Annotated in this window: 50 protein-coding genes, 4 tRNA genes and 1 riboswitch (2 of these 55 running past the window's edge); of the genes, 42 read left to right on the top strand and 12 right to left on the bottom strand. The window is 66.5% G+C overall.

Features of this window, described 5'->3' with window-relative positions:
- Positions 1–3 carry the 3' portion of a hypothetical protein gene (locus tag OVA06_RS07340; RefSeq protein WP_268157325.1) on the top strand. The gene continues 657 nt to the left of window position 1, outside the view, so 3 of the gene's 660 nt are visible here — the last part of the coding sequence; its start codon lies off the left edge, out of view; it ends in the stop codon at positions 1–3.
- Between the two features lie 4 nt (positions 4–7).
- Here the strand turns inward: OVA06_RS07340 and OVA06_RS07345 are convergent, their stop codons facing one another.
- Both OVA06_RS07345 and OVA06_RS07350 read right to left on the bottom strand, forming a co-directional pair.
- Positions 8–457: a globin gene (locus OVA06_RS07345; protein ID WP_056079785.1), complete on the bottom strand. Its 450-nt coding sequence runs from the start codon at positions 455–457 to the stop codon at positions 8–10.
- Positions 458–459: 2 nt separating this feature from the next.
- On the bottom strand, positions 460–1146 hold the full coding sequence (locus OVA06_RS07350; RefSeq protein WP_056079782.1) for a mechanosensitive ion channel family protein: 687 nt from the start codon (positions 1144–1146) through the stop codon (positions 460–462).
- A 66-nt stretch (positions 1147–1212) separates the two neighbouring features.
- On the opposite strand from OVA06_RS07350, the gene OVA06_RS07355 reads away from it, so the two are divergent.
- Positions 1213–2229 (top strand): NAD-dependent epimerase/dehydratase family protein, encoded by a 1017-nt coding sequence (locus OVA06_RS07355; protein WP_268157327.1) that lies wholly within the window; start codon positions 1213–1215, stop codon positions 2227–2229.
- On the opposite strand, the gene OVA06_RS07360 is transcribed toward OVA06_RS07355, so the two are convergent.
- Together OVA06_RS07360 and pepN are read right to left on the bottom strand one after the other, a co-directional pair.
- Positions 2226–2699, bottom strand: coding sequence for an OsmC family protein (locus OVA06_RS07360; protein WP_261619098.1), 474 nt, complete (start codon positions 2697–2699; stop codon positions 2226–2228). The genes OVA06_RS07355 and OVA06_RS07360 overlap by 4 nt on opposite strands.
- 18 nt (positions 2700–2717) lie before the next feature.
- Complete coding sequence (gene pepN / locus OVA06_RS07365) at positions 2718–5270, bottom strand: aminopeptidase N (protein WP_268160677.1); 2553 nt, start codon at positions 5268–5270, stop codon at positions 2718–2720.
- A 176-nt stretch (positions 5271–5446) separates the two neighbouring features.
- On the opposite strand from pepN, the gene OVA06_RS07370 reads away from it, so the two are divergent.
- The 3 genes from OVA06_RS07370 to OVA06_RS07380 all read left to right on the top strand — a co-directional run bounded on the left by OVA06_RS07370 (position 5447) and on the right by OVA06_RS07380 (position 7999).
- A complete protein-coding gene (locus OVA06_RS07370; protein WP_261619099.1) occupies positions 5447–6466 on the top strand; it encodes a hypothetical protein in 1020 nt (339 codons plus the stop codon).
- 79 nt (positions 6467–6545) lie between these two features.
- Complete coding sequence (locus OVA06_RS07375; protein WP_056079767.1) at positions 6546–7040, top strand: ribose-5-phosphate isomerase; 495 nt, start codon at positions 6546–6548, stop codon at positions 7038–7040.
- Positions 7040–7999 (top strand): Fpg/Nei family DNA glycosylase, encoded by a 960-nt coding sequence (locus tag OVA06_RS07380; protein WP_268157330.1) that lies wholly within the window; start codon positions 7040–7042, stop codon positions 7997–7999. Before OVA06_RS07375 ends, OVA06_RS07380 begins: the two co-directional genes overlap by 1 nt.
- Positions 8000–8036: 37 nt before the next feature.
- On the opposite strand, the gene OVA06_RS07385 is transcribed toward OVA06_RS07380, so the two are convergent.
- Positions 8037–8110: transfer RNA gene (locus tag OVA06_RS07385), tRNA-Gly, on the bottom strand.
- Between the two features lie 130 nt (positions 8111–8240).
- Between OVA06_RS07385 and OVA06_RS07390 the strand changes: the two genes are divergently transcribed.
- The 6 genes from OVA06_RS07390 (at position 8241) to OVA06_RS07415 (ending at position 13498) form a co-directional block, all read left to right on the top strand.
- Positions 8241–8315, top strand: a tRNA-Pro gene (locus OVA06_RS07390).
- Positions 8316–8397: 82 nt separating this feature from the next.
- A complete protein-coding gene (gene tig / locus OVA06_RS07395) occupies positions 8398–9798 on the top strand; it encodes a trigger factor (RefSeq protein ID WP_268157333.1) in 1401 nt (466 codons plus the stop codon).
- Positions 9799–10032: 234 nt separating this feature from the next.
- Positions 10033–10653 carry an ATP-dependent Clp protease proteolytic subunit gene (locus tag OVA06_RS07400; RefSeq protein ID WP_015937344.1) on the top strand — a complete coding sequence of 207 codons (621 nt, stop codon included), beginning with the start codon at positions 10033–10035 and terminating at the stop codon, positions 10651–10653.
- A 40-nt stretch (positions 10654–10693) separates the two neighbouring features.
- Entirely contained in the window at positions 10694–11353 is a 660-nt protein-coding gene (locus OVA06_RS07405; RefSeq protein ID WP_015937343.1) for an ATP-dependent Clp protease proteolytic subunit, read from the top strand.
- Between the two features lie 176 nt (positions 11354–11529).
- Positions 11530–12810: an ATP-dependent Clp protease ATP-binding subunit ClpX gene (clpX, locus tag OVA06_RS07410; protein ID WP_268157335.1), complete on the top strand. Its 1281-nt coding sequence runs from the start codon at positions 11530–11532 to the stop codon at positions 12808–12810.
- 73 nt (positions 12811–12883) lie between these two features.
- Positions 12884–13498, top strand: a complete 615-nt coding sequence (locus OVA06_RS07415; protein WP_268157337.1) for a mycothiol-dependent nitroreductase Rv2466c family protein — start codon at positions 12884–12886, stop codon at positions 13496–13498.
- Positions 13499–13844: 346 nt separating this feature from the next.
- Here the strand turns inward: OVA06_RS07415 and valS are convergent, their stop codons facing one another.
- Positions 13845–16463: a valine--tRNA ligase gene (valS, locus tag OVA06_RS07420; protein ID WP_268157339.1), complete on the bottom strand. Its 2619-nt coding sequence runs from the start codon at positions 16461–16463 to the stop codon at positions 13845–13847.
- A gap of 150 nt (positions 16464–16613) precedes the next feature.
- Here valS and OVA06_RS07425 point away from each other — a divergent pair, with 150 nt between their 5' ends.
- Complete coding sequence (locus OVA06_RS07425; RefSeq protein ID WP_056079748.1) at positions 16614–17375, top strand: SDR family oxidoreductase; 762 nt, start codon at positions 16614–16616, stop codon at positions 17373–17375.
- Between the two features lie 46 nt (positions 17376–17421).
- Here the strand turns inward: OVA06_RS07425 and OVA06_RS07430 are convergent, their stop codons facing one another.
- On the bottom strand, positions 17422–18465 hold the full coding sequence (locus OVA06_RS07430) for an endonuclease/exonuclease/phosphatase family protein (protein ID WP_268157341.1): 1044 nt from the start codon (positions 18463–18465) through the stop codon (positions 17422–17424).
- A gap of 379 nt (positions 18466–18844) precedes the next feature.
- Here OVA06_RS07430 and ileS point away from each other — a divergent pair, with 379 nt between their 5' ends.
- Genes ileS through ndk form a run of 4 tightly spaced genes read left to right on the top strand, consistent with a single transcriptional unit; the run spans position 18845 to position 24484 of the window.
- Positions 18845–22195 (top strand): isoleucine--tRNA ligase, encoded by a 3351-nt coding sequence (ileS, locus tag OVA06_RS07435; RefSeq protein WP_268157343.1) that lies wholly within the window; start codon positions 18845–18847, stop codon positions 22193–22195.
- Between the two features lie 3 nt (positions 22196–22198).
- Positions 22199–23557 carry a bifunctional folylpolyglutamate synthase/dihydrofolate synthase gene (locus OVA06_RS07440; protein WP_056079738.1) on the top strand — a complete coding sequence of 453 codons (1359 nt, stop codon included), beginning with the start codon at positions 22199–22201 and terminating at the stop codon, positions 23555–23557.
- A 3-nt stretch (positions 23558–23560) separates the two neighbouring features.
- On the top strand, positions 23561–24019 hold the full coding sequence (locus tag OVA06_RS07445; protein ID WP_056079736.1) for a DUF4233 domain-containing protein: 459 nt from the start codon (positions 23561–23563) through the stop codon (positions 24017–24019).
- 51 nt (positions 24020–24070) lie between these two features.
- A complete protein-coding gene (gene ndk, locus OVA06_RS07450) occupies positions 24071–24484 on the top strand; it encodes a nucleoside-diphosphate kinase (RefSeq protein WP_056079733.1) in 414 nt (137 codons plus the stop codon).
- A gap of 99 nt (positions 24485–24583) precedes the next feature.
- On the opposite strand, the gene OVA06_RS07455 is transcribed toward ndk, so the two are convergent.
- Positions 24584–25255 (bottom strand): vitamin K epoxide reductase family protein, encoded by a 672-nt coding sequence (locus OVA06_RS07455; protein WP_056079730.1) that lies wholly within the window; start codon positions 25253–25255, stop codon positions 24584–24586.
- A gap of 439 nt (positions 25256–25694) precedes the next feature.
- Here OVA06_RS07455 and OVA06_RS07460 point away from each other — a divergent pair, with 439 nt between their 5' ends.
- The 13 genes from OVA06_RS07460 (at position 25695) to OVA06_RS07520 (ending at position 39460) form a co-directional block, all read left to right on the top strand.
- Positions 25695–29129: an Rne/Rng family ribonuclease gene (locus OVA06_RS07460; RefSeq protein WP_268157349.1), complete on the top strand. Its 3435-nt coding sequence runs from the start codon at positions 25695–25697 to the stop codon at positions 29127–29129.
- Between the two features lie 143 nt (positions 29130–29272).
- Positions 29273–29371, top strand: a riboswitch (TPP riboswitch).
- 9 nt (positions 29372–29380) lie between these two features.
- Positions 29381–30910 (top strand): bifunctional hydroxymethylpyrimidine kinase/phosphomethylpyrimidine kinase, encoded by a 1530-nt coding sequence (gene thiD / locus OVA06_RS07465; RefSeq protein ID WP_442793575.1) that lies wholly within the window; start codon positions 29381–29383, stop codon positions 30908–30910.
- Positions 30911–31244: 334 nt separating this feature from the next.
- A complete protein-coding gene (gene rplU, locus OVA06_RS07470; protein WP_015937330.1) occupies positions 31245–31553 on the top strand; it encodes a 50S ribosomal protein L21 in 309 nt (102 codons plus the stop codon).
- A 60-nt stretch (positions 31554–31613) separates the two neighbouring features.
- Positions 31614–31877, top strand: coding sequence for a 50S ribosomal protein L27 (gene rpmA / locus OVA06_RS07475; RefSeq protein WP_009372867.1), 264 nt, complete (start codon positions 31614–31616; stop codon positions 31875–31877).
- 113 nt (positions 31878–31990) lie between these two features.
- On the top strand, positions 31991–33580 hold the full coding sequence (gene obgE / locus OVA06_RS07480) for a GTPase ObgE (RefSeq protein WP_056079722.1): 1590 nt from the start codon (positions 31991–31993) through the stop codon (positions 33578–33580).
- Complete coding sequence (gene proB, locus OVA06_RS07485) at positions 33570–34721, top strand: glutamate 5-kinase (protein WP_268157354.1); 1152 nt, start codon at positions 33570–33572, stop codon at positions 34719–34721. The genes obgE and proB overlap by 11 nt, the downstream gene beginning before the upstream one ends.
- 26 nt (positions 34722–34747) lie before the next feature.
- Positions 34748–36127 carry a glutamate-5-semialdehyde dehydrogenase gene (locus tag OVA06_RS07490; protein WP_261619110.1) on the top strand — a complete coding sequence of 460 codons (1380 nt, stop codon included), beginning with the start codon at positions 34748–34750 and terminating at the stop codon, positions 36125–36127.
- 79 nt (positions 36128–36206) lie between these two features.
- The gene (locus OVA06_RS07495) at positions 36207–36446 is read left to right on the top strand and encodes a hypothetical protein (protein WP_056079715.1); all 240 of its coding nucleotides are present in this window, start codon (positions 36207–36209) and stop codon (positions 36444–36446) included.
- Positions 36447–36459: 13 nt separating this feature from the next.
- Positions 36460–37110 carry a nicotinate-nucleotide adenylyltransferase gene (nadD, locus tag OVA06_RS07500; protein ID WP_268157358.1) on the top strand — a complete coding sequence of 217 codons (651 nt, stop codon included), beginning with the start codon at positions 36460–36462 and terminating at the stop codon, positions 37108–37110.
- Between the two features lie 7 nt (positions 37111–37117).
- Entirely contained in the window at positions 37118–38563 is a 1446-nt protein-coding gene (locus OVA06_RS07505) for a hypothetical protein (protein ID WP_268157360.1), read from the top strand.
- Between the two features lie 37 nt (positions 38564–38600).
- Positions 38601–38990: a ribosome silencing factor gene (gene rsfS, locus OVA06_RS07510; RefSeq protein ID WP_268157362.1), complete on the top strand. Its 390-nt coding sequence runs from the start codon at positions 38601–38603 to the stop codon at positions 38988–38990.
- A gap of 115 nt (positions 38991–39105) precedes the next feature.
- Positions 39106–39178, top strand: a tRNA-Ala gene (locus OVA06_RS07515).
- 209 nt (positions 39179–39387) lie between these two features.
- Positions 39388–39460 (top strand) — tRNA-Ala (locus OVA06_RS07520).
- Positions 39461–39519: 59 nt separating this feature from the next.
- On the opposite strand, the gene OVA06_RS07525 is transcribed toward OVA06_RS07520, so the two are convergent.
- The gene (locus tag OVA06_RS07525) at positions 39520–40872 is read right to left on the bottom strand and encodes a class I SAM-dependent methyltransferase (RefSeq protein WP_268157364.1); all 1353 of its coding nucleotides are present in this window, start codon (positions 40870–40872) and stop codon (positions 39520–39522) included.
- Between the two features lie 80 nt (positions 40873–40952).
- Here OVA06_RS07525 and OVA06_RS07530 point away from each other — a divergent pair, with 80 nt between their 5' ends.
- The 3 genes from OVA06_RS07530 to OVA06_RS07540 all read left to right on the top strand — a co-directional run bounded on the left by OVA06_RS07530 (position 40953) and on the right by OVA06_RS07540 (position 44648).
- On the top strand, positions 40953–42035 hold the full coding sequence (locus OVA06_RS07530) for an FAD-dependent oxidoreductase (protein WP_268157366.1): 1083 nt from the start codon (positions 40953–40955) through the stop codon (positions 42033–42035).
- Between the two features lie 73 nt (positions 42036–42108).
- Complete coding sequence (locus OVA06_RS07535; RefSeq protein ID WP_268157369.1) at positions 42109–43281, top strand: class I SAM-dependent methyltransferase; 1173 nt, start codon at positions 42109–42111, stop codon at positions 43279–43281.
- 164 nt (positions 43282–43445) lie between these two features.
- A complete protein-coding gene (locus OVA06_RS07540; RefSeq protein ID WP_268160680.1) occupies positions 43446–44648 on the top strand; it encodes an ROK family transcriptional regulator in 1203 nt (400 codons plus the stop codon).
- A 20-nt stretch (positions 44649–44668) separates the two neighbouring features.
- On the opposite strand, the gene OVA06_RS07545 is transcribed toward OVA06_RS07540, so the two are convergent.
- Positions 44669–44872, bottom strand: coding sequence for a hypothetical protein (locus OVA06_RS07545; RefSeq protein WP_261619117.1), 204 nt, complete (start codon positions 44870–44872; stop codon positions 44669–44671).
- Between the two features lie 151 nt (positions 44873–45023).
- Between OVA06_RS07545 and OVA06_RS07550 the strand changes: the two genes are divergently transcribed.
- The 8 genes from OVA06_RS07550 to metE all read left to right on the top strand — a co-directional run bounded on the left by OVA06_RS07550 (position 45024) and on the right by metE (position 54005).
- Positions 45024–46031: an AAA family ATPase gene (locus OVA06_RS07550; protein WP_268157372.1), complete on the top strand. Its 1008-nt coding sequence runs from the start codon at positions 45024–45026 to the stop codon at positions 46029–46031.
- A 10-nt stretch (positions 46032–46041) separates the two neighbouring features.
- The gene (locus OVA06_RS07555; protein WP_268157374.1) at positions 46042–46935 is read left to right on the top strand and encodes a DUF58 domain-containing protein; all 894 of its coding nucleotides are present in this window, start codon (positions 46042–46044) and stop codon (positions 46933–46935) included.
- Entirely contained in the window at positions 46925–47395 is a 471-nt protein-coding gene (locus tag OVA06_RS07560) for a hypothetical protein (RefSeq protein WP_268157376.1), read from the top strand. The genes OVA06_RS07555 and OVA06_RS07560 overlap by 11 nt, the downstream gene beginning before the upstream one ends.
- The gene (locus tag OVA06_RS07565) at positions 47386–48396 is read left to right on the top strand and encodes a vWA domain-containing protein (RefSeq protein WP_268157378.1); all 1011 of its coding nucleotides are present in this window, start codon (positions 47386–47388) and stop codon (positions 48394–48396) included. Before OVA06_RS07560 ends, OVA06_RS07565 begins: the two co-directional genes overlap by 10 nt.
- Positions 48393–49343: a vWA domain-containing protein gene (locus tag OVA06_RS07570; RefSeq protein WP_268157380.1), complete on the top strand. Its 951-nt coding sequence runs from the start codon at positions 48393–48395 to the stop codon at positions 49341–49343. Before OVA06_RS07565 ends, OVA06_RS07570 begins: the two co-directional genes overlap by 4 nt.
- Positions 49340–50194 carry a hypothetical protein gene (locus OVA06_RS07575; protein ID WP_268157382.1) on the top strand — a complete coding sequence of 285 codons (855 nt, stop codon included), beginning with the start codon at positions 49340–49342 and terminating at the stop codon, positions 50192–50194. Before OVA06_RS07570 ends, OVA06_RS07575 begins: the two co-directional genes overlap by 4 nt.
- 346 nt (positions 50195–50540) lie before the next feature.
- Complete coding sequence (locus OVA06_RS07580) at positions 50541–51503, top strand: methylenetetrahydrofolate reductase (RefSeq protein WP_268157384.1); 963 nt, start codon at positions 50541–50543, stop codon at positions 51501–51503.
- A 162-nt stretch (positions 51504–51665) separates the two neighbouring features.
- Complete coding sequence (gene metE / locus OVA06_RS07585) at positions 51666–54005, top strand: 5-methyltetrahydropteroyltriglutamate--homocysteine S-methyltransferase (protein WP_268157386.1); 2340 nt, start codon at positions 51666–51668, stop codon at positions 54003–54005.
- 123 nt (positions 54006–54128) lie between these two features.
- Here the strand turns inward: metE and OVA06_RS07590 are convergent, their stop codons facing one another.
- Complete coding sequence (locus OVA06_RS07590) at positions 54129–54635, bottom strand: DUF2004 domain-containing protein (RefSeq protein ID WP_056079669.1); 507 nt, start codon at positions 54633–54635, stop codon at positions 54129–54131.
- 45 nt (positions 54636–54680) lie between these two features.
- Positions 54681–55598: a LysR family transcriptional regulator gene (locus tag OVA06_RS07595; protein ID WP_056079666.1), complete on the bottom strand. Its 918-nt coding sequence runs from the start codon at positions 55596–55598 to the stop codon at positions 54681–54683.
- A gap of 186 nt (positions 55599–55784) precedes the next feature.
- On the opposite strand from OVA06_RS07595, the gene OVA06_RS07600 reads away from it, so the two are divergent.
- Positions 55785–57134 (top strand): NAD(P)/FAD-dependent oxidoreductase, encoded by a 1350-nt coding sequence (locus tag OVA06_RS07600; RefSeq protein ID WP_268157389.1) that lies wholly within the window; start codon positions 55785–55787, stop codon positions 57132–57134.
- Between the two features lie 14 nt (positions 57135–57148).
- Positions 57149–57671 carry the 5' portion of a DUF1365 domain-containing protein gene (locus OVA06_RS07605; protein ID WP_268160683.1) on the top strand. Its footprint extends 242 nt past the window's final position, so 523 of the gene's 765 nt are visible here — the first part of the coding sequence; its start codon is at positions 57149–57151; its stop codon lies beyond the right edge, outside the window.

Here is a 57671-nt window from a genome sequence, read left to right on the forward strand (position 1 = left end):
TAGCCGGTTACGCGCCCGACGGACTGTTGATCATGGACAGCGCCGCGCGCTCCATGTACTCCCAGAGCGTGCCCTCGTAGAGTGCCGGCAGCTCCAGTGCGTCCACTGCCGCGCGCATGTGGAACAGCCAGCGGTCTTTGGCCTCGGGCGTCACCCTGAACGGCATGTGCCGCATCCGGAGCCGGGGATGGCCGCGTTCCTCGCCGTACGTGGTGGGGCCGCCCCAGTACTGCTCCAGGAACATGAGGAAACGCCGCTTGGCCGGCCCGAGGTCCTCTTCCGGGTACATGGGGCGCAGCAGCGGGTCGGTTGCCACGCCGTCGTAAAACACGTCGATCAGTTTGACGAAGGTGTCGTGGCCGCCCACGGCGTCGTAGAAGCTGTCGGTGTAGGCCGGCTGGCTGAAGGGATCGTTCTGCATCAGCTGGGGCCGCTGCGGCTCAATGGGGAGGCTCATGGCTACTCTCCGGCTTTCTGCTCGGTCTTCGTGTTCTCGACGCCGTGGTTGGAGCCCTGGTCAGTGGTGCCGGTGGGCCCTTCATGCAGCGGGACGTACCGGCCCTGCGAGCGGTTGCCCACCCGCAGGATCTCACCGTTGCGCAGGTACCAGATGGCGCCGTCGTCGGACCGGACCCGGGTGATGCGCAGGCCCATGGACTCCACCACTCCCACTACCTCACTGGTTTCGATCACGTCACCGATGCCGAACTGGTCTTCAATGGTGATGAAGATCCCGGCCAGGAAGTCGCGGATCAGCTGCTGCGCGCCGAAGCCGATGGCCACACCCAGGATGCCCACGCTGGTCAGCAGCGGCGCAATGTTGATGTCCAGGTTCTGCAGCACGTACATGCCGGTGATGACCACCACCAGTACGCCCACCACGCTGTTCAGCAGCGAACCGATGGTTTCCGCGCGCTGTACGCGCCGTTCGTGGTCAAGTGCCCGCAGCGCCGGAGCCACCCATTTGAAGGTCCGTTTCTTAAAGAAGTTGCTCCCGGCCGCCACGCGGGTGGTGATCCGCGAAATGACGAAGGTCGCCACCAGCCAGACGGCGACGCCCACGCCGAGACTGATCACAATCCCGGTAATGCTGATGCCGTCCGGATCGGTGGCGGCGGACGGAAGGACTGACAACATGCTGACCATATGGGGGAAGTGCTCCTTGAAACTTGGCTCTGTTCACCTTCAACCCTAGCGCCGTAGCGTGGAGCAATGCGCATCCTCGTCCTGGGCGGAACCGCCTTCCTGTCAGCAGAAATCGCCCGCCAGGCCATAGCCGCAGGCCAGCGCGTAACGTGCCTGGCCAGGGGCACGTCCGGGCGGCCGCCCGAGGGCGCGGTGTGGCTGCAGGCCGACCGTTCACTGGGCGCGAACGCCTACGACGACGCGGCGGGGGAATGGGATGCTGTGATTGAGGTGGCACGCGACCCGGGCCTGGCTCGCGATGCGCTGGAAAGCCTCGGGGCCCGCTCCGGACACTGGACGCTGGTGTCCAGCTGCTCGGTGTATGCGGACCATTCGGTGCCCGGCGCCGCAGAGGACGCGGCACTGCTGCCGCCGCTTGCTGACGGGGAGGCGTCGACGCCGGAGACCTACGGCGAGTCCAAATCAGCCATTGAAGCGGCCACCGCTGAGCTGGCCGGCGGCAGGGCCCATATTGTCCGTGCGGGCCTTATCGCCGGTCCTGGCGACGGCTCCGACCGCTACGGCTACTGGCCGGCCCGCTTCGCCCGGGACAACACGCCTGTGGTGGTCCCCGGCATCGGCACTGCCCCCACGCAGGTCATCGACGTCCGGGACCTCGCGGCATGGATCCTCAAAGCCGCCGGCCAGGGGACCACGGGAGCCCTGAACGCCTTGGGGGACCAGGTGCCTTTCGCCCAATACGTGGCCGCGTCACGGGAGGCTGCAGGCCACACCGGCCACATCCTGGATGCCCCGCCGGAGTGGCTCGCCGGCCAGGGCATCGCGTACTGGTCGGGGCCGGATTCGCTGCCGTTGTGGCTTCCACCCGGCCACGACGGATTCATGGCCCGCAGCAACCAGGCAGCCAGGGACGCGGGGCTGGTGCTGCGCCCCTGGGAGGAGACCATCGCGGACGTCCTGCGGGATGAGCGTGTCCGGGGCCTGCGCCGGCCACGCAACGCCGGGCTGGCACCGGACACCGAAGCCGGGCTGGTCCGCCGGCTCCGGGCGGGAGGGCAGTCCAGCGCCGGCAACGTCGCCTAAGCCGCCACGGTGACGGGTTCGTGGCCTACCGGGAAATTGACGCTCCGGGCAATGAAGCAGACCTGGTTCGCCTCATGATGCAGTGACGCCGCCAGTTCCACCTGCCCCGGGTCCGCCACGGTGACCCGCGGATGCAGGGTCACGCTCTGGAACTGGCCGCTTCCGTCGCGGTTCAGCACCATCTCTCCGGTGGCGTCGTCCCGGTAGTCCGTGACCACCACGCCATGCTTCACCGCGACGTGGAGGTAGGACAGCATGTGGCACTGCGCCAGGGCAGCCAGCAGCAGCTGCTCCGGGTTGTACCGCCCGCGGTCACCGTGGAAGGTGGGGTCTGCCGAGCCTTTCAGGACCGGAAGGCCCGGAATGGCGACGTCGTGGTCCCGCGAGTAACCGCGGTAGGACGAGGTCCCCTCACCGCGGTTACCCGTCCATTGGACGGTCAAGGCGTACTTGTGTTCGTGCAGGCCCATGGCTGCGTTCCCTTCCTGTCAGGCGTCCGCGGCGCGGGCGCGCAGTGCCCGGGCCACGCCGTCGCGGTTTTCCAGCATCATCCGGCGCAGCGCGGCGCTCTCCTGGGGGAGTGACGCCAGGAATCCGTCCGTGCGGTCCACCGTGGCCTGGGTGGTCAGCAGCGCCGGGTAGAGCCCGACGACGACCTGCTGGGCAAGTGCGTGCGTGCGGGTGGCCACGATGCCCGGGACAGCGGCGAAATACATCTCGGCGTAGGGTTCCAGCAGCGACCGGTCCAGCACCCGCATGAACCCGGCCACGGCCGAACCCTGCAACGCATTGGAGAGATCGCCTTTGACCACGATCGACTCCCAGGCTGCGGCTTTGGCCTCGGGGGTGGGGATGGCCGCCGTGGCCAGGGCCGCAGCGTTCTGCCCGCTGGCGGTCTTGTCCCGCTGCAGCTCGGCGTCGATCCCGTCCTGCCCCAGCCTGCCGCCGGCCACCAGGGAAGCCACCAGCTCCCAGCGCAGGTCCTGGTCCACGGTCAGTCCATCCAAAGCGACTGACCCGTCCAGGAGCCCGGCCACGCGGTCCAGCTGGGTAGTGCTGCCGGCCAGCAGGGCAAAGGACTTAACGAACTGGAGTTGCGCGTCGGAACCGCCGGCAACTTCCTGCGCCAGCTCCCAGAGCCGGTCCGCGGCCGCAGCGGTGGTGGCTTCGCGGTGTTCCTCGGCCACGTAGAAGTTCAGCGTGGTGGCCAGCTGGCGCAGCTGCACCAGGATGACCGAGGAATCTGTTTCGGCGGCGACGTTGGCCAGGACCAGCTCAACGTAGGCGCGCGCCGGAGTTTCGCCGTCCCGTGCCGCGTCCCACGCCGAATTCCAGACCAGCGTGCGCGGCAGGCTTTCCTGGAAGTCCTTCAGGTGTGCCGTCGCGGTCGCCAGGGACTTCGGGTCGAGGCGGACCTTGGCGTAGGCGAGGTCGTCGTCGTTGACCAGGATGAGGTCCGGCTGCCGGAGTCCGGCCAGGGCAGGGACGTCGGTGCGTTCGCCGTCGACGTCCAGTTCCTCACGGTGCACGCGTTCAAGCCTGCCGGCGGCATTCAGGTTGTAGAACCCCACGGCCAGCCGGTGCGGACGGATGGTGGGCCACTCGGGCACGGCGGACTGCAGGATGGCAAAGGACCTCAGCGTCCCGTCGGAATCCAGGTCAAGCTCTGGAACCAGGGTGTTCACGCCCGCGGTCTCCAGCCACTGCCGGCCCCAGTCGTCCAGGTCGCGGCCACTTGCTTTTTCGAGCTCCACCAGCAGGTCGCGCAGCTCGGTGTTGGCCCAGGAGTGCTTGGCAAAGTATTCCCGGACGCCGGCCATAAACTGCTCCGGACCCACCCAGGCCACCAGCTGCCGCAGGACCGAAGCGCCTTTGGCGTAGGTGATGCCGTCGAAGTTCACCTCAACGTCCTGCAGGTCGTTGATCTCAGCGAAGATCGGGTGGGTGGTGGGCAGCTGGTCCTGGCGGTAGGCCCAGGACTTCTCCACCGAGGCGAACGTGGTCCAGGCACTGGTGAAGGACGTGGCCTCCACGGCCGCCAGGTGGGACATGTACTCGGCGAAGGATTCGTTCAGCCACAAATCGTTCCACCACCGCATGGTCACCAGGTCGCCGAACCACATGTGCGCGAGTTCGTGAAGCACAGTGATGGCGCGGCGTTCGATCTGCGCCCCCGTTACCTTGCTCCGGAAGACGTAGCCTTCCAGGATGGTCACGGCCCCGGCGTTCTCCATGGCGCCGGCGTTGAACTCCGGGACGAACAGCTGGTCGTACTTTTCGAACGGGTAGGGGCAGCCGAACTGTGCTTCGAAGAAGCCGAAGCCCTGGCGTGTGAGTTCGAAGATGTTATCCGCATCCAGGTACTGCATCAGCGACTTGCGGGCAAAAACGCCCAGCGGGATGACCCGCCCGTCGGAGCTTGTGACCTCGCTGCGGACTGACTGGTACGGGCCCGCAATCAGGGCTGTGACGTAAGAGGGAAGCCGGGGCGTCGGTGCGAAGGTCCACACCGAGCGGGCTCCGCCGTCGCCGGACGCGGAGGTTGCGGCCGGTGTGGGTGTGGGGGAGTTTGAGATGACGTCCCAGTGCGAGGGCGCGGTGACGGTGAAGGCGAACGTCGCCTTGAGGTCCGGCTGCTCGAAGACGGCAAACATCCGGCGGGAATCGGGCACTTCGAACTGTGTGTACAGGTAGACCTCGTTGTCCACGGGGTCAACGAAACGGTGCAGGCCCTCGCCGGTGTTCATGTACGGCGCATCCGCCACCACCGTCAGCTCATTGTGGTCCTGCAGGCCGGGCAGCTGGATCCGCACGCCGTCGGCCACGGCGGCGGGGTCCAGGCTCTTGCCGTTCAGGGTCACGCTGTGCACCGTGTGCGTTACGGCGTCGATGAACGTCTCAGCGCCGGCAGCGGCTCCGAATTTCACCGTAGTGGTGCTGCCGAACACCTCACTGCCGCGGGTCAGGTCCAGGCTGACCTCGTAGGACTCGACGGTTATCAGTTCTGCGCGGGCGCGGGCTTCGTCGCGCGTCAGGTTCATGCCTGGCAAGGAGACCTCCAGAAGACGTTGGCTGCTGCGGTGCCGGCGGTAGCCGGCTCCGGCTCTGATCATTCTTGCACTGCCCGGACCCTGGCACGTTGCGCAGGTCACGTCCCCGCCGCACCTTTCGCTCCGGCCCCTCCGGGGGGCCAGCCAGCGGGGGTAGCGTTAATCCCATGGGAAAGATTCTGGACAGGGTGGACCGGAAGGCGCTGCGTTTCGCCGTCGGCTTCCCCGTGGTCCTGGCCGGTGCGTTCGTCTTCTGCGCGTCGCTGCTGCGGCGTGACCTTCCGGAGCCGCTCGCCATCCAGTGGACGGACGACGGCGGCGCCGCCTTCGCCCCGTTCGGCGCCTATGCAGGCGGCGGAGCAGCGCTGATCCTCGCCGCGGGCTGGCTGGTCCTCTCGCAGGCACTGCCGCTGGGCAGGCCGGTTGTGATGCGCCGGATCATGATGGGCGTCGGGCTGTTCCTGAGCCTCTTCGTGACCACCGTGCTCGCCGCCGGCCTGGTGGGCCAGGCCGGCGTCACCGATGCGCGCAACTCCCACGTCGACCTGACAGTCCTGGCGCTGGGGAGCGGAGCTGCCGTGTCGCTGGGTGTCACGCTCGCTTTCGTCTACAAGGCAGACCAGCACTGGTCCGTGGATGACGACCGGGCGCTGCAGCGCGCCCTGACCCGTGAAGCCGACCCCGACCTGGCCGCGGATACCGTCAGGTTGTGGGTGCACGCGCGCAGCTCGGTCTTCGTCATGATCGGCATCGCCTCACTGTTCCCCGCCGCGCTCATCGCCATCGCGGTGCCTTGGCTTGGTGGCCTCCTGGTGCTCCTCGCGGTGGTGGGTGCGGGCTTCCTCTTCGCCCGGGTGAAGGCCGACAGGTACGGGTTGAAAGTCCTCCTGGCGGGCGTCCTGCCGGTCATGGATGTTCCAGCCGGATCCATCACCGCCGCCAGCGCAGCAGACCTGAAGGCGGCAGACTACGGCGGGTGGGGCTACCGGCACCACGGCGGCACCGACGCCATGCTCGTAGGCAGCGGCCCCGCCGTCGTCGTCAGCAAAACCGACGGCCGGCGCCTGGCCGTCAGCGGGGGCAGCCAGGCATCCGCCGCGCGCCTTGCCGACGTACTCACCCGGGTGGCCGCCAGGGCCCGGAAAGGCGGAAGCCCGTCATCCGGCGGCCAAGTCCCGGGCTCCTAGTATCCTTGTCCGTGTTGTTTCCCGGGCCGGCGCCCACCCCGCCGGCCGCCAGCGCCGCCAAACCGAACGGAACCTGAACGTGACCTCATCCCCTTCCTTCCCGCGGGTCCACATCGCCACCGACCATGCAGGAATGGAGCTCAGCGCCCACCTGGTCTCCCACCTCACCGCCAAGGGCTACGACGTGGTGGACCACGGTCCCAAGGCCTACGACGCCCAGGACGACTACCCGTCCTTCTGCATCAACGCAGCCCTCGCTGTCGTGGCCGACCAGGAGGCGGGCGTTCACGCCCTGGGCATTGTGCTGGGCGGCTCGGGCAATGGCGAGCAGATCGCGGCCAACAAGGTCAAGGGCGTCCGGGCAGCACTGGCGTGGAACCTCTCCACCGCCACCCTGGCCCGTGAGCACAACGACGCCAACGTGGTGGCCGTCGGCGGCCGCCAGCACTCCGTAGAGGAAGCCACCGGTCTGATCGAGGCGTTCCTGGCCGAGCCGTTCAGCAACGACGAACGCCACGTCCGCCGGATCGGCAAGATCGCGGCCTACGAAACCACCGGCGAGGTCATCGAATAGTGCCCGAAGGCCACTCTGTCCGCCGGCTGGCCCGCCAGTTCGGGGACGTCTTCACGGGAGAACGCCTCTCCGTCTCCAGCCCGCAAGGCAGGTTCAGCGGGGGAGCGGCCCTGCTGGACGGCCACACCCTGGTAGCCGCCGAAGCACACGGCAAGCACCTGTTCCTGCACTTCGACAACGCCCTGGTGCTGCACGTACACCTTGGCCTGTACGGCGCGTGGAGCTTTGGCGGTGACCGGACGTTCACCGGATCTTCCAGCATCGGAGCGCCCCGCCGGGTCGGGGAGCAGGAGTCGCCTGCCGGCAGCGACGCCGACGCCTCCTACGCGGGGCCGCCCGCCCCCGTAGGCGCCGTCAGGGTCCGGCTGGCCAGCGGTCATGGCTGGGCTGACCTGCGCGGTGCCACGACGTGCGAAGCCATCACTGCCGCGGAAGCCGAAGCCGTGCTGGCACGCCTAGGGCCGGACCCGCTCCGGAACCTGCGCGGTGACGCCGGCCGCTTCGCCAGGAACCTCCGCACCCGCAAGACTCCCGTCGCGGCACTGCTGATGGACCAGAAGATCATCGCCGGCGTGGGCAACGTCTATCGTGCCGAGGTCCTGTTCCGCCGCCGGCTGGACCCCTGGATGCCGGGGACGGACGTGACGGAACCGGACGCCCGGAACCTGTGGCGCGACGTCGTCAACGTCATGACCGACGGCGTGGCGGACGGCAGGATCATCACCACACCCCCGCGGTACTGGGCGGTCAACGGCACCACGGCGGCAAAAGCTGTCCGTGCCGGGCAGGACGTTCCGGCCAAGAGCGGCAGCTTTCCGCGCGGCGAGGACGCCCACTACGTCTACAAACGGCAGGGGCTGCCATGCCGGGTCTGCCGCACCCTGGTGCTGATCGCCGAACTCGCCGGCCGCAACCTGTACTGGTGCCCGTTCTGCCAGCAACCGCAGGAACACGCTTAAAGCACAAAGGCCCCTCCGAGGAGGGGCCTTTGCTGGTTGGAGGGGACGACGGGAATCGAACCCGCGTAATCAGTTTGGAAGACTGAGGCTTTACCATTAAGCTACGTCCCCGAAGGAAGCTCCGTTTTCGCGGAATCTTCGGGATGGCTGTTCAAGCCGGATACAACTAAACCTAATCCATGGCCCACGTGTCAAATGTGCATTCGCGACGCGTATCACCGTAGACTTGCCTGTGCACTTACGGGGTGTAGCTCAGCTTGGCTAGAGCGCCTGCTTTGGGAGCAGGAAGTCGCAGGTTCAAATCCTGTCACCCCGACTCTGCGGCCCGGCCATTCGGATCGGGCAGGAACATTGCGTTTCGCAGAGACCCATCCCACAATCCCAGGAGTACTTAGACCGTGAAGAGCGCTGTCGAGAACCTCACCCCCACGCGGGTCAAGCTCAACGTTGAGGTTCCCTTTGAGGAACTGAAGCCCAGCATCGACTCGGCTTACAAGACCGTTGCTTCGCAGATCCAGGTCCCTGGGTTCCGTAAGGGCAAGGTCCCCGCAAAGCTCATCGACCAGCGCGTCGGCCGCGGCTATGTCCTCGAAACCGCCATTAACGACGGCCTCAACGGCTGGTACCAGGCTGCCGTGCAGGAATCCGGCATCCGCCCCCTGAGCCGTCCCGAGGTTGAGATCACCGAGGTTCCGGACCCCTCCGCCACCGACGGCGGCCTGAAGTTCGCTGCCGAGGTTGACGTCCGTCCCGAGATCGAACTGCCCGACTACGCCGGCATCAAGGTTGAGGTTGCCGCCGCCGAGTCCTCCGACGAAGACGTTGACAAGGCCCTGGACGAACTCCGCGGCCGCTTCGGCACGCTGAAGTCAGTTGACCGTCCGGCCGCCGACGGTGACTTCCTCACCATCGACATCACCGCCACGATCGACGGCGAAGAGGTTGACTCCGCTGCGGGCCTGTCCTACCAGGTGGGCGCCGGCACCATGCTTGAGGGCATGGACGAGGCCGTCACCGGGCTCAGCGTCGACGAAGACGCGATCTTCGACACCACCCTTGTCGGCGGCGACCACGCCGGCGAAGCTGCACAGGTGAAGGTTGCCGTCAAGGCCGTCAAGGAGCGCGAGCTGCCTGAGGCCAACGACGACTTCGCCCAGCTGGCTTCCGAGTTCGACACCCTCGCCGAACTGCGCGAAGACCTGGCCAAGCAGGCAGCTGAGTCCAAGGTTGTGGAGCAGGGCGTCGAGGCCCGCGACAAGGTCCTGGACAAGCTCGTTGAGCTGGTCGAGGTTCCCGTGCCGGACAGCGTTGTCGAAGAGCAGCTCGAGGCCCACTTCAAGGAAGGCAACGGCCACGGCGAAGGCGAGCACGACACCGAGGAGCACCGCGAGGAAGTGCGCGCGAACACCGCCCGCGCTTTCCAGAACGAGATCATCCTCGACGCCATCGCCGAGAAGGAAGAAGTCGACGTCAGCCAGAATGAACTGATCGACTACATCGTCACCACGGCCAGCCAGTACGGCATGGACCCCAACCAGTTCGCCCAGATCATCGATCAGAGCGGCCAGGTCCCCATGATGGTTTCCGAGGTCCGCCGCCGCAAGGCACTGGCAGTGGTGCTGGGCCAGGCCACGGTCACCGACTCCGAAGGAAACACCGTTGACCTGAGCGACTTCGTCCGCCCCGGCGGCGAAGAGGAAGCTCCGGCTGCCGACGCCGAGGTCACTGGGGCTGACGCCGCAGAGGGCGAAGCCACTGAGGTTCCTGCCGAGGACGAGAAGGCTGAAGCCAAGGCATAGCCTCCACACAGGCATAGACGAACGGCCCCCGGATCAACTGATCCGGGGGCCGTTCGCGTTGAAACGCCGCGGCAGGGCGCCGGGCGCCGGCATCGTGCGCCGTCAGCGAACAGCCGCTGGGGCGCGAACAAAATGTCGGTGAAACCGGTTAGTGTCCAAGTAGTGATTTTCAGTGATGTCACCGTCACCAGCGAGAGGTAAGTAAACATGTCACAGCACCAAGAGGCCCCCCGGATGGCGACCGTCGATCCCGCAGCCCAGGACAACTACATTTACAACCGACTCCTGAAGGAGCGCATCATCTGGCTCGGGTCGGAGGTGCGTGACGACAACGCCAACGCCATCTGCTCGCAGCTGCTGCTCCTCTCCGCCGAGAACCCCGAGAAGGACATCTACCTTTACATCAACTCTCCCGGCGGATCCGTGACGGCCGGCATGGCCATCTACGACACCATGCAGTTCATCCCCAACGACGTCGTCACCGTGGCCACCGGCCTTGCCGCTTCCATGGGGCAGTTCCTGCTCTCCTCCGGCACCAAGGGCAAGCGCTACGCGACCCCCAACGCCCGCGTCCTGATGCACCAGCCCTCGGGCGGCATCGGCGGCACTGCGTCGGACATCAAGATCCAGGCTGAGCTCATCCTGCACATGAAGAAGGTCATGGCAGAGCTGACCGCCGACCAGACCGGCCAGACCGTCGAGACCATCCTCAAGGACAACGACCGCGACAAGTGGTTCACGGCTGCCGAAGCGCTCGAGTACGGCTTCTTCGACAAGATCGCCGCGCACGCGGGCTCCGTCTCCGGCGGCGGCGGAACCTCCAACGGCTCCGGCCAGTCGTCCTCCGAGAACTAATTCCCGGCTACCAGAACCCTTTCGATCAGGAGCAATAACTATGAACTACAACTTCGGGTGGTCTGCCGGTAATCTTCCGTCCAGCCGCTACGTCCTGCCGCAGTTCGAGGAACGCACACCTTACGGCTTCAAGCGCCAGGACCCGTACACCAAGCTCTTCGAGGACCGCATCATCTTCCTCGGCGTGCAGGTGGATGACGCCTCGGCCGATGACATCATGGCCCAGCTGCTGGTGCTCGAGTCCACTGACCCGGACCGCGACATCACCCTCTACATCAACTCTCCCGGCGGCTCGTTCACGGCAATGACTGCCATCTACGACACCATGCAGTACATCCGCCCGGAGATCCAGACGGTGTGCCTGGGCCAGGCCGCCAGCGCCGCAGCCGTCCTGCTCGCTGCAGGTACCCCGGGCAAGCGCCTGGCACTGCCCAACGCCCGCGTCCTGATCCACCAGCCCGCGCTGTCCGGCGGCCAGGGCGGACAGGCATCGGACCTGGAGATCCAGGCAGCCGAAGTGATGCGCATGCGGTCCTGGCTCGAGGACACCCTCGCCCACCACTCCGGCCGGACGTCCGAGCAGGTCAACAACGACATCGAGCGCGACAAGATCCTGACCGCTGCAGAGGCACAGTCCTACGGCCTGATCGACCAGGTCCTGGATTCACGCAAGATCAAACCTCAGGCAATTACGAGGTAGCAGTACCCAAAACGCCGGCGGGGCCAGTTCATTTTGGCCCCGCCGGCCTTTTCCTTCCACCCTTGGGAGCCAATGTGACCTAGAGTGGAAGTTGTCACAAACCGGCCCGCACGGTCCGGGGAAGATTCCAGCAACGGTGCAAGCTGCGCGGCAGCAGGATACTAAGGGGTTCACATATGGCTCGGATTGGCGAGAGCACGGATCTGCTGAAGTGCTCTTTCTGCGGAAAGAGCCAGAAGCAGGTGCGGAAGCTCATTGCCGGGCCCGGTGTCTACATCTGTGATGAGTGCATCGAACTGTGCAACGAAATCATCGAAGAGGAACTCGCCGAAGTCGCAGACCTTGGCAGCTTTGAACTGCCCAAGCCACGGGAGATCTTCGACTTCCTGCAGGAATACGTCATTGGCCAGGAACCGGCCAAACGGTCCCTCGCCGTCGCGGTTTACAACCACTACAAACGCATCCAGGCGGGCCACGCGCCGAAGTCCGGAAACCTCGGCGACAGCGGCCACCACGACGACGTCGAGATCGCCAAGTCAAACATCCTGCTGATTGGCCCCACGGGCTGCGGAAAAACCTACCTCGCCCAGACGCTCGCCCGCCGCCTCAACGTGCCGTTCGCCGTCGCCGACGCCACCGCACTTACCGAGGCCGGGTATGTCGGCGAAGACGTCGAAAACATCCTCCTGAAGCTCATCCAGGCCGCGGACTACGACGTCAAGAAGGCCGAGCAGGGCATCATCTACATCGACGAGATCGACAAGATCTCGCGGAAGAGCGAAAATCCGTCGATAACCCGCGATGTTTCCGGTGAAGGCGTGCAGCAGGCGCTCCTGAAAATCCTCGAAGGCACTGTTGCCTCGGTGCCGCCGCAGGGCGGACGCAAGCACCCGCACCAGGAATTCATCCAGATAGACACCACGAACGTCCTGTTCATCGTCGCAGGTGCCTTCGCCGGACTCGAAGAGATCATCGGGTCCCGGTCCGGCCGCAAGGGTATCGGCTTCGGTGCACCCCTGAACGACGCGAGCAAGAAGGTGGATTCCTACGGCGAAGTGATGCCGGAGGACCTGCTTAAGTTCGGCCTGATCCCCGAGTTCATTGGCCGCCTCCCGGTCATCACCACGGTTTCCAACCTGGACCGTGACGCCCTGATCCAGATCCTGTCCACGCCCAAGAACGCACTGGTCAAGCAGTACCAGAAGATGTTCCAGATTGACGGCGTGGAGCTGGTCTTCGACGACGGCGCCCTGGACGCGATCGCCGACCAAGCCCTGGAGCGCGGCACGGGAGCCCGCGGACTGCGCGCCATCCTTGAGGAAGTCCTGTTGCCGGTGATGTTCGATCTTCCCAGCCGTGAAGACGTGGCCAGCGTAGTCATCACCGAGGATGTCGTCCTCCGCGGCGCCGAGCCCACCATGATCCCGCACGTGACCAAGCGGCGGAAGTCCGCCTGAGGCGCGTTGCCCGCAACACCCCCGTCAGCGGTTCCTGCCGCCTGCGCAGCCACCCCTACCTGAAGGATTAGCCATGACTGAAACCGCCAAGAACCGGGCCGACTTCTGGTTTGATCCGCTGTGCCCGTTCGCCTGGATCACCTCACGCTGGATCGGCGAGGTGGAAGCCGTCCGCGACATCGAAACCGTCTGGCACGTGATGAGCCTGGCAGTCCTCAACGAAGGACGCGACCTCGACCCCGAGTACCGCAAGTCCATGGACAACGCGTGGGGCATGGTGCGCGTGATCATCGCCGCCCAGCAGGAACACGGCGACGCCACCGTCAAGGCTCTCTACGATGCCATGGGCACCCTGATCCACGAGGGCGGCGAAAAGGACCGTACCGTCGTCATCACGAAGGCCCTGGCCGAGTGCGGGCTTCCCGCCACCCTGGCAGAGGCTGCTGATTCTGACGCCTACGATGCCAAGCTCCGGGCCAGCCACGAAGAAGGCATCTCCCTCGTGGGCCAGGACGTCGGCACCCCGGTTGTCGCCTTCAACGGCACGGCATTCTTCGGACCTGTCCTCACCCGAATCCCGCGCGGTGACGTGGCCGGCAAGCTGTGGGACGCCACCACTGCGATTGCCTCCTACCCGCACTTCTTCGAGCTGAAGCGCAGCCGAACCGAACGCCCCGAATTCGGCTGAGCCGGTACGCGGCCGCCGCCGCAGAAGTCCTCAAAGGGCCCCGGAAGAACTACTGCCATGTAGTTCTTCCGGGGCCCTTGTGCTTGCCTGCGCGCAGGATCAAAATAGTTCTTACCAACTTCGAAAGAAGGCGGACGCAGGAACCAAAGATCCAGTGAAATGTATTCGACGCAGCCTTTGGCGGAGCCGGATACGAGCTACCAGTGACGAGGTAGGAAGACCTGGAAATCCCCGGATCCTGCCAGACCATCAAGTTCGTCACGAGATGGCCGAAAAGTCGAAGCCCCACCAACGGCAAAACGCTGATGGGGCTTCCCCTTTGCCCTGAAACAGGGCGTGGGCCGGACTAGACGGCCGCTGTCTCCTCAGGGGCAGCCAGGGTCACGTCGCTCACGGTCAGTTCCCCTTCGCCCACCACCAGGGTGATCTCCCGGGCGTTGGAGGCCGCCTTGAGATCGGACAGGCCGGCCTCCAGTTGGGTGGTGAAAGCCTCCGAAGCGCTGATGGTCGCGGAGAGGACCTCTGTCCGCTGCTTCACCTTTGCCTCGGACTTAGCCTTGCGGACACCACTGAGCGCATTACCGACAGTGGCCAGCATGGTGGTGTCGCCATCCACCTCGACGCCGGCCGGCCACGCGGCGCGGTGTACCGAGCCCCTGCGCCACCAGCCCCAGACTTCCTCGGTGGCGAACGGCAGGAACGGCGCGAAGAGGCGCAGCAGCGTATCCAGCGTGGTGGCCAGGGCCGCCAGCACCGATGCCTGTTCCGCTTCGCCGGCCGCACCGTAGGCACGGTCCTTGATGAGCTCCACGTAATCGTCCGTGAACTGCCAGAAGAACGTCTCGGTCAGCTGCAGGGCCCGGGCGTAGTCGTAGTTATCGAACGCCTTCGTGGCCTGGGCAACGACGTCGGACAGCTGGGCCAGCAGGGCACGGTCCAGCTTGTTGGTCAGCACCGAGAGATCGCCGGACACCACAGAGTTTTCCGTGGCACCGAGGTTCAGCACGAACTTGGAGGCGTTCAGGAGTTTGATGGCCAGGCGGCGGCCGATCTTCATCTGGGCGATCTCGTAGGCGGTGTCGGCGCCCAGGCGGGCCGAGGCCGCCCAGTAGCGGACGGCGTCCGAGCCGTACTCGTTGAGGACATCCGTGGGTACCACCACGTTGCCCTTGGATTTGGACATCTTCTTGCGGTCCGGGTCCAGGATCCAGCCGGAGATGGCCGCGTGCTTCCATGGTGCGGTTTTCTGCAGTGCATCGGCACGGACCGCGGAGGAGAACAGCCAAGTGCGGATGATGTCGTGGCCCTGCGGGCGGAGGTCGAAGGGGAAGACCTTGTCGAACAGGGTCTCGTCCCGGCTCCAGCCGCCAACGATCTGCGGGGTCAGCGAGGACGTGGCCCAGGTGTCCAGGACGTCCGCGTCGCCGGTGAAGCCGTTGGGCTGGTCGCGAAGGGATTCGTCGAACCCCGGGGCTGCATCCGCCGCGGGGTCCACCGGCAGCATGTCATCGGAGGGAAGGACGGGGTTGTCGTAGTCCGGGTTGCCCTGGGCGTCCAGCGGGTACCAGACGGGGATGGGTACGCCGAAGAAACGCTGCCGGGATACCAGCCAGTCACCGTTCAGGCCGGCAATCCAGTTTTCGTAGCGGGAGCGCATGAAGGCCGGGTGGAAGTTGATCTCCTGGCCCCTGGCGATCAGGCGTTCGCGGCGCTCTTCATCGCGGCCGCCGTTGCGGATATACCACTGGCGTGAGGTCACAACCTCGAGCGGCTTGTCACCTTTTTCGAAGAAGTTCACCGGATGGGTGATCTTCTTCGGTTCGCCGTCCAGCAGGCCGGCAGCGCCGAGCAGTTCAACCACTGCTTCCTTCGCAGAGAACGCCGTCTTGCCGGCGATCGCAGCATAGGCCTCTTTGCCGGCCTCCGTGGTGATCCAGTCCGGTGTTTCGGCGATGATGCGGCCGTCGCGGCCCATGATGGCCCGGGTGGGCAGCTGGAGTTCACGCCACCAGGTGACGTCGGTGAGGTCGCCAAAGGTACACACCATGGCGATGCCTGAGCCCTTGTCGGCCTTGGCCAGCGGGTGGGCCTTAACCTCAAGCTCTACGTCGAAGAGGGGAGACCGCACGGTCTTGCCGAACAGCGGCTGGTACCGCTCGTCGTCGGGATTTGCCACCAGCGCGGCACACGCGGCCAGGAGCTCCGGGCGGGTGGTCTCGATGAAGATCTTGTCCCCGGCTTCGGTGAAGAAGGGGTAGCGGTAGTAGGCGCCGGGAACCTCGCGGTCCTCCAGTTCGGCCTGGGCAACGGCGGTGCGGAACGTGACGTCCCACAGGGTGGGTGCCTCCGCCATGTAGGCGTCACCGGCGGCCAGGTTGGCCAGGAACGCGCGCTGGGATACGGCGCGGGAGGTGTCGTCGATGGTGCGGTAGGTCAGGTTCCAGTCGACGGACAGGCCGAGGGTCTGGAACAGGTTTTCGAAGACCTTCTCGTCCTCGACGGCGAGTTCCTCGCACAGTTCGATGAAGTTCTGGCGCGACACGACGTCGAAGTCGCGCTGGTTCTTGGCAGGTTGTGCCGGCGGCCGGTAGTCGGCGTTGTACGGGATGGCGGGATCGCAGCGCACACCGTAGTAGTTTTGCACCCGTCGTTCGGTGGGCAGGCCGTTGTCGTCCCAGCCCATGGGGTAGAAGACGTTCTTGCCCGTCATCCGCATGTACCGCGCCTGGACGTCGGTCTGCGTGAAGGAGAACATGTGGCCCACGTGCAGCGAGCCCGACGCCGTCGGCGGGGGAGTGTCGATCGAGTAGACCTGCTCCCGGGTGGTGTCCGGGTTGAACCTGTAGGTTCCTTCATCCAGCCAGCGCCGGGTCAGGGTGGCCTCGAGGCCTTCCAGTGCCGGCTTGTCAGGAACGTTGATGGGGGCGGTGGTGGGCGTGTCTGTACCCTGTATGTCTTCAGCCATTTGGCAATTCTTTCATGTTCCGTTCAATCCCGGAGAAACGCTTGTGGCGCGGGCAGCATCCTGCCGTAGATCCGGCCCGAGGGGGCGCCCGCTTGACGCTGTGTAACGCGTGGTCCGCCTGATGCCGGAACCTCCCGTTAGGGTGGTGCCATGACTGACGATTTGCAGCACAGCAAGGCAGCCCTGGTGACCGGTGCAAGCACCGGTATTGGTGAGGCGACGGTGCGCACACTGCGCGCGGAAGGCTGGACGGTGTTCGCCGTAGCCCGCCGCGAAGACCGCCTCGCGTCACTGGCAGCGGAGACCGGCGCCGTCGCTGTTCCTGCTGACATTGCCGAGGACGACGACGTGTCCCGGCTTGTGGAAAAGGTCACCGCTGCCGGGGGCATCGATACGCTCATCAACATTGCCGGCGGCGCCCGCGGAGCGGACCGGGTGGCGGAAGCCAGCACTGCGGACTGGGAGTGGATGTACCGCGTCAACGTGCTGGGCACCATGAAACTGACGCGTGCGTTCCTGCCGATGCTCCGCGCCAACGGCGAGGGAACGGTGCTGAACCTGACCTCCACTGCCGCGATTGCAGCCTACGAAGGCGGTGGCGGCTACAATGCGGCAAAGTTTGCCCAGCACGCCCTCACCAACGCGCTTCGGCTGGAGGAAGTGGAAAACAACATCCGGGTGATCGAAGTGGCGCCGGGCCTGGTGCAAACCGAGGAATTCGCGCTCAACCGCCTGGGCAGCGAACAGGCTGCGGGCAAGGTCTACGAAGGCGTGGAGAAGCCGCTGACCGCGGCGGACGTGGCCGACGTCGTCCGGTACGCCGTCAGCGTCCCGCACCACGTCAATTTGGACGAAATAGTCATCCGGCCGGTGGCCCAGGCCGCCAACCACAAGCTGATCCGCAAAGGCTGAGCCCGCCGGAAGGTCGGCGGCGCTCCCCGGGATTGCGGTCGAATTTTCAGGCGGCCGGAACCGCGACCGTTGCGAGGATGGCCGCGTGGTCGGTACCCGGAACCCCGTGGACCTGGTAGCCACTGCTTCCCACCCTGTGACTTGTCACCATGTGGTCGATGGCGATGCCGGGCAGGCGCGTGCCATCCATGGGCCACGTAGGCAGGAGCCTGGAACCGGAGGCAGCAGCCACGTCCACCAGGCCCTCCTCCCCGGCCCGGAGGAGGCTCCGGAACTCCGCATGGTCGTAGGTGGCGTTGAAATCACCCATCAACAGCCTGTGGCCGGGCCGATCCGCCAACCGGGACAAGGCCCTGAGGTCGCTCCGCCATTGCCCCACCCGGGTGTCCACCGGCGGCAGGGTGTGGACGTTGGTCAGTTCAAGAACGGCACTGGCACCAGCCGCGCTTCCGGTGGCCGTGAGCCTGACCGTCGGCATCAGGAACGGGGTATCCGGCAGCACACCCACCGGCTCCAGCGGACGGCTGGAGTACACGGCGCTGCCTGCGCCGTCGTCCGTGGGCTGGCTGATCCGGTGGGGCAGCAGCGCATCGAGGCCTTCAGCGGCCAGGCGTTCCTGCAGGGCCTGTGAGTGTTCCTGGATGGCGAGGAGCGCCACCTTCTTCTCCCGCACCAGCCGGACAATGGTGGCGGCGTCAGCCCGGCCAAACTGTGAATTGATGCTCATCACGTTCAGCTCCACCGTGGCCGGCGGCTGCTGCTCCGCAGGCGACGCCGCCGGCGCTGCGGCAGCGGCGGGGGAGGGGCGGGCAACGTCCAGGGGAAAGAGCCAGAAAAGCTGGCACGCCAGGAGTGCTGCCGTCACCAGTTGCAGCCACCTCCGGCCTCCGAAGAATGACAGGACCAGGGCCACGCCCGCAGGGACCGCCAGCCACGGCGTGAAGGCCAGCAACTGGACCACCAGGACCGGCCACTCCGCGCCGACAGCCCGGAAAACGGACATCACCAATACCGGCAATGCGGCCAGGAGCGACAACCACGTGCACACGGTGGGGAGGCGCGAGCGGACCCGCCGGCCGGAAGCAGTCATGGGAGTGAGTCTAGGCACTTCAGCCGCCCGACCCCGCGGCTGACCGGTGCGCCGCCACGGGCCGGACCCGGGGAATGGAAATGCAGGGGGACCCGATAGTAGACTCGTCAAAGGCTATGACCCGGCAATCACCGGTGAGCTTCCGGAAGAACGCACCACCTGCCGTCCGCGGGGCGTGCCAGTAGAACCGGACGGGTAAGCCCGTTACAGCAGTAATGAGAGGCCGGGGCAGTACCGTTCCTGTGGAACACGCTGCACCGGTAAGTGAGGTGGTACCGCGGTAAGCGTGCAGTCCTTGGACCGCACGGCAAGCCGTCCTCGCATCCCGGAAAGTGTCCGGCAACTGCCGGTTCGCCCAGCTCAACCCAGGATGTCGAGAATGACGTATTATCCCAAGGCCTCAGCCTCCACCAGCGGCGGCCCGTCCGACGGCCGCGCAGGCGTATCCGCCTCCGTGAAGTTTCCGGAGATCGAAGAGCGCATCCTGAAGTACTGGGACCGGGACGGTACCTTCCAGGCCAGCATCGACCAGCGCAGCGCCGACCTGCCCGGCGGCGAGCCCGGCAGCAACGAGTTTGTGTTCTACGACGGTCCGCCCTTCGCCAACGGACTCCCGCACTACGGCCACTTGCTGACCGGCTACGCCAAGGACCTGGTGGGCCGGTTCCAGACCCAGCGCGGCAAGCGCGTTGAGCGGCGCTTCGGCTGGGACACCCATGGCCTCCCGGCAGAGCTGGAAGCCATGAAGCAGCTGGGCATGACCGACAAAACCCAGATCGAAGCCATGGGCATCGACAAATTCAATGACGCCTGCCGCGCTTCAGTGATGAAGTACGCCGACGAATGGCGCGCGTACGTCACCCGCCAGGCGCGCTGGGTGGACTTCGACAACGACTACAAGACGCTCAACGTCGAGTACATGGAGTCCGTCCTCTGGGCCTTCAAGCAGCTGCACGAGAAGGGCCTCACCTATAACGGCTACCGCGTCCTGCCCTACTGCTGGAAGGACGAGACACCGCTGTCCAACCATGAGCTGCGCATGGATGACGACGTCTACAAGAACCGCCAGGACCAGACCGTCACAGTCACGTTCCCCATCCTCGCGGGTGATTCGGAACTCTCCCGGCAGCTCGCAGGCGTACAGGCCCTCGCCTGGACCACCACGCCCTGGACGCTTCCCACCAACGCCGCGCTCGCCGTCGGGCCTTCCATCACGTACGCGGTGCTGCCCGCCGGGCCCAACGGCGTCAAGGCCGCATCCGCCGATGCTCCTGTGGCCGGCACCTTCCTCCTTGCTGCCGACCTCATCGCCGCCTACGCCAAGGACCTCGGCTACGACGGTTTCGAAGATGCGGAAGCGGCAGTGGTGTCCACCCACACCGGTACCGAACTTGAGGGCCTGCAGTACCAGCGCCTCTGGGACGACTTCAGCGACGACGAAAAATACGGCATGGAGAACGCCTGGCGCTTCCTCGTGGCTGACTACGTGACCACCACGGACGGCACCGGCATCGTCCACCAGGCCCCCGCCTACGGTGAGGACGACCAGAAGGTCTGTGAAGAGGCGGGCATCCCGGTGGTGCTCTCCGTCGACGAAGGCGCCAAGTTCCTGCCGCTGTTCAAGCACGGCGACCTCCACGACATCGCCGGCCTGCAGGTCTTCGAGGCGAACAAGCCCATCACCCAGGTGCTCCGCGCCCAAGGCCGGCTGGTCCGCCAGGCCAGCTACGAGCACAGCTACCCGCACTGCTGGCGCTGCCGCAACCCGCTGATCTACCGTGCGGTGTCCTCGTGGTACGTGGAGGTCACCAAGTTCAAGGACCGCATGTCCGAACTGAACCAGGAGATCAACTGGATCCCGGGGAACGTCAAGGACGGGCAGTTCGGCAAATGGCTGGCGAATGCCCGCGACTGGTCCATCAGCCGCAACCGGTACTGGGGCAGCCCCATCCCCGTGTGGCAGTCCAGCGACCCCGAGTACCCGCGCACCGACGTCTACGGCTCCCTCGCGGAGATCGAAGCGGACTTCGGCCGCCTGCCCCTGAACAAGGACGGCCAGGTGGACCTGCACCGCCCGTTCATCGACGAACTGACCCGGCCCAACCCGGACGATCCCCGCTCTCCGGAAGAGGGGCAGTCCGTGATGCGGCGCGTCGAGGACGTCCTGGACGTCTGGTTCGATTCCGGCTCCATGCCGTACGGCCAGGTCCACTACCCGTTCGAGAACGAAGCCTGGTTCGACACCCACAACCCCGCGGACTTCATCGTGGAGTACATCGGCCAGACGCGCGGCTGGTTCTACATGCTGCACATCCTGTCCACCGCGCTGTTCGACCGGCCGGCATTCCGGAACGTCATCAGCCACGGCATCGTGCTGGGCTCCGACGGGCAGAAGATGTCCAAGAGCCTCCGGAACTACCCGGACGTGTCCGAAGTGCTGGACCGTGACGGTTCCGACGCCATGCGCTGGTTCCTGATGTCCAGCCCGATCCTGCGCGGCGGCAACCTGATCGTCACCGAGCAGGGCATCCGCGACGGCGTCCGCCAGGTCATCCTGCCGCTGTGGAACGTGTACAGCTTCTTCACGCTCTACACCAACGCAGCCAACGTAGTTGACGGTACAGCCAGGGGCTACGAGGCCAAGCTCCGCTACGACGGATACGCCGACACGATGGACCAGTACCTGCTGGCCAACACCGGCGACCTGGTCCGCACCATGACGGACCGGCTGGACGATTACGACATCTCCGGCGCCTGCGACGCGCTGCGCAGCTACCTGGACATGCTCACCAACTGGTACGTCCGCCGCAGCCGCCAGCGGTTCTTCGACGAGGAGCAGGATGCTTTCGACGCCCTGTACACCGCGCTGGAGACCGTATCCCGTGCTTCAGCGTCCCTGCTGCCCCTGGTCACTGAGGAAATCTGGCGCGGCCTGACCGGCGGCCGTTCCGTGCACCTGGCCGACTGGCCGGACGCGGACCTCTTCCCGGCCAACCCGGGCCTCGTTGACGCCATGGACAAGGTGCAGCAGATCTGCTCCACCGGATCCTCGCTCCGCAAAGCCGCCAACCTGCGTGTCCGCCTGCCGCTGCAGGAACTCACCGTGGTGGCACCCGGTGCGGACGCGCTGGAAGGCTTTGCCGCCGTCGTCGCGGACGAACTGAACATCCGCTCCGTCCGCCTCCTCGACGCCGCGACTGCCTCCCCGGAGGAGTTCGGCATCCAGCAGAAGCTGGTGGTGAACGCCCGCGCCGCAGGGCCGCGCCTTGGCAAGAACGTCCAGCTTGCCATCAAGGGCTCAAAGTCCGGGGACTGGTCTGTCGATGACTCGGGCGTCGTCACCGCAGGGGGCCTGCAACTGGAGCCGCAGGAATACACCCTCGAGACGGTGGTTGCAGAGTCCGACGGCGGTGCTGCCGCCTCTGCGTCTTCTGCTGTGGCAGTTCTCCCGGGCGGCGGCTTCGTCGTCCTGAACACCGAGGTCACACCGGAGCTGGAAGCCGAAGGCCTGGCCCGCGACATGGTCCGCGCCATCCAGCAGGCCCGCAAGGACGCCGGGCTCAACGTCAGCGACCGCATCCGGACCACCGTTACTGCCGCGCAGAACGTCGTGGACGCCCTGCAGGCGAATGCGGAACTGGTCAAGGGGGAAACGCTGACGGTGGACCTGACGGCCGAACCGGCAGATGTGCCCGAGCCCGCCGTCGTCGTTGAAAAAGTGGAGGCCTAAGGCATGACTGACGAATTTTCGGTGGAAAGCGTCTACGCCGAACTGCTGGGGCGTGCGCCGGAAAACAAGATGGAGCCCCGGCTCGCCCCGCTGTTCCGCGCCATGGACGTGCTCGGCGAGCCCAACAAGGCGTTCCCGATCATCCACGTAACCGGAACCAACGGCAAGACGTCCACGTCCCGCATGATCGAGTCCGTGCTGCGGGCCCAGGGCCTGAGCACGGGGCGCTACACCAGCCCGCACCTGTCCAAGGTCACGGAACGGATCAGCATTGACGGGCACCCGGTCTCCGACGAAACGTTTGTTCGGATCTGGGACGAGATCCGTCCCTACCTGCAGATCGTGGATGCCGAGCTGGAGGCGGACGGGCAGCCCCGCCTGACTTACTTCGAATGCCTCACCATCCTGGGCTTCGCCGTTTTCGCCGACCAGCCCGTCAACGTGGCCATCATCGAAGTGGGCCTGGGCGGCATCACCGACGCCACCAACGTGGGCGACGGACAGGTATCGGTGATCACCCCGATCTCGCTGGACCACACGGACCTGCTGGGGGACACAACCGAGGACATCGCGCACGAAAAAGCCGGCATCATCAAGCCGGGCGGCTTCCTTGTCAGTGCCGCGCAGCCGCTGGACGCCGCGCAGGTCCTGCTGGAAAAAGCCAAGGAACTTGGCGTGCCGTTCCGCTTCGAGGGCGTGGAGTTCGGCGTCGAATCCCGCACCGTTGCCGTGGGCGGCCAGATGGTCACCATCCAGGGCATCGCCGGGCGCTACCCGGACCTGCTGGTACCGCTCCATGGCGCCCACCAGGCGCAGAACGCAGCCGTGGCCGTGGCAGCCCTGGAAGCGTTCTTCGGCGGCGAAAAGGAACTGCCCTTCGACGTCCTGCAGGAAGGCTTCGCCGCCGCAACCTCGCCCGGCAGGCTGGAAGTGGTGCGGTCTGCGCCCACCATCATCGTGGACGCAGCCCACAACCCGGACGGCATCAAGGCGTCGGCCGCGGCTCTGAAGGAGGCATTTACCTTCTCCCGGCTGGTCCCCGTGGTGGGCGTGCTTAAGGAGAAGGACGCGGAGGAAATCCTCCGTGAACTCAAGGAATCCCTGGGCGACGTGGCGGAGGAATACTGCTTCACGCAGTCCAATTCACCCCGCGCCGTGCCGGCGGCCGAACTGGCCGAGCTGGCCATTGACCTCGGCTTTGGCGAGGACAACGTCCATGTCGAAGAAAAGCTCGACGACGCCCTGGAGTGGGCGGTGGAACGGGCCGAAGCCAACGACGACCTCTCCGGCGGCGTGCTGGTCACCGGCTCCATCACCCTCGTGGCCGAGGCCCGCATACTGCTCGGAAAGACGGAGGCGTAGCCCATGGCCAGGCTGACCAAGGCCCAGCGCGAATGGCGCCCGGGCATGCCCAAGAAGCGGCGCTCCACCAAGGTCATGTTCGCCTCGACGGTGCTCCTGCTGGAGGCGTTCGTCATGTTCTTTGCCACCCTGGCAGTGTTCGGCCTGCGCCGCGGCGAGTTTCCACCGGCGCTTATCCTGGGTGTCGGGATTGCCCTGAGCGTGGTCATGGTGCTGGCCTGCGCGGTCCTCCGCAAGCCCTGGGGCATCGGACTGGGCTGGGTGCTGCAGGTGGTGCTGATCCTCACCGGCATCTTCGAACCTGCCATGTTCCTGGTGGGCGCACTGTTTGCCATCTGCTGGTGGTACGGGATCCGCACGGGAATCAGGCTGGACCGCGAGGCCGGGCAACGCGAACGTGAACAGGCCGCGTGGGAAGCAGCCAACCCGGACCAGGCCGCCGGATCCGGTCAGGCCCAGTAGAGCAGTCCCCGTAGACTTGACCCGAAACCCCACCAACGCATTGGAGCAGTTGTGACCACTGAGCGCACCCTCGTCCTGATCAAGCCCGACGGCGTCGCCCGTAACCTCACCGGCGCCATCCTGGCCCGGATCGAAGCCAAAGGCTACGCCCTGGCCGAACTCAAAAAGGTGAACGCCACCCGCGAGCTCCTGGAACAGCACTACGAAGAGCACGTGGGCAAGCCGTTCTACGAGCCGCTGGTGGAGTTCATGCTCAGCGGGCCCGTGGTTGCCGCGATCTTCGAAGGCCACCGCGTCATCGAAGGCTTCCGTTCACTGGCAGGCACCACCGACCCCACCACCGCGGCTCCGGGCACCATCCGTGGCGACTTCGGCCGCGACTGGGGACTGAAGGTGCAGCAGAACCTGGTTCACGGGTCAGACTCCACCGACTCCGCTGAGCGCGAGATCAAAATCTGGTTCTAGTACCCGCCCCCGCGCCGCCCTGGCGGCGCGGACCAACAGGTAAGGCCAATGTTCTTCGCGAACATTGGCCTTACCTGTTACTTCGAGTGGTTTGGGCGGCTAGAACCCTGAGGTGCCGGCGAACACCTGGATGAAGGCGAAGAAGATGCTGGCAATGACGCCCACGTAGATCAGCGCCACGATGATCCAGCCGGAATCGGCCACGACGCGGGCGGCGCCCGACGGCACGGGAATGACACCGGCCGAGATGTTGCGGATGGTTGTCCAGACAAACAGCGGGATCATCGCGGCCCAGACGATCATGCAGAACGGGCACAGGACGTGGATGTCATACAGGGCCTGGGACCACAGCCACACCACGAAGATGAAGCCGAGCGTGACGCCGGCCTGCAGCCCTATCCAGTACCAGCGGGCAAAGGTTGCGCCGGAGAGCAGGGCCATGCCCACGGTGATGATGATGGCGAACGCCACGATCCCAATGAACATGTTGGGGAAGCCAAAGAGTGAACTCTGCCAGGTCTTCATCACTTCGCCGCAGGAGATGAACGGGTTCACATCGCACACTGTGGTGTGGTTCGGGTCCTGGAGAACTGCGAGCTTTTCCAGGACCAGGGTTCCGGAAGCGAGCCAGCCGATAGCCCCGGCAATCACCAGGAGCCAGCCGAAGGGCCGGTTCCGGGCCATCATCGGCGTATTTGCAGCCTGGGCGCTGTCCGGGGTGGTGGTCCGCTCCTGGGCTGGCGTGCCGCTGGCGGGGGAGATGCTGGGCATTGGTATGGCGTCCTTTTCGTCCGGTGCTCCTGAGCCTGATTGTAACGCCGGCGGCTGGGCGGAACGCCCAGGAAACAGAAAGCCCCCGGCACCTTCCCACGTGATTTACCCCGCGTGTGAGAGAATGAACGTGGCTGGAAGCCGAACCACATTCGGTCTCCGGTCCGGTGGTTTGTTCCCAAGACCGCCAATGACGAGCAGGGCAGGCTTCGGATTTTTCCGACACTCCCGCAATCTCCATTGGACGGCACCTGGTTGTGGCATGTAGAACAACGGGTTTCAGAACTTTCCACTGGCTCCTACGGGCTGCCGCACCCCAATGCCGGTGCGAACCTGGGAGCATCCACTTGACTTCTGTCAGCGCCTGCGGGTTTTGACAATATGTGCCCCAATGGGTGCCGGATGTGGCGGTACGTCAGGGGCAGGAGTGTTGCCACAGATGAACAATGAAACAGAGCTTTCCGTTAATGAGGTTGAACCGGCTGTGGAAGCCGCGGCCGAACCCAAAAAGGCTCCCCGGACCCGACGCAAGGCAGCGCCGAAGGCCGATGACGCCGTAGCCGCAGCCCCCGCCCCTGAGGTGTCGGCGGAAGGTGCCCCTCCCGCGGCGGCCACGCCCGAAAACGCGGACGCCGACGCAGTCCCGGCCAAAGCTGACGCCCGCCGGCCCCGGGCCAGGAAGAAGGCAGACGCCGCGGAGCCGCTGCCGGCCTTCGCCACCGATGCAGCCCCCGCGGAATCCGCTGCTGCAGCTGACGCTGCTCCCGCCGAAGCTGCCACGGCCGCAGAAGCGACTGCGGCCGTGGAAGTGCCGGTGGAAACGGCCGGGACCAAGCAGGTCCGCCGCCGTCGGGTTGCCACGAGGAAAGCTGCCCCTGCGGGGGACCCTGCAGAAACGCAGGCCCCCGCGGAAACGCCGGCCCCTGCGCAGGAACTGCCCGTCACCGCTGCCCCGCTGGACAATGAAACGGCGGACCAGGGCGCCGAGGCCCGGGAAGCGGCCGTAGAGGAGACAGCCAAGCCCGCGGCACAGGAACCCGCCGCCGGGGAAACTGCAGCAGAGGCCGCGCAGGCCCACGGCACGGCAGCTGCCGCGCCAGCAGGAGAATCCGCTGCGACGCCGGCCCAAGTCGCCGCAGCTGACGAGGAACCTGGCGCGTTCGCCTCCTTGTTCCTCGAGCCCGCCTCGCCCACCTCCGTGCTGTTCCAGGCACCGGACCTGAGCACCGTCGTCCGCCCCGCAACGCCCGCCGCAGCGGAACAGGGCGGGGACGAAGACGACGCCGAGGACACCGAATCCGAGGAAGCATCCGGCCGCCGCCGGCGCCGCAGCCGTGGCCGCCGCGGTCGCAGCCGGCTGGACGACCGCGAGGACGCCGGAACCGAAGGCTCCGAGGCGGATGACGCCGCTGACGAATCGGACGAGGAAGAAACCGGTGCGGCGGAGGACGGCGTGACGTCCCGCCGTCGCCGCCGCCGCCGCCGCGGTGACCAGGACCTCGAACTGACCGGCGGCAACGACGACGATCCGCCCAACACCGTTACCCGCGTGCGCGCACCGCGTGCCGTCAGCGAGGCACCCGTCAACAACCGGGTGACCAGCGTCAAGGGTTCCACCCGGCTGGAAGCCAAGAAACAGCGCCGCCGCGAATCCCGGGACACGGGCCGCCGCCGCACCGTCATCACCGAAGCGGAGTTCCTGGCCCGCCGCGAATCCGTGGACCGGCAGATGATCGTCCGCCAGCGTGACGACAGAATCCAGATCGGCGTCCTCGAGGACGGCGTTCTGGCCGAGCACTTCGTCTCCAAGACCCAGCAGGACTCGCTGATCGGCAACGTCTACCTGGGCAAGGTCCAGAACGTGCTGCCCTCCATGGAAGCCGCCTTCGTCGACATCGGACGCGGCCGCAACGCCGTCCTGTACGCGGGTGAAGTGAACTGGGAAGCCGTCAACCTCGAAGGCAAGCAGCGCCGCATCGAGAACGCGCTGAAGTCCGGCGACACCGTCCTGGTCCAGGTGACCAAGGACCCCGTGGGCCACAAGGGTGCCCGCCTGACCAGCCAGATCTCCCTTCCGGGCCGGTACCTCGTGTACGTCCCCGGCGGTTCCATGACCGGTATCTCCCGCAAGCTGCCCGACGTCGAGCGGAACAGGCTCAAGCGCATCCTCAAGGACCGCCTTCCGGAGCAGGCGGGCGTCATTGTGCGCACGGCGGCCGAAGGGGCGTCCGAGGAAGAGCTGACCCACGACATCAACAGGCTCCGCGCCCAGTGGGAAGGCATCGAAAGCCAGTCCTCCTCCACCAAGGTCCTGGCTCCGGAGCTGCTGTACGGCGAGCCCGACCTCACCATCAAGGTGGTCCGTGACGTCTTCAACGAGGACTTCTCCAAGCTGATCGTCTCCGGTGAGGAAGCCTGGGACACCATCGAGGCCTACGTCACCTATGTGGCTCCGGACCTGGTGGGACGCCTCGAAAAGTGGACCAAGGACCAGGACATCTTCGCTGCCTGGCGGATTGATGAACAGATCCACAAGGCCCTCGAACGCAAGGTCTTCCTGCCCTCCGGCGGCTCGCTGGTGATCGACCGGACCGAAGCCATGACAGTGGTGGACGTCAACACCGGCAAGTTCACCGGAAGCGGCGGCAACCTCGAAGAAACCGTCACGAAGAACAACCTCGAAGCGGCCGAGGAAGTGGTGCGCCAGCTGCGGCTGCGCGACATCGGCGGCATCATCGTGATCGACTTCATCGACATGGTCCTGGAATCGAACCGCGACCTCGTCCTGCGCCGCATGGTGGAATGCCTCGGCCGCGACCGGACGAAGCACCAGGTGGCGGAAGTCACCTCGCTGGGACTCGTCCAGATGACCCGCAAGCGCATGGGCACCGGGCTCCTGGAAGTCTTCGGCGAGCAGTGTGAAGCCTGCGCGGGCCGCGGCGTCGTCACCCATGACGACCCCGTGGAGCACCGCCGCGCCAACATCGTGGCAGCCGAGCAGCACGTCCACCGCTCTGACATCCGCTCCGATGCCCGCCCTAATGGGAACCGCAGCGAGGGCCAGCGCAATGAGGGACAGCGCCCCGACAGCAACCAGGAAGGTACCCGCGGCGAACGCAAGCGCCGCCGCGGACGTGGCGGCCAGCCGGCCGAGCCGGCACCCGCACCCGCGGCTGTGGCAGCCCACCCAGTCCAGCCGGATCCGCACGAGGCCGAACGCCACGCCAAGGCTGAAGCCACCAGGCTGGCCTTGGCCAACATTGCCGCAGCTGCCCACGCTGCGCACCTGCACGATGACGAGGTGGCGGCCCGTCAAACCCCTGCCCAGCAGGACGCGGGCACAACGGAGAGGCACGACGACGGGACGCCGGTACGCCCGGCAGCTGTCCTGACGTTCGGCGGCGAGAAAGTCGCGCTGCCGTTCGTTGAGCACGCAGACGAGCAGCAGCCCTCACCTGCGCTGTCGCTTGACCGGCTGGCCGAAGCGTTCGCCCACCTGGGCCAGCCGGCTTCGCCTGTTGGCAGCCAGTCGCGGGAGTCCGCCACGGTCCAGGCCGCGCCAGTCACCCCTGAACCGGCGGAGGCTGCGGCACCCCGGCAGCCCGTCGCAGCTGCGGCCCCCGCACTTGAGCTGAACGCCGCTGCCGCCCCCGACCTGTCCCGGCAGCGCCGTCCGCGGCGTAACCGCAGTGCAAGCAGGGCCCAGGGCGCAGCCAACGAGACCACCGTGGAACACCATGAGAACGTCCCGTCGGCCAGCGAAGGCCACTCCCATGCCGCCAAGGCGCCCGAGCCTGCCGCGCCGGCAGAACCGGCAGCCAAAGCCGATGCGCCCATCATCCTGGGCGTAGGGGTTCCTGCCTCCGAGCTCTGACCGGACCCAGGCACTGCAGATGCCCGGCCCCTCCACTCCTGTGGTGGGGCCGGGCATCTGCCGTTAACGGGGAGTGGACCTCAGCCGCACACTTCACAGGTGCAGTCACCTTTCGGTTGACTGCCGTCCAACGGCTAGGCTGGGGAACCGACACGGGGTGCCGCGCACCAGGCCCGGCTGAGATCCACACCCGTTGAACCTGTCCGGTTAGTACCGGCGAAGGGATGTCTCTTTTGTCTACGAACCTTGCCATGCCTGCAGCCACCCCGCTCCCGAATCCCTCCGCGACCGAACTGCCGGCTGCCGGACGCGATGTGCCCCGCGTCCTAGCCATCGCGGGCTCGGACCCCTCCGGCGGGGCCGGCATCCAGGCCGACCTCAAGAGCATCGCAGCGCACGGCGGCTACGGCATGGCCGCCATCACTGCCCTCACAGCCCAGAACACCCGCGGAGTGACCGCCGTCCATGTTCCTCCGGCATCCTTTTTGGCGCAGCAGCTCGCGGCCATCAGCGACGACATCCACGTGGACGCCGTCAAGATCGGCATGCTGGGCGATGCCGACGTGATCGCTGCCGTGCGCACCTGGCTGGAGAAGGTGCGCCCCGCCGTCGTGGTCCTGGACCCGGTCATGGTTGCCACCAGCGGGGACCGGCTGCTGCAGGAGAGCGCCGAAGCCGCGCTCCGGAACCTGGTGCCGCTGGCCCACCTGGTCACCCCCAACCTGGCCGAACTGGCCATGCTGCTGGGAGAAGACGTACCGGACACTTGGGAGGCGGCGCTGGATCAGGGCAGGCGGCTGGCTGGTGCCACCGGCGCCGCCGTGCTGGTCAAGGGCGGGCACCTGCAGGGCAGCAGCTGCCCGGACGCCCTGGTTGGGCCGCCGGGCATGCTGTCCGCGGACGTCGTCGAAGTCCCGGGGGAGCGGGTGACCACACGCAACAGCCATGGCACAGGCTGCTCCCTGTCCTCCGCCATGGCCACGGTCCAGGCCCAGGTAGGCAACTGGGAAGCATCTCTTCGGGAAGTGAAACCCTGGCTTGCTGGGGCGTTGGCCGCGTCCGCGGCGCTGGAGGTGGGAACCGGCAACGGTCCCGTCCACCATTTCCACCACATCCGCCAAGCCCTTCGGCCAGGCGACTTCACGGCGCAGCTGCGGAAAGATGCCAACGCACACCTTGAGTCGATCTACGCCTTGGACTTCATCCAGGGCCTGGCCTCGGGGACACTGCCGGAAAGCGAGTTCGCGTATTACCTTGCGCAGGATGCCATCTACCTGAACGGGTATTCGCGAGTCCTCGCCCGGTCCAGCGCGCTGGCCCCCACGGAGGCCGAGCAGCTGTTCTGGGCGGCGTCGGCCCAGCAATGCCTCGAAGTGGAGTCGGAACTGCACCGTTCCTGGCTCAGCACCCGCACCGTCCTCCCCGAACTCGGGCCTGTCACCAAGGCCTACGTGGACCACCTGACCGCCGCTTCGGCGTCGGGCAGCTATGCAGTCCTGGCAGCAGCTGTCCTGCCCTGTTTCTGGCTGTACGCGGACGCCGGGAAGACGCTCCATGCCAGGTTCCTCGCGGACGGGGAACCGGCAGGCCACCCCTACGCCGAGTGGCTCCGCACGTATGCCGACGAAGATTTCGCGGAGGCAACGCGGCGGGCCATCGCCGTGGTGGACGAAGCGGCGCGCAAGGCCTCCGCTGACGAACGGCACGCCATGGCCACCGCATTCCGGCAGTCCTGCCGGCTGGAAGTGGAGTTCTTCGACGCGCCGCGGCTCCACTCCTGAACCCGCCCGGGCCGTGCTGCCGGTATTATGGTCTGGCACGGCCCCGGTGGCGGACGATGTCTGTGGTTCCTATCACAGCCGACCCGCCGGAGCCAGCCTCATTTGCGGCCGGAGACGGAATTAGCGTATTCTGGATCTTCGGTGCTTACGCCAACACTTGGGTTATGACCCCGGGAACATGCCAACGTGGAAAACACAAGGCAGTCCTGCGGGATAACTCATGGAGACCTTCGGGGAATCCACGGCGTTGAGGCACAGCGGGAACCCAGCCAAACAGTGCAACGGGTGCCGCACGCAATTTTAGTTATAAACGTCGAGAGAAGTGAGTTCCCAAGTGGTGTACGCGATTGTCCGCGCAGGCGGCCGCCAAGAGAAGGTTTCCGTTGGAGACTTCGTTACCCTGAACCGCGTCGCCGGTGGGGCTGGCAGCACCATCGAGCTGCCCGCACTGCTCCTGGTTGATGGTGACAAGATCACCACTGCCGCTGCTGACCTGGCCAAGGTGACCGTTACGGCTGAAATCCTCCAGGACCTCCGTGGTCCTAAGATTGTCATCCAGAAGTTCAAGAACAAGACCGGTTACAAGAAGCGCCAGGGTCACCGTCAGGAACTGACCAAGGTCAAGATCACTGGCATCAAGTAACCACCGGTTACTGTTCAGGTTTTCAGCAGATTCCCCAGAATTTAAAGGCAGGCATTTCAGATGGCACATAAAAAGGGCGCGAGCTCCACTCGCAACGGTCGTGACTCCAACGCACAGTACCTCGGCGTCAAGCGCTTCGGCGGCCAGGTAGTTTCCGCCGGCGAAATCATCGTCCGCCAGCGTGGCACCCACTTCCACCCGGGCGCCGGCGTTGGCCGTGGCGGCGACGACACCCTGTTCGCACTGACCCCGGGCGCCGTTGAATTCGGTACCCGCCGCGGTCGTCGCGTCGTCAACATCGTTGCTGCTGCAGCTGCAGAGTAACAACCAGTTCTGAAGCGGTGGAGCGGGCCAGTTGGCCCGCTCCACTGTTCTTTTAAGCGCATTACAATCGATAGGGCGTCCATGGGCGCCCACACGACACTGAGGAGATTTACGTGGCCAGCTTTGTAGACCGGGTAGTACTACACGTATCCGGCGGTACCGGCGGCCACGGTTGCGTCTCCGTCCACCGTGAGAAGTTCAAGCCCCTTGGCGGGCCCGACGGCGGCAACGGCGGCAACGGCGGCGACGTCATCCTGCGCGTGGACCACCAGACCACCACGCTCCTTGACTACCACCATGCCCCGCACCGGCATGCCACCAACGGCGGTCCCGGCATGGGCGACTGGCGCGGCGGCAAGAACGGTGAAACCCTGGTCCTGCCTGTGCCCGACGGCACGGTGGTGAAGTCAAAGGACGGCACCGTCCTGGCGGACCTGGTGGGGGAGGGCGCCGAATACATCGCCGCCGCCGGCGGACCAGGAGGGCTGGGCAACGCCGCCCTTTCGTCGCAGAAGCGCCGCGCACCAGGCTTCGCCCTGCTCGGCATCGAGGGTGAATCCAGCGACATCGTCCTTGAGCTGAAGTCGATTGCAGACATCGCCCTGGTGGGATTCCCGTCTGCCGGCAAGTCCAGCCTCATCGCCGCCATGTCCGCTGCGCGCCCAAAGATCGCCGACTACCCGTTCACCACCCTCATCCCCAACCTGGGTGTCGTCCAGGCAGGCGAAGTCCGGTTTACCATCGCGGACGTCCCGGGACTCATCGAGGGTGCCAGCGAGGGCAAGGGCCTCGGCCACAACTTCCTGCGGCACGTGGAACGCTGCGCCGCACTGGTGCACGTCCTGGATTGCGGCACGCTCGAATCCGAACGCGATCCGCTCTCCGACCTCTCCATCATCGAGACCGAGCTTGAAAAGTACGCGGTGGACATGAGCTACGCCGGCCAGGACGGCGAAGTCGTCCCGCTGAACCACCGGCCCCGCCTGGTGGCGCTGAACAAAGTGGACCTGCCGGACGGCAAGGATATGGCTGAATTCGTCCGCCCTGAGCTGGAGTCCCGCGGCTACCGGGTCTTCGAAGTCTCGGCCACCAGCCACGAGGGCTTGCGGCAGCTCGGCTTCGCCATGGCCGAGATCGTCAAGGCGGCACGCGATGCCGTCGAAGCCGCTCCGCCGAAGGTTACCCCCACTGTGCTGCGTCCGCGCGCCGTCAACGAAACCGGATTCCGGATCCGCCGCGAGGAGAAGGCCCACGAGCCGCTGTTCCGGGTCCTCGGCGACAAGCCTGTGCGCTGGGTCAAGCAGACAGACTTCACCAACGAAGAGGCCATCGGTTACCTGGCCGACCGGCTCGCCAGGCTGGGCGTGGAAACCGAGCTGTTCAAGATGGGCGCCAAGCCGGGCGACACCGTGGTGATCGGTGAAGACGATGGCGTGGTCTTCGACTGGGAGCCGACCATGATGGCTGGTGCAGAACTTCTCGCGTCGCCGCGCGGAACCGACATCCGCTTCGCCGACACCGGCGACCGCCCCACCCGCACCCAGAAGCGCGAGGAGCAGCAGGAACGCCGGGACGCCAAGGCCGCTGCCCGCGCCGAACTCGAAGCCGAACGCAAGGCCGGCATCTGGACAGAGTCCGTCAGCGGACGGCGCGCAGCCCAGCCCACCAAGGAAAGTGGCCTGGACTCCGGCGATGAGTCCTAGGGCCACAGCCACGGGACCGGCCTCCGGTTCCGTGGACAGGAGCGCGCTGGCCGGCGCCCGACGGGTCGTAGTGAAGGTCGGCTCCTCCTCGCTGACGAGCATCAAGGGCGGAATTTCCGAGGAGTCGCTCACGGCCCTCGCGGACGCCCTGGCTGCCAAACGCAACAGCGGCACCGAGATTATCCTGGTTTCATCAGGCGCCATCGCTGCCGGGCTGGCCCCGCTCGGCCTCCCGAAGCGTCCCCGGGACCTCGCCACCCAGCAGGCTGCCGCCAGTGTGGGGCAGGGGCTCCTCATGGCCCGGTACACGCAGGCGTTCGGCGCCCACGGCGTCACCGTCAGCCAGGTCCTGCTCACCGCGGAGGACCTGATGCGGCGGAGCCAGCACACCAACGCCTTCCGGGCCTTGGACCGGCTGCTGAACCTGGGCGTGGTTCCGGTGGTGAACGAGAACGACACCGTGGCCACCCACGAAATACGCTTCGGCGACAACGACCGGCTCGCGGCGCTTGTGGCGCACCTGGTCCGCGCCGACGCGCTGGTGCTGCTCTCCGACGTCGACTCCCTCTACGACGGTCCGCCGGCCCACGGGGCCAAGCGCATTCCCGTGGTGGCGGGACCGCACGACCTCGAGGGAGTGTCCATCGGCAAGACCGGCAAAGCCGGGGTTGGCACCGGCGGCATGCTCACCAAGGTTGAGGCGGCCAGCATGGCCGCAGGATCGGGCATCCACGCCCTGGTGACGTCCACGCCCAACGCTGCCGCCGCACTCAACGGTGAGGACGTTGGCACCTGGTTCACCGTCAACGGCGCCCGCAAGCCCGTCCGCCTGCTGTGGCTGGCCCACGTTGCCTCTGTCCAGGGCAGGCTGGTCCTGGATGAGGGTGCCGTCCGGGCCGTCCGGCACCACCGGACCTCGCTGCTGCCGGCCGGCATATCAGCGGTGCACGGAGTCTTCGAAGCGGGCGACGCCGTCGAGATCGCAGGTGCCGACGGCACCGTCGTGGCCCGCGGCCTTGTCAACTACTCCTCCGAAGAGCTGCCCCGCATGCTGGGACGGTCCACGCGCGACCTCGGCGAGGAACTCGGTACCGGCTACGACCGTGAAGTTGTTCATGTTGACGACCTGGTGCTGGTTTGAACCGGGGCCTCGCCTAAACTTGAACCATGACTGAGGCCCTGATCCATACGACTGCCGACAACCCCGCAGACACCGCCGCCGCGGCCACCCCGCAGCAGCAGGCCCCCTCAGCAGCTCCTGCCCCGGCCGACGGTCAGCTCACCGATGCCGGGATCGAGGCCGCGGTTCACGCCATTGCCGACCGTTCCCGCCACGCCGCCCGCCGGATGGCCATGGCCAACCGGGCCTGGAAAGACCGCGGCCTGCGCGCCGTGGGGGCGGCACTGCAGGCGAACACCCGCGCCATTCTCGATGCCAACGCGCGCGACGTCGCCAACGGCAAAGCCAACGGTACATCCGCAGCACTGCTGGACAGGCTGACCCTCACCGAGGCCCGCATCGAAGGCCTCGTTGCCGCCCTGGAGAACCTGGCCAACCTGCCAGATCCCGTAGGCAATGTGGTCCGCGGCCAGACCCTTCCGAACGGGCTGCGCCTGCGCCAGGTCAACGTTCCCATGGGTGTCGTAGCAGCAATCTACGAGGCCCGGCCCAACGTCACTGTGGACATCGCAGGACTTGCACTCAAGAGCGGCAACGCAGTGATCCTCCGCGGCGGCAGCGCAGCGGAGTCAACCAACGGTGTCCTGGTGAGGGTGTTGCGCGACGCCCTGGAGTCCGTGGGACTGCCTGCCGACGCCGTCCAGACCGTGGACCAGTACGGCCGGGCCGGCGCCACTGTCCTGATGCGTGCCCGCGGCAGGGTTGACGTCCTGATTCCGCGCGGCGGCCGTGACCTCATCCAGTCGGTGGTGACCAACTCCGCCGTGCCGGTCATCGAAACGGGTGAAGGCAACGTCCACATCTTCATCGACGAATCGGCCAACGAGGACATGGCGGTGGAGATCCTCCTCAACGCCAAGACGCAACGGCCCAGCGTCTGCAACACCGTGGAAACCCTCCTGGTCCACTCCGGGTCCACCGTGCTCCCCGCCGTGGCCAAAGCGCTCAGCAAGGCCGGCGTCAGGCTGCATGCCGATGAACGCGTCCGCGCGGCCCTGCCGGCTTCGGTAGCTGCCGACGCCGCCACGGATGAGGACTGGGGCACGGAGTACATGGACCTTGACCTCGCCGTGGCCATGGTGGACAGCCTGGACGAAGCCGTGCGCCATATCCGCAAGTGGTCCACGGGCCACACGGAGGCCATCCTGACCAACGACCTCGCCAACGCTGAACGGTTCATCGCCGAGGTGGACTCCGCTGCCGTGATCGTCAACGCTTCCACCCGTTTTACCGATGGCGGGGAGCTCGGGCTCGGCGCCGAAGTGGGCATTTCCACCCAGAAGCTGCACGCCCGCGGGCCCATGGGGCTCACCGAGCTCACCACCACCAAGTGGATCGTGCAGGGTGAAGGCCAGGTCCGCGGGTAGCAACGCGGTAACATAGACCAGACGCCAAAAAGCAGCGGAAAAGTCCGCTGCCCCAAAATACTTGAACCTAGGGGAGAACATGCTGTTCCAGCAGATCGCCACGACCATCGCCGCAGCAGGCGAAGCAGAACACGAGGAACTCGCCCCGCTGTGGGCTGAGCCGTGGGTCTTCGGCATCGTCATGTTTGCGATCCTCCTGGTCATGATGTTCATCACCTTGTCCTACAACAACCTGGGCAACCGCCACACCGCCACGGAGGAGCACGCGGACCCGCACCGCCAGCACCCGAACAAGCACGATCACGGGCAGGGCCACTAACATTTCCCGCACTTTGCGCCGGAGCAGTGACAAGGGCCGGATTCGGCTGGGCGTGATGGGCGGGACATTCGATCCCATCCATCACGGCCACCTTGTTGCCGCCAGTGAGGTGGCTGCAGAATTCGACCTGGACGAAGTTGTTTTTGTCCCTACCGGACAGCCATGGCAGAAGTCCCACAAACGGGTTACCGAGCCGGAACACCGCTACCTCATGACAGTTATCGCCACAGCCTCCAATCCGAGGTTTACGGTAAGCCGGGTGGATGTGGACCGTCCCGGTCCCACGTACACCATCGACACGCTGCGCGACCTCCGCGCGCAGCGGCCGGACGCGGACCTGTTCTTCATCACCGGTGCCGACGCCCTGGCGCAGATCCTGTCCTGGAAGGACATCGACGAACTGTGGTCCCTGGCCCATTTCGTTGGAGTCACCCGTCCGGGCCACGTCCTTGACGGCATGGGGCGCGACGACGTCAGCCTCCTCGAAGTGCCGGCCATGGCCATCTCTTCCACAGACTGCCGCACCCGGGTAGCGGGCAACGATCCCGTTTGGTACCTGGTGCCTGATGGTGTGGTGCAGTACATCGCGAAGTATGGCCTGTACGCCCCGGCAGCCGGGGACGATCAATCTTCCGAAGCACGCGAACGAGCCAGCACTGAATGAGTTCTTTATGAGCCAGGAACAGCCCCCCATCCGCAGCCGCCGGGAACTCCGGAAGGCGCGGGACGCCGCCCAAGAGTCGGCTGAACCCACGGGTAAGGAGCAGCTTTCGCCTGCCACAAAACCGTCGCCCGCCGCACAAGCGGGGACAGGTGGGAAGCCCCAAATACCCGTGGCCGCCGCGGCGCCTGCGCCCGTCAAACCTGCTGCGGCGAAGCCTTCCGCTGCTCCTGACCAGGACCAGCAGCCCGTGGACCAGCCCAGTGCGGCGCAGGCCCACACACAACGGTCATCGCAAATCCGTGCCCGGGACAGGGCAGCACTGCGCACCATCAAGGACCTGGAGGAAAAGGAAGGCCAGCTGGCCGCTGGCGGTCCTCCCACCCGCCGCCAGCTTCGCCTGCAGCAGCTGAAGGAGCAGGCCCTCACGGCGGCCAACCCGATCGTTCCTCCCGCCGCCACGCCGCCTGCTGTCCCGTCCAGGACGCCGGCCCGGCCCGGACCCGACGTCGACAGTAAAGCTGCACCGTCCGCCGGGGGAGAAGGCAAGGCGGCTCCGGATGCGCCGTCCGGACGTCCTGCCCAGAAGGCCGCCGGCGCTCCTTCCGGCCCTGCAGGGATGACTGTTGAACAGGCGCTGGCTGCCCGTTCCCTGATTGCCGAGCAGGCCAAGAACCAGATCGCCAAGATGGAGCACATCGCCTCCATGGATCCGGAGGCGGTGGATCCCGAAATCCTTGCCGAGCAGATCGCCCTGGCGGAACGTGCAGCAGTGCTGAACCGGCGCGCGATGGCCCGGCAGAAACTCGCTGAGCAGGCCGGCGGCGCTGCAGCCCCCGGCGACAACCAGGCAGTGGACGCGCCATCGAAGCCGGGGCAGCCCAAGGCCGCGCACTTCGGGATTGCCCCACCCAAGCCAGCTTCGCCCGCGGGTTCCGGGCCAAAGGCAAACCAGCCAAAGGCGAACCCGCCCAAGGACCGGCCGGGCCCGTCCACTACGAACAACCTGGCCATGGTCACGCCGCTGGAATTCGTCCAGGTTCCCGGCGTGGACCGGCCCGTCATGAAGCCGCCGGCAACGTCCCATGTTCCGGTCACCACCCGGCCGGGAACCAGGGTTCCCGCAGCCGGCGGAGGCAAAAAGAAGCCGGCCGGCAGGACCGGCCGCGCGGCTGAGCCGGTGTCCGGCCGTTCGCAGGTCATTGCACGGGCCGAAGCGGCAGCCAAGGCCGCCACCCGGCCCAAGCCTGTTGTCTTCCCGGACAGCCAGGCGACCTTCGAAGACGTTCCGCGGGTTCCCGCCAGCTCGGCCTACGGGCTGGAACCGTTGGATGCAGCCACCGCCGGCCTGGGCCGCGCGAGGCGCAACCGCATCCTGCAGTTCTGCATCCTGGCCTTCGGCGTCGTGGCCCTGGTGTCCGGCGTCGTCCTAATCATCAGCGGCATGACCCCCTGACCTGCCGCACCCTGTTTTTCCATCAACGAGGAGTCCCGTGACTGCATCAGATACATCCATCACCATTGCCCGCGACGCCGCCAAGGCTGCCGCGGACAAGCTTGCCCACGACATTGTTGCCCTGGACGTGAGTGAACGCCTGGCACTGGCCGACGTTTTCCTCATCGCATCGGCCCCCAGCGAGCGTCAGGTCAACGCGATCGTGGACGGCATCGAGGAAGAACTTGCCAAACAGGACCTGCGGCCTGTCCGCCGCGAAGGCCGTTCCGGTGGCCGCTGGGTCCTCCTGGACTACTCCGACATCGTCATCCACGTCCAGCACGAAGAGGACCGGGTCTTCTACGCGCTCGAGCGGCTCTGGAAGGACTGCCCGGTGGTGGACCTGCAGCTGGAAGACGCCACCGCAGCCACGTCGGAAAGCGAATAAACCCGCGCCGCTCCGTGGAGTATTCCCGATTTGGAATTCTTGGAACCGCTGATCTAAGATATTGGAGTTGCTTCGGGGAAACCCGAAAAAAAGCTCCAAGGAGCGGCAGCAGTTCGGGGCTGTGGCGCAGCTGGTAGCGCACCTGCATGGCATGCAGGGGGTCAGGGGTTCGAGTCCCCTCAGCTCCACCGGACAATCCGCCGGAATCATCATGATTCCGGCGGATTTTTTTGTGCGCCGCAGGACCGGTGGGGCGTCCGGAGGCCCTGGCGGAGAGGCCGCGGGCAGCCGCCGTGCGCTGCGGCAGCCCGCTCGCAGGTGCGATTTGGTGCTGCGGGGAAAGTGCATTAAGCTGGTCAGGTTGCTCCGGGGAAACCGACCGGAACAGCGAAGTTCCGGGGCTGTGGCGCAGCTGGTAGCGCACCTGCATGGCATGCAGGGGGTCAGGGGTTCGAGTCCCCTCAGCTCCACCGAATGAAAAGGGAACCATCACCTGTGATGGTTCCCTTTCCCGTTTCCGGCGGTGGGATCACATCCACGCCGTGCGGCGAAGCGGAGGCTCGGCGCCGCCGGGGCGTTGCACCAGGACCTGATTCACCCCGGTCAGGCCATTCTCAAAGCCAATGGCACTCGAGGCCATGTACAGCCGCCAGATCCGGGCGCGGCCAACGCTGGTCAGGGCAACGGCCCGGTCCCAGTTTTCTTCCAGCCGACGCACCCACGCACGCAGCGTCAGGGCGTAGTGCTGCCGCAATGCTTCAACATCGAGTACCTCAAACCCCGCTCCCTCAAGCGCCACCACCATTTCACCCAGGCTGATCATCTCCCCATCAGGAAACACGTACCGGGGAATGAACGAATCGGGATCCGGGTCGGTGGGTCCGGCATTCCAGGAAATCGCATGGTTCAGGAGCCTGCCGCCGGGGCGGAGCAGTGAATACAGGGAGGCGGCGTAGCCGGGCGTTTGCTCGCGCCCCACATGCTCGGACATCCCGATGGAGCTGATCGCGTCAAACGGCCCGTCCGCCACGTCCCGGTAATCCTGGACCCGGATCTCCACCTTATCGGTCAGCCCCGCCTCGGCCGCCCGCTTGCGGGCCAGGTTTGCCTGCTCCGAAGACAACGTCACTCCCAGCACGGTGACGCCGTACCTTCCAGCTGCGTGCAGGGCAAAACTGCCCCAGCCGCAGCCCACATCCAGCACGCGCATCCCGGGCTGCAGCCCAAGCTTTCGGCACACCAAATCCAACTTGGCTTCCTGTGCGGTGTCGAGCCCGTCCACGCCGGCCCGGTTGCCGCCGGTGCTGCCCTTTCCGGTTCCACCAGATTCATCCGGCCAGACGGCGCAGGAGTAGACCATCGAGCTGCCCAGGACCAGGGCGTAAAAGTCGTTGCCGACGTCGTAATGGTGGGAGATGGCTGCGGCGTCACGGTGGCGGGAGTGCACCCGGCCTTTGCGGGCGACGCGGGCCTCTTCGGGCGGAGGCGCCGGGTTGGGCCCCACAGCGCCGAGCCGAACGGCCGTGGCCGCGAGCGTCCACAGTTCAGCAACGGTCGGCCGGCGGAACGGTCCCGGCTCGGCAAACTTGCCCGCCGAACTCAGGGCCGTGAAAGCGGCGAAAATGTCGCCCGGTGCGTCGAGCTCCCCGGCCACATAAGCCCGGCTGAGTCCCAGCTGGCCCGGTGACCACAGGATCCGCCGCAGCGCCCGACGCGACCGGAATTCCAGCACGGGAGCGTCCCGGGGGCCAGCTTCGGAACCGTCCCAGGCTTTCAGACGCAAGGGCACGTCAGCCGTGCCAAGAACAATGGCCAAAGCCTTGGCCAGCCTGGCCGCGCTGCCCCTGCCGCCGTCCGCCGTGCTGCGTGTTGTTCCTGCCATCATCGTCCTCCGGTATCGCTGGCCGGGCCTCCATGGGCCAACCCTAAGGCCCGGACGTCCCGCCCGGCTATCATGGGGGAGTGATTGCTGCCCAAACCGATGTCGTGGTGATCGGTGCGGGGCAGGCCGGACTATCCGCCGCCTTCCACCTGCAGCGCCGGGGGCTTGCATACGAGATGTTCGACGCCGAGGCCGGGCCCGGCGGCGCATGGCGCCACCGCTGGAAGAGCCTCCGTATGGGCACCGTCAACGGAATCAGCGATTTACCGGGCATCGCCAAGCCCGCTGTGGATCCCCGCGAACCCAGTTCCGAGTTCCTCACCCGCTACTTCGGCGACTACGAACAGGAACTGGGGCTGACGGTCCGGAGGCCGGTCAAGGTGACTTCGGTCAGCCGCGAGGACAAGGACCCGGCAGGCCGGCTTCGCGTGGGCACGTCCCGCGGAGACTGGACAGCATACGCACTCATCAATGCCACGGGCACCTGGACCAGGCCGTTCTGGCCCATCTACCCGGGGCGGAACAGCTTTCGAGGCAGGCAGTTGCACGTCGCGGATTACGTCTCCGCCACCGAATTCGTTGGAAAGCATGTCATCGTCGTGGGCGGCGGCATCTCGGCTGTCGGCCTCCTGGACGAAATCTCCCAGGTCACGTCCACCAGCTGGTTCACCCGCCGCGAGCCTGACTGGCGCGACGACGAATTTGACGCCCGCGCCGGGCACGACGCCGTCGCACTCGTCGAGGAGCGGGTCCGGAAGGGCCTGCCGCCGCAGAGCGTAGTCTCGGTAACCGGGCTGATCCGGACTCCGGCGCTCCGGGCCGCCGCGGCCCGCGGCGCCCTCGACAGGCAACCCATGTTCACCGCCATCGAGCCCGGCGGCGTCCGGCTGGCCGACGGCGGATTCCTTGCGGCGGACGTCATCCTGTGGGCCACCGGGTTCCGGGCAGAGCTGAAGCATCTGGCTCCGCTGCACCTTCGCGGTCCGGGCGGCGGAATCGCCATGGACGGCACCCGGGTGGCAGCCGAGCCGCGCGTCCACCTGGTGGGCTACGGCCCGTCGTCGTCGACCATCGGCGCCAACCGGGCCGGCCGGGCGGCAGTGGCGGACATCCTCAAGCTCCCCGGACTGGCGCCGGCCGCGGAGCCGGTACCTTGGGGCTGAACCCGGGGAATGGACCCCGACCAAGTCGCGGGTGGAGGACACCCCGCAGCGAACGAACAACGGCAGGGAACACGTGGTAACAGACAGTATTGACCGGATCTTCGGGATCCTTCGGCGGCGCCCTGACGTGGAGGCGCCCAACCTGCAGGCATGGGATGCCACGGACAGGCTGCTCCTGGGAACTGCCGCAGCTTCGGTGCGCCCCGGCAGCGCAGTCGCCGTCATCGGCGACCGCTACGGCGCCCTCACGCTGGGCGCCCTGGATCTGCTGGCGCCGGGCACGCTGCGCGTGCACCAGGACCTGGTCACGGGAGAACGCGCGCTGCAGCAAAATGCCCTCGCATGGCAGGCGGCGCAGGAGACGGACGACGCCGGCAGCGTCCGGGTGCCGGAGTTCCGCCAGTTGCCGCTCGGCGCCGAACTCCTGTCCGGGGCGGAGGCGGTGCTGCTGCAGTTGCCGAAAACCCTGGCCGAGCTGGATGAAGTGGCTGCCGCGGTTGCCCGCCATGCGGCGCCCGGCGTCCTGTTGCTCGCCGGCGGACGGGTGAAACACATGTCGCTCGGCATGAACGGCGTCCTCGAACGGCACTTCGACTCGGTCCAGCCCCAGCTCGCCCGGCAAAAGTCCCGCGTCATCGTGGCTTCCCACGCGAAGGCGGGCCAGCCGCCCGCGCCCTTTCCCGTCGTCGTGCACCTCGGGGAACTCGGCCTGGACGTCGCAGCCCACGGAGCCGTGTTCGCCGGTCCCAAACTGGACATCGGCACCCGGTTCCTGCTGACCTTCCTTCCGGCCATGAAACCGGCCCGGCACGCGGTGGATCTCGGCTGCGGGACGGGAATCCTCGCCGCCATGTACGCCAGGAAATACCCGGAGGCACAGGTGACCGCCACGGACCAATCGGCCGCGGCTGTTGCCTCAGCACTTGCCACCGCCCGGGCAAACGGGCTCGACGGGCGGATCAGCGCGCTGCAGGATGATGCCCTGGGCACCATGGCCGACGCCAGCGCCGACCTGGTCCTGCTGAATCCGCCGTTCCACGTAGGCGCAGGGGTCCACGCGGGAGCGGGCCTGAAGCTGATTGAAGCGGCCGGCAGGGTCCTTGCTCCCGGCGGTGAACTCTGGACCGTCTACAACAGGCACCTGCCCTACCTCGCTGCACTGGAACGGGAGGTAGGGCCCACCACCGTGGAGGGAAACAACCCCAAATTCACTGTCACGCGCAGTGTCCGAAGGTCCGCCGGATAGCCACGGACCGCCGCCACGCCGGGCAGCCAACCCGGCTATGTGTCTGTACCCACGCGTAACGTACGATTCAAGCAGCACCACAACTACGTGGCCCAAGACGTTTAGGGGTAACCGTGTCTGAAATCCGCCAATCCTCACCGAGGCGCGGAACCAACCTGCCACGGATGGGGGATTTCAACCTCACAGTCATCCTTGACGCCATCCGCCGGACCTCGGGCGGGCTCAGCCGGGTTGAACTGGCCCAGATCGTGGGATTGTCCCCGCAGACCATCTCCAACATCTCCCGCCGCCTGCTGGACCAGAACCTGATTGTCGAAGCAGGGAAGGAAGGCAGCGGCCCGGGTAAACCCCGGACCATCCTCCGCCTCAACCCCAAGGGCATGTACGCCGTCGGCGTCCACCTCGACCCCGCCGTGACCACCTTCGTCGTCATGGACCTGGTGGGATCAGTCGTCCAGCACGCGCGCATCGACACTCCAGGCGGCAACGATCCGTCAGCCGTCATTGCCACCATCGCAGCCCAGGTCGCCCGGGTAGTCGAGGAATCCGGCGTCGACCGGGACCGGATCGCCGGACTCGGCGTGGCTGCGCCCGGCCCCATCGACCTGGACAATGGAACGGTGGTGGACCCGCCGCTGCTTCCGGGGTGGGACCGCGTGGAGTTGCGCAACGCCCTGTCCGAGGCCACCGGATACTCCGTTTTGGTGGACAAGGATGTCACCAGCGCCGCCGTGGCGGAAACCTGGGCCGGCGGCCCAAGCGGCGCCGGCAGCTTCGTGTTCATGTACATGGGCACCGGCATCGGCTGCGGCATTGTCCTCAACGACGAAGTCATCCGCGGCACATCCGGCAATGCCGGAGAAATCGGCCACATCATGGTGGACCCGGATGGACCCCCGTGCGATTGCGGGCTGCGCGGCTGTGTGAAATCGTCCTGCATCCCGCAGGTCCTGGTGGCTGAAGCGGAGGCCGCGGGCATCCTGAACGGCTCCCGGCCCGGCAACAGCGGCGCGGAGGTCCAGCAGAGCTTCGCGAGGCTGTGCGAACTTGCCGACGCCGGCGACGAACGCGCCACGGCCATCATCGACAAATCCGCCACGCTGGTTGCCCGCGCCATTTCCGTGGTGACCAACACCCTGGACGTGGAACGGGTGGTGTTCGGCGGCCCCTTCTGGAGCGGCATGGCGGACCGGTTCCTGGCCAAGGTACCGGCGCTGCTTGAAGCACACAGTGCAGCCCGGCTCATCCACCCCATCGAGGTGGTGGGTACAGGCGTGGGCGAGGACGTGGGTGCCATCGGGGCAGCGTCTCTCGTCCTCGAACACACCCTGGCGCCCCGGGCGCAGCGGCTCCTGCTGGAGAGCTAGGGGCGCCGTGTCCCGCCGGTTCAGTCGATGTCTTCGAAAACCACACCAAACGGCAGCGTGTCATCCACATGCGCCTGGTGGCCGGTGGATCCGGGGTTGTAGGTGACCCGGACGCCGTGGAGCTTGTCCGCTGCCGACTGCTGCAGGACAGGCTTTACCGCGCTGATAAACAGCTCGCTTTTGTCGGAAAGAAATTCCTTGTAACTGGCTGGAAGCTCGCTCATGGCAAAAGGATAGACCCGCGTGCCCCCGATGGGGAGAGGTCCCCATCGGGGCCGGCCTTCCGGGACGCGGCGCACCGGATGTGGATAGGATTGCTGGCGGAGCGCGGCCGGCAGGCCCGCCGCGCCACGATCAGCCACCAGGGGGAATCCAGTGCTTCAAACCAGCGCGTCCGCGAGAATCGAACCGGCCGAACTGGCCCGGGCGCAGCAGGTGGTGGCCGGCATTTCACGCAGCTTCGAGGCCAAGGTGGTGGGCCAGGCCAGGCTCCGCGAATCCCTGCTGGTGGGCCTGCTGACCGGCGGCCACGTCCTGCTCGAAAGCGTCCCCGGGCTGGCCAAAACCACGGCAGCCCAAACTGTGGCGGAGGCGGTCAGCGCCGGATTCCGCCGCATTCAGTGCACCCCGGACCTCCTGCCCAGCGACATCGTGGGAACGCAGATCTACGACGCCGCCAAGGGCACCTTCGTCACGCAGCTTGGCCCGGTCCACGCCAATATCGTGCTGCTGGACGAGATCAACCGCTCCAGCGCAAAAACCCAGAGCGCCATGCTCGAAGCCATGCAGGAGCGGCAGACGTCCATCGGCGGGCAGGACTACAAACTGCCGTCCCCGTTCCTGGTGCTCGCCACACAAAACCCCATTGAGCAGGAGGGCACCTACCAGCTGCCCGAAGCCCAAATGGACCGCTTCATGCTCAAGGACGTGCTGGACTATCCATCGCCGGCGGAAGAGGCCGAAATCATCAGGCGCATTGACGCCGGGGTTTTCAGCCCGGAGCAGGTGCCGGCCGCCGCCGTATCGCTGGACGCGGTCAGGCATGCGCAGGACCTGGTCCGGCGCATCTACCTCGACCCATCGATCGTCAACTACATCGTGGGTCTGGTGTTCGTCACCCGCAACGCTGGACAGTACATTGAGCGGCGGCTGGCGGACTTCATCGAGTTCGGCGCCAGCCCCCGTGCCAGTATCGCCTTCAGCCAGGCCGCCCGGGCCGTGGCCCTCCTGCACGGCCGCGACCATGTTATTCCGGAGGACGTCAAGGTTTTGGCGCACCGGGTGCTGCGCCACCGGATCATCCTCAACTTTGACGCCGTCGCGGAGCAGGTGCCGGTCGAAACGGTGATCGACGCCGTGGTCGCCGCCGTCCAAACCCCCTGAGGCCGCCGGGATGACCAGCCTCCTGCACCGGGTGAAATCGAAGATGGCCATCTTCGCCCACCGCAAAGCCCGGGGAATGCTCGACGGCGAGTACGGTTCAGTCTTCCGCGGACGCAGCCTCGACTTTGATGACCTGCGCGCCTACGTCCCCGGCGACGAAGTCCGCGATATCGACTGGAAAGCCTCGGCCCGGCACGGATCGCCGCTGATCCGCCGCTACGTCGCGGTCCGGAGGCAAACGGTCATCCTGGTTATGGACACCGGGCGGAACATGGCAGCTGTCTCGCGGTCAGGCGAGGCTAAGAAGGACATCGCCGTCATGGCCCTTGGCGTGGCCGGATACCTGGCGTACCGGCACGGCGACGTGGTGGGGCTGGTCAGCGGCGACTCTGCCGCCACCGGCACCATCCCCGCGAAGGCCGGCGAAGCCCACCTGGAACGGCTCCTCCGGCACGTCGATTCCCGCGCGGGCCTGAACGCTGCCCCCAGCAGGATCGAGGACCAGCTGGACCACGTGGCGCGGACCGTCAAAGGACGCAACCTCCTCTTCGTCGTCGCGGACGAAATCCCGGCGTCCCCCGCCCTGGAACAGCTCCTCCGCAGGCTCCGGGCCCAGCACGAAATCCTCTGGCTCACTATCCGGGACGCGGATCTGGTGCCCTCCGGAACCGGGCCCGGCGACGGTGCCGGGTACTTCAGCGTCCGCGACTCCGCTGTCCTCCCGATCCACCTTGCCGCCACCGCGGACATTGCCGCCGCCTACGCCGATGCCACGGCCGAACGGGATGCAACCCGCAACGCCATGCTGCGGCGGGCCGGCATTACGGAGGGGACCGTGGACGGCAGCCAGGACGTGGTCAGCGCGCTCTTCGCGCTCCTGGAAAGGCACCGCCGTGCAGGATGAGCCCGCCTTTTTCGGCCCCCTACAGTACAGCCCGGCATGGATGTGGGCCGGCTTGGCCCTGATAGCGCTCGTGGCAGCCTGGTACGTCTTCGCTTTCGCCTCCACCCGCCCGCCACGGGCCGCCCCGGAAAACCGGCGCCCCGCCCAGCTGACCGACCTCGCCGCCCTCAAGGCCGCCTATATTCAGCGCATTAACGACGCCGAGCAGGACGCCGCCGCCGGAACCACGGATGCCCGCGCGGCCCATCAAAACATCAGCCACCTGCTGCGCCGCTTCGTCCGGGACGCCTCAGGAGTTGACGCCCCGCGGATGACGCAGGCAGACCTGGAACGGCATCCCCTGCCCGCGGCCGCCGCCGCCGTCGGCGCCCTCTACCCGGGAGAATTCGGTCCGGAGCCGCTGCCGCCCGTATCGGCCACCGCGGCCACTGCCCGGGAGACGGTGCGGGCATGGAGCTGATGTTCTGGTGGCTGCTCCCCGCAGCGGCATTGGCGGCTGCGGCAGCAGCCTGGATCGCCCTGCGCCACCGGCAGGCAGACGTCCGACGCCGGCCTGCCGCCCACAGCGACCGCCTCACCATGCTGCCCGAATACCAGGACGCCCTGCGCCGCCACCGCCGGTGGCTTGCCGTGGCAGGGCTCGCCTGCGCCGCGTTGCTGGCGTCGGCCGCTGTTGCAGCGGCGCGCCCCGTCCAGCCCACCACCACGGTGCCGGAGCAGCGAAACCGGGACATCATGCTGTGCCTGGACGTTTCGGGCTCGATGAGCAGCGCCGACGCTGCCGTGGTGGAAGTCTTCGCCGAACTGGCCCGGGAATTCGACGGTGAACGGATCGGCCTGACCATCTTCGACAGCACCGGAAGCCAGGTCTTCCCGCTGACGGACGACTACGACTATGCCCGTGACCAGCTGCTGCTGGCACGCGACGCCTTCGACGGCAAGCCGGGAAGCTCCGGTTTCCTGGACGGCACCTGGGGCGGACGCGGCTCCTCGCTCATCGGCGACGGGCTGGCCTCCTGCCTCAGCGGGTTCCCCCGTACCCAGGGCAGTGACGCAGGCCCGGACGGCTCCGCAGCGAAGCGCTCCCGGTCGGTGGTGCTTGCCACTGACAACTATGTATCCGGCAATCCGATCCTGACGCTTCCGCAGGCGGCCGCGCTGGCCAAGGACAGGACAGTTCGTGTGTACGCACTGAACCCGGGGGACCTCGACTACGGTTCAGACGCCGGGCAGCCGGGTGCGCAGCTTCGCACGGCTGCGGAATCCACGGGCGGCTCTTACTACGCACTGGACAATCCCGGGGCGGTGCCGGGAATCGTTGCCGCTGTGCAGCAAACGGAGGCCACGGCCCTCAAAGGCGCCCCGAGGGCGGTGGTCTCGGACCAGCCGGTCCTTCCGCTGGGAGTGGCCGTCCTGTCCGGGATAACGCTCGGCGCCGCGCTGTGGAGGTTGCGGCTATGACCCGGACCCGGCTGACGGGGCATCGCGCCTGGCTGCGCCGCTGCGTGCTGGCAGTGTTCCTGGTGGCGGCACTGTGCCGCCCCGCGCTGCCGGGCGGCACCTCGCAGGCAGCCACGACGGACCTGAACGTGTTCTTCGTGGTGGACACCACCACCAGCATGGTGGCTGAAGACTACGGGACCTCAGCCCCTCGGATGGATGGTGTCCGGCAGGACATCATGGCCATCGCCAAGGAACTGCCCGGAGCACGGTTCTCGCTGATTACCTTCGACACGAAAGCCTTCGTCCGGATGCCGCTGACCACCGACACCCTGGCACTGCAGACCATGGTCACCGTCCTGGAGCCGCAGGTAACCGCCTTCGCCAAGGGCAGCAGCATCACGGCTGCCCGCCAGGTCCTTTCCGAGCGTCTCGACGCCGCGCGTCAGAGCCACCCGGAGCGCCCTCGGCTGGTGTACTACCTGGGCGACGGCGAGCAGACCAGCGGCAAGGAGCCGGAACGCTTAAACCTGGATGGCAGCCTGGTGGCGGGGGGAGCGGTACTGGGATACGGCACGGCCGCGGGCGCCCGCATGAAGGAAAACTCCGGTGATCCGGGTGAAAGCGCGGACGGGCCCTACGTGCGTGACGGTGGCGGGGCGGACGCCCTCTCCCGCATCGATGAGCCGGGGCTGCAGGATGTTGCCGGGCAACTGGGCCTACCGTACGTGCACCGGCAAGCCGGAGACCCCGTTGGTCCCATGATGCAGGAGGCCCGCCCGGGCAGCCCCGAGCGCAGCGGCGATTCCCTGGAAGGCCGGACGGAGCTGTACTGGCTGTTCGCGGCGGGAGCCTTCGCGCTTGCCCTCCCGGATGCTGTGATGATCATCCGCCGGTACCGGGAACTGCCCCGTGCAGCGTCCTCCGCCCCGGCCAGGGCAGCCGAACGGGGGGAACGCGTCCCATGAGCGCCACCAAACCATTGCCGCCCAACGGGCCTCTGCGCCACAGCACGGAAGCGACACACGGGAGCCGGGACAACGGGACGGACCAACGCCAGGGACCTGAGCAGAGAACTGAGCGGCTGCGAAAGCGGCGCCTGCTGCTGGTGGGCTCGGCCGCGCCGGTCATCCTGGTACTCGGCATCGCGGCCAAGCTCCTGAGCCTGGGCGTCCTTGGCAGCCAGGCAGCCACGGCATTCGACGCCAGGGACGCCCGTGCTGCCGCCGGCGCCGCCGGATGGCTGCAGCCCCTCAATGTTCCTGAGCCACACAAGGCCCCGTTTGCCGCCGGGGACGCCGAAGTCCTCGGCGGGAACTTCGACGCCGCCCGGCAACGTTTTGCCGAAGCCCTGGACCTGGTTCCCGGAGCCGCCGCCGGGTCTGCCGATGCCTGTGTCATCAGGGTGAACCTCGTGCTGGCGACCGAACGCCTGGGCGATGACAAGCTGCGCGGGAAGGATCCGGCGTCGGCCGCGGCGTTGTTCTCCGACGCGCTGGCAGTTGTCGAGGCGGCCCCCGAAGGCTGCTTTACCGGCCCCTCGGACACACGTGATGGTTCCGTGGGGGAGCGGCTGGACGAGGCCAACGGACGCCTGGCCGGGAAGCTGGAGGCTGCCGGCAAGGACGGTGACGCTGCACAGCAGCCCGCTGAAGATGCGGGCCCCGCTGAAGAAGAGGCGGACTCTCCGCAGCAAAGCCAGCTGGAACAGCTCGAGGAGAGCGCACGGCAGTCCCAGCGCGAACGCAACACGGGACGGGAACGGGAGGACTACCTCAACGACACCGGGTACAACCAGGGCCCGGACAGGCCCTGGTAGCCCTGCTGTCGGACCCAGTGGGTAGCCGGAGCGAATAATCTTCACCAGCGCATCGAAACCGGGCGTAAAACTGCGTCTTAATTCGGAGCCGACTTGAATGACATGCCGGCCCGCTCATAGAGTCATAGACAAGTTACCCCGGTAACGTGTCAGCGATCCTCCGTTTGGAGGGTGTGGGTGCCCCCATGTGGGCCTGACATTTGCTCACGGACAACTTCAAGACAGGCGTAACAGTCGCGGCTGCGTCCCTGTGGAGTTCTTCCGTGTTCCCCAAACTCAAATTCATTGCCGGCTTCCTGCAGCCCTATCCGCAGGGAGCTCCAATGGCCCAAAGCCAAGGACGCAAATGTCACCACCAAGCCTTATTGACACACATCCAAACCTCTCAGACGCCGCCCCGGTGGCGCTGTCCTATGAACTGTTTCCGCCCCGTTCGCCGGCCGCTGCCGAAACGCTGTGGACCACCATCCGGGAACTGGAAACCACGGAACCGGACTACGTCTCCGTCACCTACGGTGCCAGCGGGTCCAACCGGGACACTGCCATCGAGCTGATCGACCGGCTCCTCCTGGAAACCACCCTCCGGCCGCTGGCGCACCTCACCTGCGTGGGGAACACGCCGGAGCAGCTCGCCAGCATCATCGGCCAGCTGCTGGATACCGGTGTCCGCGGGATCCTCGCCCTCCGCGGTGACCTTCCCAACGACGCAAGCCAGCCAGTGAACGGCTCCCTCCGCTACGCCCAGGACCTGATCGACCTGATCCGCCGTGTGGAGCAGCGCCGATCGGCCCTGCTGTGCGCCGGCAAGATTGCGGTGGGCGTGGCGGCGTATCCCACCCGCCACCCGGAGTCACCCAGCGAGGAACACGACGTCGAGGTTTTGCTGGCCAAGCAGCGCTCCGGCGCGGACTTCGCCATCACCCAGGTGTTCTTCCACTCCTCGCAGTACTCGGACCTCCTTACCCGGGCACGCCGTGCCGGAGTGACCATCCCGATCATCCCGGGCGTCATGCCGTTCACAAGCCTTCGCCGCGTCAAGCGCCTGGGAGAACTCGCAGGCGTGGAACCTTCGGCGGAACTCACGGAGCGGCTGGCCGCGGCCGATACGGACATCGAGCGCCTTCACGTCGGCGTCGATGCCACCGTGGACCTGGCCAACGCCGCACTGGATGCCGGCGCCCCCGGAATCCACCTCTACACGTTCAACGAGCACCAGAGCGCGCTGGAGGTGCTGGACAAGCTGGCCCTTCCGCGCCAGACCCGCTCCGGCAGCCGCAGCATCGCCAACCGGGGCCAGCTCGCCAGCTGAGCCGCTTCGCAGCGCTTCCTGACAGCACCACCTGCCTCGGCACCACCAGCCCCAAATACACCCAGCACAGCACCATTCGCCCTGCGTCCACGCCGAGCGCTATTTGCCATGCCCGCAGATACAAGCCCACAGAGGCCTGTATCCCATTCTTAGGAATCTCCCATGACTGAACAGAACACCGCCCGCATTCCGTTCCCCGCCGCTTCCCTCCTCGGCTACCCGCGTATCGGCCGCCGCCGCGAGCTGAAGAAGGCCGTCGAAGCGTACTGGGCCGGCAAGATCGACGCGTCAGCACTGGACGCAGCCGCCAAGGACATCCAGCTGACCACAGCCAGGCGGCTTCAGGAGCTCGGACTGACCGAAGCCGCAGCCGTTCCCGGCACGTTCTCCTTCTACGACCAGGTGCTTGACGCCACCGCACACCTGGGCGCCGTTCCTGCACGTTTCGGCAACCTCCTGAACGCTGAGGGTCAGCTGGACATCGACGGCTACTTCACCCTTGCCCGCGGCAACAAGGAACAGCAGCCGCTGGAAATGACCAAGTGGTTCGACACCAACTACCACTACCTCGTCCCGGAAATCGGTCCCGAAACCAAGTTCGCCCTGGCATCCAACCGCATCGTTGAAGAATTCGCGTTCGCCCTTTCGAACGGCATCGAGACCCGCCCCTACATCGTTGGTCCGGTCACGTACCTGCTGCTGTCCAAGGCCTCCGACGACGCTCCCGCCGGGTTTGCGCCGCTGTCCCGCCTTGAGGACATCCTGCCGGTCTACGCCCAGCTGCTTGAGAAGCTTGCAGCCGCCGGCGCCGGCTGGGTCCAGCTCGACGAGCCCGCCCTGGTGGTGGACCAGGACACGCCTGCAGCCGACATCGAGGCAGCCGTGGCCCGGGCCTACGACGTCCTTTCATCGGCTGCCAACCGGCCGCAGATCCTGGTCTCCACGCCTTACGGCTCCCTGGACGGCCAGCTCGGTACGCTTGCCGCCACCAACATCGACGCCCTGCACATTGACGTCTTCAAGGGTGCGGTTCCCTCCGCGGCTGCACTCGCCGCTCTGGGCAACAAAACCCTGGTTGCCGGCGTCGTTGACGGCCACAACATCTGGCGCAACGACCTCGCCGCTTCCGCTGCAAAGCTGGATGAGCTGAAGGCCGCCGCCGGCAGCCTCGCAGTGTCCACGTCCACCTCCACCCAGCACGTTCCGCACGACGTCGCCGAGGAAACCCAGCTGTCCGACCAGTTGCGCAGCTGGCTGGCCTTCTCCGACCAGAAGGCCGTCGAAGTCAAGGCTCTCGCCTCCTACCTGGCGGACCCCGCTTCTGCCCAGGCAGCCATCGACGAGGCCTCCGCCCTGATCGCCTCCAGGGCCACCGCGGAAGGCGTCCGCCGCCAGGACGTCCGTGCCCGCACCGAAGGGCTGACCGCAGCTGACTTCACCCGTTCGGAGTACTCCGTCCGTGAAGCCGCCCAGGAAGAGGCCCTGAGCCTGCCGCCGCTGCCCACCACCACCATCGGTTCGTTCCCGCAGACGTCCGAAATCCGTTCGGCCCGTGCCCGCAACAACAAGGGCGATCTCACCAATGGGCAGTATGAGAAGCTCATGAAGGACGAGATCAAGCGTGTCGTGGACCTGCAGGAAGAGCTTGGCTACGACGTCCTGGTGCACGGCGAGCCCGAGCGCAACGACATGGTCCAGTACTTCGCAGAGAACCTCGAAGGCTTCGACGTCACCGTCCACGGCTGGGTCCAGTCCTACGGCTCGCGTTGCACCCGGCCTTCCATCCTGTGGGGCGATGTCACCCGCAGCGCCCCCATCACGGTGGCCTGGGCAGAGTACGCACAGTCCCTCACCAGCAAGCCGATGAAGGGTATGCTCACCGGTCCGGTCACCATCCTTGCCTGGTCCTTCGTCCGGGACGACCAGCCGCTGGGTGAAACCGCCAACCAGGTGGGGCTGGCCCTTCGCGACGAGATCGCCGATCTCGAGGCCGCAGGCATCAGGATCATCCAGGTGGACGAGCCCGCACTGCGCGAGCTTCTGCCCCTGCGCAAGGCAGACCACGCCGACTACCTCAAGTGGTCCGTTGACTCCTTCCGACTGGCCACCGCCGGTGCAGCCGACGCAACCCAGATCCACACCCACCTCTGCTACTCGGAGTTCGGTGTGATCATCGACGCGATCGACGGCCTGGACGCAGATGTCACCTCCATCGAGGCCGCCCGCTCCCGCATGGAGGTAGTGCACGACCTTGAATCCCACGGCTTCGGCCGCGGCGTTGGACCGGGCGTCTACGACATCCACTCGCCGCGCGTTCCGGGTGAAGCGGAAGTCACCGAGCTGCTGTCCACCGCCGTCAAGCACGTCCCGTCCCGCCAGCTCTGGGTCAACCCTGACTGCGGCCTGAAGACCCGCGGCTACGCCGAAACCGAAGAGTCGCTGCGCAACCTGGTCAAGGCAACGCAGGCCGTCCGCGCGGAACTCCTCGAAGGCGCCAAGTAACGCAACAGGGCTAAGGGAGCCCGCAGAGGTTCAAGGTCCGGTGCGCCCGGCGCGCCGGACCTTGAGAAGCGGGACGACGCCGGCTGGTCACCTGGGTGACCAGCCGGCGTCGTGCATTTCAGCTCAGGATTCCCAGACGATTTCGTCGTCTACCACGCCGTCCTCGTCGGCGGAGGCAACCAGCACCTCGTCCGTAAAGTGCTCGCCCAGCGTGAAGTCCAGGACAAAGTAGCGCTCGGGCTGCCCGGGGTAGATGGCGAGGTGGCCCAGCTTCAGGGCCTTGAGGAAGACATCATTGGTGAGCTGGCTGCGTTCCTCCACGCCAAACACCTTCTGCAGGTGCTCATCCTTGAGGGCGTTGCAGTGGAAATGCAGGTACTCCTGCGGGCTGGTGCCTTCCTGGTCGAGTTCCTCGGCGATCATCTCGCGCACTTCATCAACAAGTTCGGGCAGGAAGCGGAGCCGGTAGTCCACCTTGCGCAGGGCCGCTTCATCGAAGTGGTCGTGGGCGGTGACATTAAGGTCGATCTTGAGCGGGTGGCCACGCAGCTCATGCTTGGCGGCGAAGAGGTGGTCGCTGCCGTGATTGAGCTCAATCTCGCCAAAATGCTGGCTGGCTACCTTGTTCATAGATTCAACATAGCCCCGAAGCGCAGCGCATTCCAGCGTTCAGGCCTAATTCACCGCGGTGCGCATTCCGGCCAGGGTCTCGGCCAGCAGGTCGACAAAAAGCTGCACCCTGGCCGTTTTCCGGTCATTGATCAGGAGCGCGAAAACGTTGCGCGCAAGCCGGATTTCGGGGACGTCGAGCACCACGACGCCGGCGGGCTTGTTCCGCAGCGCCAGTTCGGGGACCAGCGCTGCACCCAATCCGGCAGCCGCCATTTCCAGGCTGGCGTGGAAATCGTCGCTGTGCGCCACAACGCGTGGGTGGAGGTTGCAGCCGGCAAACAGCCGTTCGATCACCATGGCGTCGCTGGTGCCCGGATGGTGCATGATCCACGGCATCTCGGACAGGTGTTCGGCTGCCACCCCGGCGTCCGGCCGGAATCCCCAGTCGCGCGGAAGGACCACCCGGAAATCGTCGTCGCCAATCCACTGCCTGTTAATGGTGGCCGGCCACGCCACCCCTGTCTGCCCCACCTGGAAGACCACGGCGAGGTCCAGGTCTCCTCCCGCGCGCAGCCCCTGGATGGTCTGTCCCGGTTCGGCCACCGAAACGCGGAGGTCGATGCCGAGGTTCTTCCAGGCCGGATTCTTCAGGATCCGGGGGAGGACGTAAGTGGCGAGGCTGGGGAAGATGCCCAGCCGGAGTTCCTGGCTGGAGGCATCCTGGGTTTTGGACGCGGCGGCCATCAGGGCCTCGATGTCGGTGAGCACCTTGGCCGCGTGCCTGGTCATGACGACTGCGGCCTCCGTGGGCACCACGCTGCGCGCCGAACGCTGGAACAGGATGGTGCCCGTATCCCGCTCCAGGGCAGACATCTGCTGGGACACCGCCGACGCCGTGTAACCCAGGGTTGCCGCCGCGGCCGCGAACGAGCCCAGGCGGGTGACCTCCATCAGAGTCTTCAGGTGTACCGGATTGACCACCTGCCAACAGTACTCCGAGTGCCTTGCCCGTAGGGTTGGACAAAAAGAGGCGGCAATCCGCCCATCCGCTGCAGGACCGGCGCCGAATTGCCGTTTGTATAGCCGGCCAGCGGCAGATGTTCAGCAGAGGAGCATGGATTGTCACCTAACCCAGCAGCGAGTGGGGGCGAGAGGCGGCGCGTTGCCGTGATCGGCAGCGGAGTGGCAGGCCTGACCGCCGCCTATGTCCTCAACCGGCAGGACGACGTTACGTTGTTCGAGGCCGATTCCCGCCTGGGCGGGCATGCCCACACCCACGACATGCCCCAGCCGGACGGCTCCCTGATGGGTGTGGATACGGGGTTCATTGTCCATAACGAACGCACCTATCCCACTCTCCTGAGGCTGTTTGCCGAGCTCGGCGTCGAAACCCAGGACTCCGAGATGAGCATGTCCATCCGCTGCGAGGGCTGCGGCCTGGAGTACGCGGGGGCCCGTGACGGAGCCCGCGGCATCATTGCCCGCCCCTCCAGCCTGCTGCGCGGACGCTACCTGCTGATGCTGCTGGAAGTCACCCGGTTCTACAGCAGGGCCCGCGCCCTGCTGAAGACTGCCCCGGCCTCGGCCGTGAGCGGCGAAGCACAGGCCCCTGAACCCACGCTCGGAGAGTTCCTGGCCCGCGAAAACTTCAGCCAGTACTTCATCTCCCACTTCATGACACCCGTGGTCAGCGCGGTGTGGTCATGCGATCCGACCACCGCACTGAACTATCCTGCCCGCTACCTGTTCACCTTCCTCGGCCACCACGGATTGCTCGGCCTCAAGGGCTCGCCGCAGTGGCGGACGGTCACGGGTGGATCTGCGCGGTACGTGGAAAAGCTGGCCGCGACGCTGCCGGACGTTCGGCTCAACACGCCTGTTACCGCCATCCGGCGCCACGACTCGGGTGTGGAGCTCGCGGCCGGAGACACGCTGGAAGACTTTGACGCTGTCGTGATTGCCACCCATCCGGCCCAGGCCCTCGGGTTCCTCGCCGACGCCACCCCGGAGGAGAAGGAAGCGCTGGGCGGCATGCCGTATTCCGTGAACCACACCGTCTTCCACCGCGACCCGGCCGTGCTGCCGTCCGCGGAGAACGCCCGGGCCTCCTGGAACTACCGTTTGCCATCCTGCGATGCCCGGCCGGACAGGGTCCTGGTCAGTTACGACCTCACCCGCCTGCAGCGGCTTGAACCGCAGGACGGCCGCCCCTACCTTGTCAGCCTCGGCGAGTCCGATCTCATCGGAGACGGCACCGTGCTGGAGCGGATGGTGTACGAACACCCCCAGTACACGCCGGAATCGCTGAAGGCGCAGGAGGCGATTTCCGCCCTGGGCGACGGAAAAATTGCTTTTGCCGGCGCCTACCTGGGGTGGGGATTCCACGAGGACGGAGCCCTTGCCGGAGTCCGCGCCGCGGAAAAGCTGGGCCGCCGTTGGGCTCCCGTCCAGGCCGGCCCCGCGGATGCTGCCGACGAGGGGGAGCGCGAGTTCGCCCAAGCGGCGGAACCCTCGTGAGCTACGGTGTAGCCATGAACGCCGGCACAGCCATCACCGATGGTGCCGCGGCCCCTGCGGCGGCCATCTACCGGACCTCGATTTCACACGTGCGGCAAAGCCCGCTGAAGAACGCGTTCACCTACCGCAGCTACAGCTGGTTCGTCGACGTCGACCGGCTGCCCCGCGTGCCCGCCTGGTTGCGGCCGCTGGCCGGATTCCACGCCGGCGACCACCTCGGCGATCCGGACGAAACCATCCGGTCCAACGTGGAACGCTACCTTCGGACCCAGGGCACCGAGCCCGACGGCGGCGCCATCCGCATGCTGGCAAGCGCCCGGGTCTTCGGCTACGTCTTCAACCCGCTGTCCCTGTTCTGGTGCTACCGGAGCGATGGCGACCTCCAATGCGTCGTGGCCGAAGTCCACAACACATACGGTGAGCGTCACTGCTACCTGCTCCGGACGGATGCGGCAGGCCGGGCCTCCGTGCCCAAAGCCTTCTACGTTTCGCCCTTCAACGACGTCGACGGGCAGTACCGGATGAAGCTGCCGGCCC

It is taken from the genome of Pseudarthrobacter sp. SL88, from assembly GCF_026672455.1.
GTDB lineage: Bacteria > Actinomycetota > Actinomycetes > Actinomycetales > Micrococcaceae > Arthrobacter.

What these genes read in the sequence shown, in the direction of transcription:
- OVA06_RS07545 (WP_261619117.1), bottom strand. Translation starts at nt 44,872, where the DNA reads ATGAGCGAGCTTCCAGCCAGTTACAAGGAATTTCTTTCCGACAAAAGC.
- OVA06_RS07425 (WP_056079748.1), top strand. Translation starts at nt 16,614, where the DNA reads ATGACTGACGATTTGCAGCACAGCAAGGCAGCCCTGGTGACCGGTGCA.
- OVA06_RS07345 (WP_056079785.1), bottom strand. Translation starts at nt 457, where the DNA reads ATGAGCCTCCCCATTGAGCCGCAGCGGCCCCAGCTGATGCAGAACGAT.
- OVA06_RS07540 (WP_268160680.1), top strand. Translation starts at nt 43,446, where the DNA reads ATGGGGGATTTCAACCTCACAGTCATCCTTGACGCCATCCGCCGGACC.
- OVA06_RS07575 (WP_268157382.1), top strand. Translation starts at nt 49,340, where the DNA reads ATGAGCGCCACCAAACCATTGCCGCCCAACGGGCCTCTGCGCCACAGC.
- valS (WP_268157339.1), bottom strand. Translation starts at nt 16,463, where the DNA reads ATGGCTGAAGACATACAGGGTACAGACACGCCCACCACCGCCCCCATC.
- OVA06_RS07355 (WP_268157327.1), top strand. Translation starts at nt 1,213, where the DNA reads ATGCGCATCCTCGTCCTGGGCGGAACCGCCTTCCTGTCAGCAGAAATC.
- OVA06_RS07445 (WP_056079736.1), top strand. Translation starts at nt 23,561, where the DNA reads ATGGCCAGGCTGACCAAGGCCCAGCGCGAATGGCGCCCGGGCATGCCC.
- OVA06_RS07555 (WP_268157374.1), top strand. Translation starts at nt 46,042, where the DNA reads ATGACCAGCCTCCTGCACCGGGTGAAATCGAAGATGGCCATCTTCGCC.
- OVA06_RS07405 (WP_015937343.1), top strand. Translation starts at nt 10,694, where the DNA reads ATGAACTACAACTTCGGGTGGTCTGCCGGTAATCTTCCGTCCAGCCGC.
- OVA06_RS07505 (WP_268157360.1), top strand. Translation starts at nt 37,118, where the DNA reads ATGAGCCAGGAACAGCCCCCCATCCGCAGCCGCCGGGAACTCCGGAAG.
- OVA06_RS07400 (WP_015937344.1), top strand. Translation starts at nt 10,033, where the DNA reads ATGGCGACCGTCGATCCCGCAGCCCAGGACAACTACATTTACAACCGA.
- OVA06_RS07350 (WP_056079782.1), bottom strand. Translation starts at nt 1,146, where the DNA reads ATGGTCAGCATGTTGTCAGTCCTTCCGTCCGCCGCCACCGATCCGGAC.
- OVA06_RS07455 (WP_056079730.1), bottom strand. Translation starts at nt 25,255, where the DNA reads ATGCCCAGCATCTCCCCCGCCAGCGGCACGCCAGCCCAGGAGCGGACC.
- OVA06_RS07565 (WP_268157378.1), top strand. Translation starts at nt 47,386, where the DNA reads ATGGAGCTGATGTTCTGGTGGCTGCTCCCCGCAGCGGCATTGGCGGCT.
- OVA06_RS07430 (WP_268157341.1), bottom strand. Translation starts at nt 18,465, where the DNA reads ATGACTGCTTCCGGCCGGCGGGTCCGCTCGCGCCTCCCCACCGTGTGC.
- OVA06_RS07495 (WP_056079715.1), top strand. Translation starts at nt 36,207, where the DNA reads ATGCTGTTCCAGCAGATCGCCACGACCATCGCCGCAGCAGGCGAAGCA.
- OVA06_RS07460 (WP_268157349.1), top strand. Translation starts at nt 25,695, where the DNA reads ATGAACAATGAAACAGAGCTTTCCGTTAATGAGGTTGAACCGGCTGTG.
- OVA06_RS07440 (WP_056079738.1), top strand. Translation starts at nt 22,199, where the DNA reads ATGACTGACGAATTTTCGGTGGAAAGCGTCTACGCCGAACTGCTGGGG.
- ileS (WP_268157343.1), top strand. Translation starts at nt 18,845, where the DNA reads ATGACGTATTATCCCAAGGCCTCAGCCTCCACCAGCGGCGGCCCGTCC.
- OVA06_RS07415 (WP_268157337.1), top strand. Translation starts at nt 12,884, where the DNA reads ATGACTGAAACCGCCAAGAACCGGGCCGACTTCTGGTTTGATCCGCTG.
- rpmA (WP_009372867.1), top strand. Translation starts at nt 31,614, where the DNA reads ATGGCACATAAAAAGGGCGCGAGCTCCACTCGCAACGGTCGTGACTCC.
- OVA06_RS07570 (WP_268157380.1), top strand. Translation starts at nt 48,393, where the DNA reads ATGACCCGGACCCGGCTGACGGGGCATCGCGCCTGGCTGCGCCGCTGC.
- OVA06_RS07490 (WP_261619110.1), top strand. Translation starts at nt 34,748, where the DNA reads ATGACTGAGGCCCTGATCCATACGACTGCCGACAACCCCGCAGACACC.
- proB (WP_268157354.1), top strand. Translation starts at nt 33,570, where the DNA reads ATGAGTCCTAGGGCCACAGCCACGGGACCGGCCTCCGGTTCCGTGGAC.
- pepN (WP_268160677.1), bottom strand. Translation starts at nt 5,270, where the DNA reads ATGAACCTGACGCGCGACGAAGCCCGCGCCCGCGCAGAACTGATAACC.
- OVA06_RS07525 (WP_268157364.1), bottom strand. Translation starts at nt 40,872, where the DNA reads ATGGCAGGAACAACACGCAGCACGGCGGACGGCGGCAGGGGCAGCGCG.
- clpX (WP_268157335.1), top strand. Translation starts at nt 11,530, where the DNA reads ATGGCTCGGATTGGCGAGAGCACGGATCTGCTGAAGTGCTCTTTCTGC.
- OVA06_RS07590 (WP_056079669.1), bottom strand. Translation starts at nt 54,635, where the DNA reads ATGAACAAGGTAGCCAGCCAGCATTTTGGCGAGATTGAGCTCAATCAC.
- OVA06_RS07370 (WP_261619099.1), top strand. Translation starts at nt 5,447, where the DNA reads ATGGGAAAGATTCTGGACAGGGTGGACCGGAAGGCGCTGCGTTTCGCC.
- OVA06_RS07580 (WP_268157384.1), top strand. Translation starts at nt 50,541, where the DNA reads ATGTCACCACCAAGCCTTATTGACACACATCCAAACCTCTCAGACGCC.
- thiD (WP_442793575.1), top strand. Translation starts at nt 29,381, where the DNA reads ATGCCTGCAGCCACCCCGCTCCCGAATCCCTCCGCGACCGAACTGCCG.
- OVA06_RS07360 (WP_261619098.1), bottom strand. Translation starts at nt 2,699, where the DNA reads ATGGGCCTGCACGAACACAAGTACGCCTTGACCGTCCAATGGACGGGT.
- metE (WP_268157386.1), top strand. Translation starts at nt 51,666, where the DNA reads ATGACTGAACAGAACACCGCCCGCATTCCGTTCCCCGCCGCTTCCCTC.